A 51,988-nucleotide genomic window follows, 5' to 3' on the forward strand; every position below is an offset into this window, starting at 1 on the left:
AGTGATGGCTTGCTGGCCTTGGGCAACAATGCCGTCGCCATGATCACCGGACGGCTGGGCACGGCCTTTGTGGCGGCCAACTCGGTGACCACCGTGGTGCAGCAGCTCAGTTCGGTGCTGACGCAGGGTATTTCCAATGCCAGCGGCATCATCACCGGCCACACCATGGGCCGGGGAGAATATGACAAGGCGCAGAAACAGGGGTATACTTTCCTGGGGTTGGGATTTTTTGTGGGATGCCTGGCGGCAGTGGTGATTTTGCTGCTGCGCAGTCCTATCATCAATTATTATCAGGTGACGCCCCAGGCCAAAGAGATCGCCTGGAGCCTGATGGATGCCATCGGCTTCATCATCATTTTCCAGGCCATGAACTCCATTCTGACCAAAGGCGTGCTGCGGGCCGGAGGCGATACCAAGTTTTTGATGGTAGGGGACATCCTCTTTCTGTGGGTGGCTTCCATCCCCTTGGGGTATCTGGCCGGCATGGTGCTCCATTGGTCCCCCTTCTGGATCTATACCATGCTGAAAGTCGATCAGATCATCAAATGCATTTGGTGTGTCTTCCGGCTGCGGAGTCGAAAATGGATCAAGGTCATTCATGGCACCAAAGGTTGAGAGATCATTTCTTTTGCAAAAAGCCCTTTTGCAGCTTTTGCTGCAAAAGGGCTTTTCTTGTGGGAAGAAGCTGTTATTCGGTGCGCAAAGCGGCCACAGGGTCTTTTTTCGCCGCATTTTTAGCGGGGAGCAAGCCGCCCAGCATGGTGATCAGGATACTGAGCAGAACCAGAAGACCACCGTAGGTCATGGGCAGGGATACCGTCAGTGCGGAGGCATCCAGCAGGCTTTGCAGAATGGCGTTGATGGGGATGGTGAGCAAGATGGAAACCACAACCCCCAGCACTCCGGCCAGACAGCCGATAATGAAGGTCTCGGCATTGAATACCTGAGAGATATTCCCTTTGGAAGCGCCCATGGCCCGGAGAATACCGATTTCCTTGGTGCGTTCCAGAACGGAAATGTGGGTGATAATGCCGATCATGATGCAGGACACCACCAGGGATACCGCTACAAAGGCGATGAGTACATAGGAAATGATGTCCACGATGGAAGTGAGGGACTGGGTCATCAGCTCTACATAGTCGGTATAGGTGATCTGATTTTCTTCGCTGGCCTCTTTGTTATAGTCGGCGATGCATTGGGATACCGACTCTTTGTCCTCAAAACTGTCGGTGTAGATGCTGATGGTGGAAGGGGCGTCATAGCTCACCTTTCCGAAGCTTTCCATATTTTCTTCATAAGAGGCTCCGGCGATATATCCATCGTAGATGGACAGCAGAATGTCCGGATCCGGCGAGCCAGACAGCCACAGATCCATGGCCTGGGCCAGAGCAGCCTCATCGGCGCTTCCCATGGAGGAGCCCATGGCGCCGCCTTGGGAAAGCTGACTGGGATCGCCGGAAAAATTCATTGCTGTTTTATTTTGGGACAGATAATACTGGATCATCTGGAACATAGCGGCCTTGTCCGATACGCCCATAGCGGAAAGATAGGCTTTGGCATCCTCCACCTTTTCTTCCTGGCTGGGGGCTTCAAACTCCATGCCGTTGAGCACATTGACATCCGGTGTCTGTTCCTGGGCCGTCACCACAGCACTGGCATTGGTGTGCTGGATCACATAATCGGTCAACTGGGCGGTGTAGGCCACAGGCGTGGAAATGGTGGCGTTGGCGGCATCTTTTTTCGGGCGTATCACACCGGAAATGGTGAGGGGAAGCCCGCTTTCCACCAGCTGTTCCTGCTGGGGAGCTCCATCGGCTGTATAGGAAAAGGTACCGTCAGGTTTTTGTGTATAGCGGTCGGAGGCGGGAACCAGGTAAAAAAGATGTCCGCAGATGGTCTCATAATCCCAGGTGAGGGAATCGGCTTCCGAACCGCCGGCGATCTGTTCCTGGATCTGCTGATATTGCTGGGCCGAAATCAGCCCCAGCTGGTACAGGGAAGAGGTGGGGAGGGAGTTGTTTTCATCCAGCACCAGAACCACCTGATTGTATTCTTCCGGCCAGGAACCATAGAGCAGGTCATAGCTGTCGGTGACTACCTGGCTGATGGCTTGCTCATCGGTGCCGGCCATCAGCTGGGAAAAGTTTTTCGCCTGAGAGGAAGCCACGCCACCCATCATCATGGGCATGGATTCCATTCCGGTGGGCATGGAACCAAAACCGTTTTTTTCGCTGCCGGAAATCTCTTCCGGATCGGCATTGGTGTTCACCAAAACCCCATCGGGATCATAAGAATACACATCGAAGTTCACATCGTAGGAATAAACCACGCCGTTTTCGCCCAGATAGGAGCGGATGGGACTGTCCGGGTCATCCAGGTAGCTTTTGAAGGCGGTGAGATTGTTTTCAATCACGCTGGAAGCAATGGTTTCACTGACCTGGATATCGGTATAGTCGGCGTGAACACCTTCCTCCGGGCTGGTCTGCTCCTGGTCTTTTTTTGTCATTCCCAGTCCCATCATGCTGTTCATCATGCCGGTCATGTCCAATGTTTCTGCGCTGATGGTGATGGGGTAGGAGGTCATGGTTTCTTTTTGAATATCGGCAATATAATTGTTTACCCCAGAGGACAGAGCCAGGATCAGGGCGATGCCGATGATGCCGATGGAGCCGGCAAAAGCGGTGAGAAGAGTCCGGCCCTTTTTGGTACGCAGATTGTTGAAGCTGAGGGAAAGGGATGTGGGAAAAGACATTTTGGCCCGGCCCATATTCCGGTGCTCTGCTTGCAGCTGTTTTTCTTTTTCCGGATCGAAGGGATCGGAATCATGGGTGATTTTGCCGTCCCGCAATTTGACGATACGGGTGGAATATTCCTCGGCCAGTTCCGGGTTGTGGGTCACCATCACCACCAGACGGTCTTTGGCAACTTCCCGCAAAAGGTCCATGATCTGGATACTGGTTTCGCTGTCCAGGGCGCCAGTGGGCTCGTCGGCCAGCAGAATGTCCGGATCATTGACCAGGGCCCGGGCGATGGCCACCCGCTGCATCTGGCCGCCGGACATCTGATTGGGGCGTTTGTGCATCTGATCCCCCAGCCCCACTTGCTCCAATGCCTTTTTGGCCCGCTGGCGGCGTTGATTCCGGGAAATACCGGAAATGGTCAGCGCCAGTTCCACATTGGAAAGCACCGATTGATGGGGAATGAGGTGATAACTTTGGAACACGAAGCCAATGGTGTGGTTCCGGTAGGAATCCCAGTCACGGTCTTTGTATTGCTTGGTAGAGATGCCATTGATGATCAGATCGCCGGTGTCGTAACGGTCCAGCCCTCCAATGATATTCAGCAGGGTGGTTTTTCCCGAACCGCTGGGGCCCAGGATGGAGACAAATTCATTGTCCCGCAGATTCAGGCTTACATCCCGCAGCGCGTGCTGCACCAGCTCACCGGTTTTGTATTGCTTGGATATGTGTTTTATTTGAAGCATAGATGGCTCCTTTCGTTGTGATGATGCGCCGCCCTTGCCGGAATGTGCCGGAACAGGGGGGCGAAAACGCCCCGAAAAACCATGGTTTTTCAGGGCGGTGACAGCGGACGAAAAGCAGGCCGTGCAGGAGTTGCTGCATCAGAAGCTCTGCCGGATTTATTGCACTTTACCTTGGCACAAATGTCCATACTGTTTTCATACTGTCAGCGGCAGAAAAATGGGTTACTGGGATGACTCATTTTCTATGGGGCCTACATAAAACGCAGCCATGTCATCCAGGCGCAGGCAAGCCAATCGCCGGAGCGGCTCGTTACGGTTTCCGCAGCCGCAGTCGATGTCCAATACACCATTTCCCTGCCAGATGGAGAAGGCAGAGCCTGGAGAAGAGGAAAGAAAAACGGTTGGAGTGTGGCCCACGATGCACAGTGTGTCTGGATCAGGGCTTGTGGCGTTTGGATCCACTCGGCCCCAGATGCGCGTTTCCCGGTCCGGACCGGGGCAGCCGTGGACCAGGTGAAAGTTTTGTCCATTTACCGCAATGTCCAGGTGATCCGGAAGCCCAGCGAGAAAATGCAGAATCGCATGCCGCTGTCTGGGAGTGCGGCGGTAGAGCAAAGTGCGGTAGGTGCCCATGCCGCCGTTTTGCCGCCATAGTTCCCGGGCCCCTATTTCCTGATGCAGGCCCAAGGTGCTCAGGCACATTTGCTCATGGTTTCCCAGCAGCATGGTGATGTTGGCAGATGTCATGATCTGCTCCAGAAGTTCCACCCCATGGGGACCTCGATCGATCACATCTCCCAGAATGTATAAATGGTCCTGGGAGGAAAATTGGATTTTTTCCAGCATCTTTTCAAAAAGATCCCTTTCTCCGTGAAGATCGGACATACAGTAAGTCACACACATCACCTCTTTGGGTATGAAAAAGTGGGAATAGAAAAATCCCTGCCATGTTATGGGGCAAGGATTTATATGCGGCGGAAAAAAGGAGAGCGTATGTTTTCCCCTCTCTATTATACTATCAGACAGGATTCATGCAAGAGCAATGGGTTTTTTGGATGGTTTGCTTTGGGATCTTTGCTGCACCGGACACGGGATAGGGCAACTGCATGACAGATGGAGATGGAAATTGTCGCCATCATGGGGCGCGAGGGGGAATTTATGCTTTTGCCTTGCTGCGCGATGCGCGGTTCAGGTAAATGTAAAATCCCACATTCAGCAGGATACCCACCGCCGTAGAGGCCGGAGCGGCAAGACCGATTTTGGTCAGGCTGGCCTGGGGCTGGATGCTCATCACATAGGCCAGAGGCAGGCGGACCAGGAGGGTTTGAACCAATCCCTGAACCATAACCCAGACGGTTTTTTGGTTGCCGTTAAAATAACCGATCATGCTGAACAGCACAGCGGTCACAATGGTTTCCGGCGCAAAGCCTTTCAAATAGTCAAAGCCTTTTTGGATCACGGCACCGTCGGTGGAAAAGAAGCCGGCCAGCACATCGCCCTTCAGCATCACCAGGGTAAAGACCACACAGCCAAACCCAAGTCCCACGCCGATGCCGGTAAACATGGAGCGTTTTGCCCGTTTGTCATTGCCGGCCCCCACATTCTGAGAAACAAAGGAGGCCATGGATTGCATCAATGCACTGGGAACCAGCATGGCAAAATTGACGATCTTGCTGGCAACGCCATAGCCGGAAGAGGCCTCCAGTCCCAGGCGGTTGACAAAGGCGCAAAGGGCCAGGAAGGAAAGTTGGGTCAAACATTCCTGAAGAGCCAGGGGCAGTCCGATCTCAAGAAATTTCCGGCACTGTGGATTGAGCCGAAAATCTTTTTTGGTAAGAGTGAAAGGAAGATCCTTTTTGAAAAGCATCACCATAGCGCAGACAACGCTGATGGCTTGGGCAAAGACGGTGGCAAGAGCTGCGCCTGCTGCATCCATACGGAATACGGCCACCAGCAAAAGATCTCCGATAATATTGACCACACAGGCAACCAGGACAAACAGCAGCGGCGATCTGCTGTTGCCCAACCCACGGAAAATGGCGGAGAGAAGATTGTATGCCACAATGAAGAAAATGCCCATACCGCAGATGCGTACATAGCTTATAGTAAGATCCAGGGATTCTTTGGGCGCTTGCATCAATAAAGAGATCGGCTTTGCAAAGCAGACCAGGATGATGCACAGCCCCACGGAGATGAAGGCAAAGACCACAGCGGAGCCACCCAGAACGGGAGGAATTTTCTCCGGCTTTTTTTCACCCAGATATTGGGCGATCAAAACGGTGATGCCCATGGCCAGCTGTGTCACCACAAAGGTGACCAGATTCAGAACCTGGCTTCCGGTGGAGACGGCAGAAAGCCCGGAGGTGGAACCGAATCGGCCCACAACAAGCAAGTCCACAGCTCCATAAGCGGCCTGGAGAATCAGTGCGCCCAGGATGGGAACCATAAACCAGAACAGCTTTTTTATGATGCTGCCTTGGGTAAAATCAGCTTTGTCCTTCGTCAATGGAAATTCTCCTTTCGCACATGACCTGATAAAATCGCTCAATGGTTTGGATGGTGCAGCGGGCATCCTCCTGGGAGATATGGCTGAGAAGAGGGGCCAGTTGGTTGAAATAGTGTTCGTTGTATTTTTGTGAAAGCTGTTTTCCGGCCGGCGTAATGGAAATGTAAGTGATCCGGCCATCGTTTGCAGAGGGGTGCTTGCAGAGGTAACCCTTGTCCTCCATCTCCTTTACGGTCCGCGTCACGCCGGGGCGGGGAATGTGCAGCGCTTCGCTGATATCGGATATCTTTACCTGGGAACCTTGTTTTTCCAGACATTCGATGATATCCAGATAGTGAATATAGGAAGGGGTGACTCCCTCCGGCAAGGGGGGCAGTAAATCCCGGATTCGTTTTGCCTGATAGCAGGCATCAAACATTGCCTTGATTGTTTTGATATCCATTTGGCTTCCTCCATATAGTTACCTTTGGTAATTATATGGGCATTCCAACGGATTGTCAAGCAGGATTTGAAATATATTTCAAGGGGCGCAGAGCAAACAGGAGCATTGGGACCGTGCTTCAGAACCTACCTTGAACAAGGAAAGGCGCTGTTTGAATCAGAAAATCGTTCTTGAGTGTATGGACAGGATACCATATAATAAATAACAAAATTGCCAGATGAACCAGGGCGTTCTTCTGGAAGAAAGTGTGGCCACAGGATGAAAGAAATTCGTCTGGAACAGTTTGATTCGGCTCAGGATATGATTTTGTTTTTCAATGATTTGGTGAATGTGAAGGCTTCGCCTGGCTTCTTTTGGGGAAAAGATGAAGTGGATTTTTGGGCGCAGGAAATGAAAAAGGAAAGTATCCGGATTTTTCAATATGATTATTTGCGGCCATTCAATGATGGACTTGCAGAGGGAGAAGAGGATCTGGAATTGAGCCAACAGCGAAAAGACTTTCTCAATCAAAGGGGAAAGCGGAAAATAGAAAATAGAAAAATCGCAGAATCGGTGTTGATGTTTCTCAATCCCTTGTTTACAGAACTTCAGATGGCCTCCCAAAACACATGGATAGATCTGGTGAGCAAAAGCGGGATTTTTATTGGAACTTTCACTTTTGAAAAATTCCACAAAATCCTCCTGTCCCAATGGGGAGAGAATATAGGAACTATTTATGTGTTTCCCTGGCGCAGAAGTGAATTTTTCTCAGCTCCCTTTGGAATGGAAACTTTTTTGAAGATGGATATCAGCCCAGAATGCAGAGAGGATTTTCGAAGAAGAGAGAGGGATATGCTGGCCGAAGCGGCAAAGAAGTGTCAGGTTTTGATTGAAATACCAAAGCATCCGCAGTAAATACAAAAAGAAAACCCCGAAGCCACAGGGCTTCGGGGTTTTGAACACTTTTTGAAACAAATTAGCGCTTGGAGAACTGAGGAGCGCGACGGGCAGCCTTCAGGCCGTACTTCTTGCGTTCCTTCATTCTGGGGTCGCGGGTGAGGAAGCCGGCCTTCTTCAGCAGGGGACGGTATTCCTCGTTGGCCTGCAGCAGAGCGCGGGCCACGCCAAAGCGGATAGCGCCGGCCTGGCCGGTGAAGCCGCCGCCCTGAACCTTTACATCCAGGTCGAACTGGCCGGTGACACCCACCAGCTCCAGGGGCTGCTTGACGATGGTCTTCAGAGTGTCCAGACCAAAGTAGTTGTCAAACTCCCGATTGTTGATGGTGATCTGGCCGCTGCCGCCGGGAATCAGACGGACGCGGGCGACAGAGCTCTTTCTTCTGCCGGTGCCATAGAAATAAGCTTTTTTCGGTGTATACATCTTCGCAATCCTCCTGATTATTCAGCGTCCAGGGCCACGGGCTTCTGGGCCTGGTGTTTGTGCTCGGGGCCGGCATAGACCTTCAGACGGTCCAGAGACCAGCGGCCCACGGAGTTTTTGGGCATCATGCCCTTGACAGCAAGGCGCATGGCCAGCTCGGGCTTTGTGGCCATCAGAGTCTTGTACTGGGTCTCCTTCAGGCCGCCCACATAACCGGAGTGGGTGCGATAGTATTTCTGGGTCAGCTTTTTGCCGGTGAGAACGGCGTCTTTGGCGTTGATGATGATGACGAAATCACCGTTGTCGGCATGGGGGGTAAAATCCACCTTGTGCTTGCCCCGCAGGATAGCGGCGGCCTTGGCGGCGGTTCTGCCCATGGATTTGCCGGCAGCATCGATGATGTACCATTTGCGCTCAATGGTCTGAGCATTTGCCATGAATGTGGACATCTTGAATCCTCCGTTTATCGTGATAAATGTTTGATTTTTTGACCTTACTAGTTATATCATAGGGGAAAACCGGTGTCAACAGTTATTTTTCAAAATTGTGATTTGCAAGAGGGTATCCTTTTGTTTTTGGCGTTTTGCGCCGTATATCTTCAATTTGCTCATATTCCATTTCAAAATTTTTTGTCTTTTTCCATTGCCAAACAGCCCTGTTTTCCTTTAAAATGAAGAGCGGTGATCAGAAATGAAAGAACTTTTGGCGCTGGCAAGGCGCTGTATGCAGGATTATAATATGGTGCCCCCCGGCAGCCGGGTGGCGGTAGGGGTCTCGGGAGGCAAGGATTCCCTGGCCCTGCTGTATCTGCTGTCTCAGCTGCGCCGGTTTTATCCCGGCGGTTTTGAGCTGACGGCCATCACACTGGATATGGGATTCGAGGGGATGGATTTTTCTCCCATTGCCGATTTCTGCCGGGCCATTGAGGTGCCTTATGTGATCCGCCAGACCCAGATGAAGCAGGTGATCTTCGATATCCGCAAGGAAAGCAATCCTTGTGCCCTTTGCGCCAAGATGCGCCGGGGCGCCCTGAATGATGCTGCCTTGGCCGAGGGATGCCGGGTGGTGGCCCTGGGGCATCATTTTGACGATGTGGTGGAGACCGTTTTGCTCTCCTTATTTTATGAAGGGCGTTTCCACAGCTTTTCTCCGGTGACTTATCTCAGCCGGAAGGATATCCATTGCATTCGCCCCATGCTCTATATCCCGGAGCGGGAGATCCGCAATTTTGTCCGGCGGGAGCAGCTGCCGGTGGTGGAGAGCACTTGTCCCGCCGACAAAAACACCAAGCGGGAAGAAGTGAAACAGCTGCTCCATACACTGGAAAAGCAGAATCCCGGCCTGCGGGGGCGGATTTTCGGCGCTGTGCAGCGCCAGCCCTTGGAAGGATGGGAAAAAACGCCTTTGTTCCCGGACAAATAAAAAAGGACGGCACAGCCGTCCTTTTTTATTTTCAGGATGCGGCCCAGGCCGAGCGCCGCACTTCATGGAGTTTGGCCTGGTGGAGCAGATAGGAGTAACGGGCCTGCAAGGCGTTGATCTCATAGACCGAGGCGGCCACCAGCTCCTGATCGCTGGCCTGCTGGAAAAGACAGCGGGCAGCAGCCAACTGCCGCCGAGTCTCGGTCAGGTCTTCCAGCAGCTGAGCCTGACGAAGCTCCAGAGGAGAGGGAACCTTCTTTTTGCCAAAGGGGAAAGAAAATACACGCATGGTAAATACCTCCGAAAGCAGGATGGGAATATTTTTTTCCCTTTTCCGGCAAATATACACAGAGGGAAGTGAGGGCCATTTGACAGAGCGGCTTTTTTTGATTATGATATGAATTAAGCCGCGTTCCGCGGGGCTTTGTTCTTTTGCGCCTTGGGAAAGGCACTTTTGGCGGGATGCTTCGTTATGGTATCAATGTATGCCCTGGCTTTTCAAGGGATGCCTTGGAAAGATGGGCTTTTTTGGAGGATGTATGACAAGAAAGAAGAAGCAGGAATATGGCAATGAGAGCATCTCGGCTCTGAAAGGAGCCGACCGGGTGCGCAAGCGGCCCGGGGTCATTTTCGGTTCCGATGGGATCGAGGGCTGCGAGCACGCCTTTTTTGAGATCCTCTCCAATTCCATCGACGAAGCCCGGGAAGGGTTCGGCCATGTGATCAATGTGACCCATTTTCTGGACGGGTCCATTGAGGTGCAGGACTTTGGCCGGGGCGTGCCGGTGGATTACAACGAGCGGGAAGGCCGTTATAACTGGGAGCTGATCTACTGCGAGCTCTATGCCGGCGGAAAATACGGCAACGCCGAGGGGGAAAATTACGAATATTCCCTGGGGCTCAACGGTCTGGGCGCCTGCGCCACCCAGTATTCTTCGGAATATATGGATGTGGTCTCCCGCCGGGATGGCTGGCAGTATACCCTCCATTTCCGCCGGGGAGAGAATGTGACCGAAGGGCCGGACAAACTGCTGAAAGAGCCCTGTTCTCCCAAACAGACGGGCACCACCCACCGTTTCAAACTGGATCTGGATGTGTTCACCGATACCCGCATCCCCAAAGAATATTTTCAGCAGGTGCTGAAAAAGCAGGCGGTGGTCAATCAGGGGCTGCGTTTCCATTTCCGTCAGGAGGTGGAGAAGGGCAAGTTTGAGGAAGAGGATTTTTACTACGAAAACGGCATTGTGGACTATGTAAAGGAGCTGGCCGGGGACAATGCCCTGACCTCGGTGCAGTTCAATCAGACCGAGCGCCGGGGAAGAGACCGGGCGGACAAGCCGGAATACAAGGTAAAGGTCCAGGCGGCCTTCTGTTTTTCCAATGTGGGAGCTCTGTTGGAGTATTACCACAACTCCTCCTGGCTGGAGCACGGCGGCGCGCCGGACAAGGCGGCCCGCTCGGCCTTTGTCTCTGCTCTGGATGCCTATCTGAAGCAGACGGGAAAATACCAGAAAAATGAAAGCAAGGTTTCTTTTGCCGACATTTCCGACAGCCTGATTCTGGTGACCAATGGCTTTTCCACCTATACCTCCTATGAAAATCAGACCAAAAAGGCCATCACCAACAAATTCATCCAGGAGATGATGACCGAGTTCCTTCGGTCCACCCTGGAGATCTATTTCATCGAAAACCGCCAGGAGGCCGACAAGATCGCCGATCAGGTGCTGGTGAACAAGCGCAGCCGGGAGCAGGCGGAAAAGACCCGGCTGAACATCAAAAAGAAGCTGGCCGGCACCATGGATGTGACCAATCGGGTGCAGAAGTTCGTGGACTGCCGCAGCAAGGATCTGGACAAGCGGGAGGTCTATATCGTAGAGGGCGACTCCGCTCTGGGCTCCTGCAAACAGGGGCGGGATCCGGAATTTCAGGCCATCATGCCCATCCGGGGCAAGATCCTCAACTGCCTCAAAGCCGATTACAATAAAATCCTCAAAAGCGATATCATCACCGACCTGATCAAGGTGCTGGGCTGCGGGGTGGAGATCCAGACCCGCAACAAGGAGCTTTCTTCCTTTGATCTGAATATGCTCCGGTGGAACAAGGTGGTCATCTGCACCGATGGCGATGTGGACGGTTTCCAGATCCGCACCCTGGTGCTCACCATGCTTTACCGCCTGACCCCTCAGCTCATTGAGAAGGGATATGTCTATATCGCCGAGACTCCTTTGTATGAGATCAATACCAAAGGGGGCAAGGGAAGCAAAAAGGCCCCCAAGACCTATTTTGCCTATACCGACAAGGAGCGGGACGACATTGTCAAAAAACTGGAGGGAAAATGCTCCATCCAGCGTTCCAAGGGGTTGGGTGAAAACGAACCGGAAATGATGTGGCAGACCACCATGAACCCGGAGACCCGGAGACTGATCCGGGTGATGCCCGAGGACGCCGAAAAAACCAGCCAGGTATTTGATCTGCTGCTGGGGGACAACCTCCAGGGCCGCAAGGACTATATCGCCCAGCACGGCAGCGAATATCTGGATCTCACCGATGTGAGCTAAAGGAGGAAAAGAGTTTTGCCCAAAGACCGTTTTATTCCCCAGCCCATCACAAAAACCCTGGAAGAAAACTATATGCCCTATGCCATGAGCGTCATTCTTTCCCGGGCCATCCCGGAGATCGACGGCTTCAAACCCTCCCACCGCAAATTGCTGTACACCATGTACAAGATGGGGCTTTTGCAGGGCGCTCGCACCAAGTCGGCCAATGTGGTGGGACAGACCATGCGGCTCAACCCCCATGGCGATGCGGCCATTTATGAGACCATGGTGCGTCTGGCCCGGGGCAATGAATCCCTGCTCACTCCCTTTGTGGACAGCAAAGGAAACTTCGGCAAAGTTTATTCCAGGGATATGGCCTATGCCGCCTCCCGGTATACCGAGGTGAAGCTGGATCCCTTCTGTGGGGAGATCTTTGCCGATATCGATTGCGATGCCGTGGATTTTGTGGACAACTACGACGGCACCATGAAAGAACCCACCTTGCTGCCCACCCGATTCCCCAACATTCTGGTCAGCGCCAACCTGGGCATTGCCGTGGGCATGGCCTCTTCCATTTGCGGCTTCAATCTGAATGAAGTCTGCGATACGGCCATCGCCTATCTGAAAAATCCCGGCTGCCGGCTGATGGATACATTGAAAGGGCCGGATTTCCCCACCGGAGGCGAATTGATCCTGGACGAGGGGCAGATGGAGGAAATCTACCGCACCGGCCGGGGCTCTTTCCGGGTGCGGGCCAAGTGGAACTATCTGAAAAAGGAAAACATCATTGAGATCACAGAGATCCCTTATACCACCACCATTGAAGCCATTATGGACAAGGTCACCGACCTGATCCGCCAGGGGAAGGTGCGGGAGATCTCCGATATGCGGGACGAAAGCGGTCTGGAGGGTCTCAAGATCGCCATTGACCTGAAGCGGGGCGCTGACCCCCAGAAGCTGATGGCCAAACTGATGAAGATGACCCCGCTCATGGACACCTTTGGCTGTAATTTCAATGTGCTCATTGGCGGAACGCCCCGGGTGCTGGGCGTGGGACAGCTGCTGGAAGAGTGGAGCGCCTGGCGGATGGAGTGCATCCGCCGCAGGGTCTATTTTGACCTGGGTAAAAAGAAGGAAAAGCTCCATCTGCTGCTGGGATTGCGGAAGATTCTGCTGGATATTGACCGGGCCATCGCCATCATCCGGGACACCGAAGAAGACAGCGAAGTGGTGCCCAATCTGATGATCGGTTTCGGCATCGACGAACTTCAGGCGGAATATGTGGCCGAGATCAAGCTGCGGAATATCAACAAAGAGCATATTTTGAAGCGCACCCGTGAGACCGATGAACTGGCCCGGGAAATCCAGGAGCTGGAAGGCATCCTGGCCGATTCCCGGAAGATCAAGAATATCATCATCGGCGAGCTGCGGGAGATCAACAAAAAGTACAAAACACCCCGGCGTACTGCCATCATTTACGAAGATCAGGTGGAGCAGTACGACGAAGAAGATCAGATTGAAGATTACCCGGTGCATATTTTCCTCACCCGGGAGGGGTATTTCAAAAAGATCACGCCCCAGTCTCTGCGGATGAGCGGAGAGCAGAAGGTGAAGGAAGGGGACGCCGTCCAGATGACGGTCGAATGCACCAATAAGAGTGAGATCATCTTCCTCACCGATAAGGTGCAGGCTTATAAGTGCCGTCTCCATGAGTTTGACGATGGCAAGGCCAGTCTGCTGGGGGATTATCTGCCTCAAAAGCTTCAGATGAGCGACGGGGAGCGGGTGATCTTCTGTTTCCTGCCGGGAGATTACAGCGGTCATTTGCTGTATGTATATGAAAACGGCAAGGTGGCCAAGATCCCGGTGAAGAGTTTTGATACCAAATCCAACCGGAGAAGGCTGACCGGGGCCTATTGCGACAAATCCCCCTTGGTTTCGGTGCTGCATTTGCCGGAAGAGGGAGAAGTGGTGCTCTATTCCACCGATAGTCGGGCATTGGTGGTGTCCACGGCCGCTGTGGCGGCCAAAGCCACCCGTTCTTCTCAGGGTGTGGCAGTGATGGCTCTGAAAAAGAATAAAAAGGTGAAAAAAGCCGTTCTTCTGGCGGAATCGGGCATTGTCAATGAGGCCCGCTACCGCACACGCACTCTTCCTGCGGCAGGTGCTTTGCTGAAAGAGGAGGATTCTCCCGACAAGCAGCTGGCGCTGGAAATGTAAGTGAAGTCAAAAAAGGGAAGCCATTGCGGCTTCCCTTTTTTGATGTGCAGATGCAGCAAATCAGATGCTGCGGTCTGTTTTTTCTGTTTCCTGCTCTTTGTGGGTTTGTACAGTGGTGTTTTGGTCGATGTCCTGCTGGAATTCCTCTCGGACCTCATCGCGGATCGTTTGGTGCAGACCGGCGGAGCGGGCTTTCATCTCACTGGAAATGGCGCTGGTGGTGGAAACCGAAGTGGAGAGAAGTTTGACTTTGCTCAGACCGCTGTCCAACAGGGCAAAGGGCTGGAACAAGGTGAAGAGCAAGGCGTGAAGCGGCCCCAGCCTGGGAATGCGCACCACCAGCAGCACCAGGAGCAGCCCGCCCAGCCACCAATAGAGAGAAGGCTTGGCCAGGCCCAGGAGCACCAGAAGCAGAATGACCACACTGGCCAGCAGGTTGCCGATGCTTTCGGTGTCGCAGCCCTTTTCCTTGGCCACCCGCAGACGGATGGGCAGATAGATCATATTGCAGATCAGGCAGAAAAGGAGGATACCACCGGCCCAAAGGAGCATATCCCAATGCCACTTCACATCCTCTGGGTCATGGGGAGTGAGGCGGGCGGAGGGTTTCTTTTCTTTTCCGAAGGAAAAATCAAAATAGCGGCTGATCGCCTGGCTTGCGCCTTCGTCCCAGCGGGCCTCCGAAAAGGCCGGGAAAATGACGGACAAAGAAATGACAAGGTAGAGCAGGGCCAGGAGGCAGAGGAAAACAAACAGCCCCCATTTCTTCCGGGGAGAGGAAAAGTCATGATCGTAAAAATAGAATCCAAAGCTCACCAGGCAGTAAATGGTGCAGAAGAGGGACAGAACCACCAGCAGCGCCAGAAAAGGGCCGTGGACCGGACGGATCAGGCTGGAAGAACGGGTGAATTCCCACAGAACCAGAGAGACGATCCCCAAAAGCAGCAGGGAAATGATGTTTGTGGGGACAAAGGAACGGTTGCTCATTTTCTTGTCGATGAACATAAGACCCCTCCTTTCCAAAGGGCATCCAGGTGGTAAAGGTATTCTGTTTGATTTATTGTACTGCATTGATAAAAAATAAGCAAGTCCTGCAGTTCTAAATGGGCAAAATGAATAATGAAGTGGAAAGGAAAATGTTTATATTGCTGGTGGCCAATGAGAAAATAAAAAAACAGACGAACCAAAGGTTCGTCTGTTTTTCTGGCGGAGAAGGAGGGATTCGAACCCTCGAACCGCTTTTGACGGTTACACGATTTCCAATCGTGCGCGCTCGACCAGCTACGCGACTTCTCCAAGTCAACTGGCAGATTCTCTGAACGGTGTCAGCTTTATCAGTATAACAGACGAGTGGACGATATGCAAGTGTTTTTTGCAAAAAAATTTCCGGCGGAAGAAACCGCCGGAAATGGGGGAGTTATAGAGTCTGGCCGTCGTAGTAGAAACCGGCAGCCTTTCCGCGGAACAGGTGGCCGGGAACATCCCGATCGGGAGCAGTGCCAGTGATCTTGCCGCTTTGCAGATCCCGTGCGTCCTGCAAAAGAGTGGGCAGAGTGGAGCCGGGCAGAGGGAGAGGACCGTGGGAAGGGAGGATGGTCTCCACGCCCGGGCAGCGGGTGATCAGTTTTTCCAGGCTGGTAATAAAGGCGGGAAGATTGCGTCCCGGACCGAAGAGATAGATATTTCCTGCCTGCACGCTGTCGCCGCTGATGAGGGTTTTGTGTTCCTCATCCCACAGCACAATGCTGCCAGGAGTGTGGCCGGGAATGAGAATCACTTCAAAACGGCGCTGGCCCAGCTTCAGCACCTGGCCTTCCCACAAAGGCTGGAGAGACAGGTCTTTGCCTTGGGGAGAGCGGGCGCACCGGTCGAAGTCGGCGGGATGCATCCAGGCCGGGGAAAACTGGCCGTTGCATCCGATGTGGTCCCGGTCGGCATGGGTGTTGACCACAAAGACGGGAAGGGAAGTGAGAGTCTGGACAAAGGTTTTCAGATCACCGGTGCCAAAACCGGTGTCCACCAGCATGGCCTCCTTTTCTCCCTCCACCAGAAAGCAGCGGACGCCGTTTTCTTCAATGCTCCAAAAAGAGGGCTCCAAAAGTCGGGCCTGGTATACCATGTTTTCCATCAGCACGCCTTCTTTCTTTTTTGATCAGTTTATCACAAAGAGAAAGCTTTTGTCGAGATGGTTAATTCCCCGGTGTTGAGGAAAAAATAAAGATAAAAGCACACAGGACGAAATGTACAAAAAGGGGCCTGTTCTTTGGTGCAAAAAAGCAAATTGCCCTGTCTTGCGCATCGGTTCAGGATTGTTTATAATAAAGACAGTTTCCTGTGCTTTTGCTTGCACAAAGATAAAAGCAGCGGATTGCACAAAAACGGAACATAAAATTTATGCAAAAAGGTGGGATACCTATGGGCACTGACCGCAATCCCTATGAGAATTTTACCCACAATGTGGACGAGGCCGCCCAGCAGATGGGTCTGGACCGGGTATCGTATGAATTTGTGAAATACCCGGAGCGGCAGCTGAAAGTTTCCATCCCGGTGGAGATGGACGATGGCACCGTGCGCCTGTTTGAGGGCTACCGTGTGCAGCATTCCACCCTGCGGGGCCCCTGCAAAGGCGGCATCCGCTACCATACCAGCGTCTGCGAGGATGAAGTCCAGGCTCTGGCCGGACTGACCACTCTGCAATGCGCCCTGGTGAACATCCCCTATGGCGGGGCTTATGGCGGAGTCAATGTGGACATCAACGAAATTTCCCACACAGAGCGCCGCCGCCTGACCCGGCGGTATACCGCCATGATCCTCCCCTTCATCGGTCCCAACGAGGATATTCCGGCCCCAGATATGAACACCGATGAAGAGATCATGGGCTGGATCATGGACACATACAGCATGATGAAGGGTCATGCTGTCCAGGGTATCGTCACCGGCAAGCCTTTGGATCTGGGCGGCTCCCAGGGGATGGAAGAAGCTCCGGCTCAGGGCCTGACCTTTGTGGCCAGAGAGGTTCTCAAGCGTCTGAAAAAACCGGTGGACCTTACCACTGCCGCCGTGCTGGGTCTGGGCAAAGTGGGCGCCGGGGTGGCCCGGCTGATGTACATTGCCGGCATCCGCATTATGGCAGTAGGAGATATCACCGGCGCCCTTTATTGCCGCAGCGGCCTGCATATCCCCGGGGTGCTGGAACACATCGCCCAGGGCGGTACGCTGGAAAATTACCAGGAGGACGGTGTGCAGCACATTTCCAATGAGGAGCTGCTCCGTCTGGAGTGTGACATTCTGGTGCCTGCCGCAGTGGAATGCCAGATCCATGAGAAAAATGTGCAGGAGATCGGGGCCCGTATCATTATTGAAGGAGCCAACTGCCCGGTTACCTGGAAGGCCGACGCCGTTTTAAAGGAAAAAGGCGTGGTCGTGGTGCCTGATATCCTGGCCAATGCCGGCGGTATGATCGTTTCCTATTTTGAATGGGTGCAGAACATCCAGACCCTGGTGTGGGATGGGGACGAAGTCAGCCGGATGCTGCGGCAGATCATCCTCAAGGCCTTTGACGATGTGTGGACCAAGGCCCAGGAGGAACATATCACTCTGCGTCAAAGCGCCTATGCTCTGGCCCTGGAGCGGGTGTGCCGGGCCAAGAAGATCCGGGGCATTTTCCCATAATCCCGTAAGCGCTCAGGAGGAAAAGGGCAATGAGCATCAGTATGTTTGATATTTTAGGGCCCATCACCGTAGGGCCCTCCAGCTCCCACACCGCGGGAGCGGTGCGGCTGGGATTGGCCTGCCGTACCATTTTGGGTGAAGAAGTGAAAAAGGCGAAAATCACCTTTTATGGCTCCTTTGCCGACACCTACCGGGGCCATGGTACCGACAAAGCGGTGATCGGCGGCCTGCTGGGTTTTAACACCGACAATGTGAAGATCCGGGAAAGCCTGCAGCTGGCCCAGTTCCGGGGAATGCAATATGAGTTTTTCACCGGGGAAGAAGGCCGGTACCATCCCAATACCCTGGCCATTGAGGCCAGCGGCAAAAACACCACCATTTCCCTGCGGGGAGCTTCCATCGGCGGCGGACAGATCCGCATTCAGGAGCTCAACGGCTTTCCTATGGAGGCGGCCTGCCTGATGGACACCCTTTTGGTGGTCAACAAAGACTCCCCAGGAGTGCTGGCCAACATCGCCATCACCCTCAATGTGGCGGGATATAACATTGCCAACCTTCGCCTGGCCCGTACCAAGCGGGAGGGGGATGTGATCACCGTCATCGAAAGCGACGCCCGAGTGGACGAGGCCACCATCAAAAATCTGATGGGGGTACAGGATGTGCTCCGGGTGATCTCCATGCCGAAATTCTAGGCGGTGGAAAATCTCACGAAGAAAGCGGGGGTATTCCCCGTCAGGAGGAAGGTCTATGGACATCCCAAGCATTGATTATATTCTGGATGAAGCGGCCAAAAACAACATGGCCATCTGGCAGGTGGTGCTCAAGGAGGAGCAGGCCGAAAGCGGCATGAGCGAAGAGGACATCCGCGCCCGCCTAGAGGAATCCTATCAGGTGATGAAAAACGCCGCCATGGGGGGCATCTCATCTGAGGTCAAGAGCATCAGCGGCCTCACCGGCGGCGATGCGGCCAAATACTACCGTCACTACCGCAACCGGAAAAATCTGATGGGCTCTCTGGAAGCCAAAGCCATGAGCTACTCCCTGGGCACATCGGAGTATAACGCTTCCATGGGCGTCATCGTAGCGGCTCCCACCTGCGGCTCTTCGGGCATTCTGCCCGGGGTGATGATCGCGGCACAGGAAGAGTTTGGCTTTACCGATCGGGAAGCCATCAATGGTCTGATTACCGCCGGCGGTATCGGCGCTGTCATTGCCACCCGGGCCACCATATCCGGGGCGGCGGGCGGCTGCCAGGCCGAGGTGGGTTCGGCAGCGGCTATGGCTGCCGCGGCCCTCACCGAAGTCATGGGCGGCACAGCCAGGCAGTGCACCCATGCGGCGGCCATTGCACTGAAAAACTGCCTGGGCCTGGCCTGCGATCCGGTGGCCGGGCTGGTGGAAGTGCCCTGTGTCAAGCGCAACGGCATCTATGCCACCTTTGCCATCGCAGCAGCAGATATGGCTCTGGCAGGGATCGAAAGCTTTATCCCTCCCGATCAGGTCATCGATGCCATGTATCAGATCGGCATCAATATGCCCTCTGCCGTGCGGGAGACCGCCGAAGGCGGTCTGGCCATCACTCCCGCTGGACTCAGCGCCAAGCGGCGGCTGCAATATTAAAATCTATTTACAAAGAAAGCCCCATTCCTCAAAGGAAATGGGGCTTTCTTTCCCTTTGGTCAACCTTTTTCCCTTCTCCACCGTCAAAAGAACAGGAAGAACAGAAACAAGGAGGACCTTATATGATACATGGGAAAAAAGCTCTGCTGGCCTGGATGCTGGGAATTCTTCTGATCTTAGGCGGCTGCGCCGGAAACCAGGGTACCTTTACCGGCCGGGTGGAGCAGATCAGCGACTGGAGCCTGGTGGCCCGGGAGCCGGAAGAAGGGAAGGCCTATACTTTCTGGGCCAGAGAGACCAAATTGGATTTCCTCGGTTTGGGGGACATGGTACGCATTACTTACCGGGGAAAGCTGGAAGAGGGCAAGCCTCTGTCCATTGTTTCGGTGGAAAAAGCGGAGAAGGAAGAAAAGGAATAAAAGTTCTTTCCTTTTGAAACGGGTATGTGATAGGATAAAACCACGGGAAAACACAGGAAATCAAAGGAGAAAAATATGAAATTGGGGATCATTCGGTGCATGCAGACCGAGGACTACTGTCCGGGAACGGCGGATTTCAAAGCGGCCCGGCTTCATATGGGGGCCTTTGCCCAGGTGGAAGAAGAGATTGAGATCGTGGGCTTTACCAGCTGCGGAGGGTGCCCGGGAAAGAAGGCCGTGCTGCGGGCCCGGGAGCTGGTGAAACGAGGGGCGGATGCCATCGCTTTTGCCAGCTGTATCCAGAAGGGAACTCCCATCGGCTATCCCTGCCCCTTTTATCAGAAAATGCAGGAGTTGGTGGAAAAAGAAATGGGGGAGGATGTACGCATCCTGGAATACACCCACTGACAGCAAAAAACGCGCCGCAAAAATGCAGCGCGTTTTTTATGCTCATCCTATGTGTGACAGCGAGAAGTGCGGTTTCAGTTCAGGCATTCCTGGAGGGCCGCCATAGCCTGATCGATATCCTCCCGGGAAATGTCGTTGTTTGTGACAAAACGGAAGTGCCCCTGATCCTCAGGGCAGATTTTGATGCCCTTCTGGAGCATGGCCTGGGGGAGGTTGTCCCGCAGGGACTGAGGACGGTCGATGGTAAAGAAGACCATGTTGATCTCCACCGACTGGGGATCGCAGCAGACGCCCTCCATGGCGCTGAGTTTCTGTGCCATATACCGGGCGTTTTCGTGATCTTCTTTCAGGCGGGCCGGCATTTTTGTCAGGGCAATAAGGGCAGGAGCAGCGATGACACCGGCCTGGCGCATGCCGCCGCCCAGCATTTTGCGGTTTTTCCGGGCGCGCTGGATAAATTCCCGGCTGCCGGCCAACAGGGTGCCAATGGGGGCGCACAGGCCTTTGGACAGGCAGCAGGACACCGAATCGGCGTATTGTGTGATCTCTTTTACATCCACCCCCAGGGAAGCGGCGGCGTTGAAGACCCGGGCGCCGTCCAGATGAATCGGGATATTGTGGCGCTGGCCCACCTGATAGACCTCTTTCATCACGGAAAGGGGCACCACCCGGCCATTGGAGAGAGCGTTTTCCATACAGATCAGGGTGGTTTCCGGGAAATGAATGTCCACACCCCGGATGGCTTTTTCGATCATGGATGCATCGGGGATGCCGCCTTCAAAATGGAGAGTGCGCATATTGGCGCCGGCCAGCACTGCCACAGCACCTACTTCGTGCTCATAGATGTGGCAGCCATCGGAAACGATGATCTCATCGCCCCGCTTGCACCAGGTCATCACGGCCACCTGATTGCTCTGGGTGCCGCTGGACAGATAGAGGGCGGCCTCTTTCCCCAGGATGCGGGCCCCTTCTTCCTCCAGACGATTGACGGTGGGGTCATCCATGTACACATCGTCTCCCACTGGGGCATCCAGCATGGCCTGGCGCATCTCCTGGGTGGGCTGGGTCACGGTGTCGCTTCGCAGATCGATGTAACGCATTATAAAACCCTTCTTTCCTCAGGACGGCTCCCGGCCTTCCTGATCAATTTAGACAAACAAAGTATACCAAAGGCCGGGGATTTTGTAAACGGCAGGGAAGCATTTGTGCTCTTCCTTCCATTGACATCCTTCCATGGAAATTATAAAATAAATCTATCGGATTCCGCAATTTGGAAAGGGCTTTGGCCCTTCAGTTTAAAAGACCGGAGGTCTCTCTTTATGGATCAGATCGAATTGTTTCGGCAGATCGTCGCCAGCTGTGACGAGGCTTTGAAGGATGTTTTCCTGCGCCGGATGGAGGCTTCCGTCCGCATTGCCCAGTCCAAGTTCCAGGAAGGGGTGCCGGTCTATTCTGCCAACAGGGAGGAACAGCTGCTCAGCAGCATTTCCATGGGCCTGTCTCCCGAGCTTCAGATGAAAGCGCGGATGCTGTGGAAGTCCCTTCTCCGCATGAGCCGCAACCGGCAGTACCGGGTGTTTCTGGAGCTGGATGAGGCGCTGCGTCTCAGCCATGAGAAGGATATTGTGTCCGGACGGCCGGAAGGGGAGGGATGCTGCGATGCCGCTTTCCTGCCTGTGGCCCAGAAGGCACTGGGGCTTACGCTTCACCCGGTGGAAACAGAGGAAGAGGCTCTCAGCGCCGTGGAACGGGGAGAGTATCCCTTCTGTGTGGTTTCTCTGCGGGGCGTTTACAAAACCGACGAGCTGTACGATCAGCTGGACAAGCGCAAACTGTATCTGAATCACACCGAAGAAACCGAGGATGGCCGGCTGGCCGCAATCATTTCCCCCAAGCTGTATCACCAGAAAGGCCAGGAGGGATTGATCAGCGCCGTATTTTATATGCCTTCGGAAAGCGGCTCCCTGGCCGGAGTGCTGTCGGTGCTGGCCGATAATAAGCAGAACATGGAGTTTATCCACCTGGAAAAAAGCGACTGGGCCGATGAGCTGCATCAGTTCCACCTGTATGTGGATTTTGACGGCTGTCTGGACAGTCTGGACACCCGGGCTGCCATTTACCAGCTGGAGACCGAGCTGCCCTATTTCCGCGTGGTGGGTTCCCGCAAGGCGCTGAAAAACAAAAAATAGTAAACTGAGAAAAGGCCCTTTCCGCTTCCCGGAAAGGGCCTTTTGTTTCGCTTTTTTCAGATGGCGCGGACGGTCTCCAGATAGTGGAGAAGCATTTTGACAGAGCCTTCCACGCCGGTGCGGGTGGTGTCCAGGGTCATGTCATAGAGCTTGGCGTCGCCCCATTTTTGATTGGTATAGTGGTAATAATAATTGGCACGGGCCTTATCGTGCTTGAGGACGGTACTCTTGATGTTGTCCGCCTCCTGGCCGTATTCCTTTACCGCCCGCTCCATTCTCTTTTCCAGGGGAGCATGGAGGAAAAAGCGATAGCAGTTTTCTTCCGCCCGCAGCACATAGTCGGCGCAGCGGCCCACGATCAGGCAGGAGCCTTCGTCGGCCACTTTGCGGATCATATCAAACTGGGCCAGATAGAGTTTATCATATAGTGAGAGGGTATCGGGGCCGTAAGCGCCCACGCCCAGGCTGGTGGCCAGGGAATAAAGAAGACTGTTGGTGGCTTTGGATTCGGCCTGCCGAAGCATTTCTTCGGAAAAACCGCTTTCCTCGGCTGCACGGCTGAGGAGCTTTTTGTCATAGAAAGGAATGCCCAACGCTTCGGCCAGCTGTTGGCCGATGGCCAGACCGCCGCTGCCATATTCACGGCTGAGAGTGATGATGACTTTTTTCATATGCATACTCCTTGTGGATCCGGCCATTCAGAAACCGGATTGATTTGAACGACTTTCTATATCATATAGTTTAAAACAAAAACGGCGGAGGTGCAAGGGAGAAATTGGTGAAAACGCCCAAAAAGAAATGGGGGTCGGAGAAATGGGCGGCAAACAAGGGTAAAAAATGGGATTTTCCCGGCAGATATATGGACAGAAGTTTGCAAATGTGATAGATTGATAGATAAGACTGGGGAATACCGGTCATTCTATATGCAATGGAGGATACAATGGAAACTTTCGTCTATGAACCCCAAGGTGTGTGCGCCAAGCGGTATACCATCACGGTGGATAATGATAACAACACCATCCGCAATATCGAGATCGCAGGAGGCTGCCCGGGAAATCTGCTGGGCATCTCTCACCTGCTGAAAGGAATGACGGTGGACGAGGTCATCCAGCGCTTTGACGGCGTGCCCTGCGGCCTGAAGACCACCTCTTGCCCCGACCAGATCGCCCGGGCGCTCAAGGCTTACAAGCAGAAGAGCTGAAAGACCGGTTACCAAATGACAAAAGAAATGAGATGAAACAACATGTGTGAGCTGACGGTAAAAGAACTGCTGCATCATCCTCAGGAACATCTGGGGAAACAGGTGCATCTCCAAGGCTGGGTGCGCACAGTGCGGGATGTGAAGGCCTGCGCTTTTGTGGAACTCAACGACGGCTCTGTGGTGAAAAATATCCAGTTGGTGTGCCCCGGCGGCCAGCCTGTCTATGACATGGGCCGGGCTCTGACGGTGGGCACTGCGGTGGAAGCCCAGGGCATTGTCACAGAGTCCCAGGGCAATCAGCCCATTGAAATCCAGGTGGAAAGCCTGGAGGTGGAAGGGGAGTGCCCCTCCGATTATCCTTTGCAGAAAAAGCGTCATTCGGTGGAATATCTCCGCACCATCGCCCATCTGCGCCCCCGCACCAATCTGTTCAACGCCGCTTTCCGTGTACGCAGCGAAGCGGCCTTTGCCATCCATGAATTTTTCCATCAGCGGGGCTTTGTCTATGCCCATACCCCCATCATTACGGCCAGTGATGCAGAAGGGGCCGGGGATATGTTCCGGGTGACCACCCTGGATCTGGAGAACCTGCCCCGGGACAAAGAGGGAAAAGTGGATTATTCCCAGGATTTCTTCGGTTCGGGTACCAACCTGACGGTGTCCGGCCAGCTGGAGGCTGAAATCTTCGCCCTGGCTTTCAAGAACACCTATACCTTTGGTCCCACCTTCCGCTCGGAAAACTCCAACACCAGCCGGCATGCGGCGGAGTTCTGGATGATCGAGCCGGAGATCGCCTTTGCCGATCTGAAGGACAACATGGCCTTGGCCAAGGATATGATGCAGTTTATCATCCGCCGGGTGCTGGAGAGATGCCCTGACGAGATGGAATTTTTCAATAAATTTGTGGACAAGGGACTGCTGGAGCGGCTGCAGGCACTGGTGGATGTGGATGAGTTTGCCCATGTGACTTACACCGAGGCCATTGATATTCTGCTGCCCCACAAGGATGAGTTCCAGTTCCCTGTTTACTGGGGCTGCGACCTGCAGAGCGAACACGAGCGGTTCATCACTGAAAAAGTGTTCAAAAAGCCCACTTTCATGACCGATTATCCCAAGGAGATCAAGGCTTTTTATATGCGCCTCAACGACGATGGCAAGACGGTGGCCGCCATGGATATGCTGGTTCCCGGCATTGGCGAGCTGATCGGCGGCAGCCAGCGTGAAGAGCGCTTCGATGTGCTGAAAAAACGCATGGATGAGCTGGGCATGGAAGAGGCTCCCTATTGGTGGTATATGGATCTGCGGAAGTACGGCGGCACCAAGCACGCCGGCTATGGCCTGGGCTTTGAGCGGCTGATCATGTATCTCACCGGCATCAGCAACATCCGGGATGTGCTGCCCTTCCCCCGTACGGTGGGCAGTGCTGACTTTTAAGAGGCGGCGCTTATGGGTTTGACCATTGGGATCGACATCGGCGGCAGCACCACCAAGATTGTGGGAATGCGGGATGGAGAGATGATCTGTTCCATCCGGGTTCGGGCTGACGATCCGGTGACTTCGGCCTATGGAGCTTTCGGCAAATTTCTGACGGACAATGGGCTGGAGCTGGGAGAGATCAGCGAGGTGTTGTGCACCGGTGTGGGCTCATCCTTTATCCAGGGGGATATCTATGGCATTCCCACCCGGAAGGTGGATGAGTTCCGGGCCATCGGCCTGGGCGGACGGTTTCTTTCCGGCTGCGGCGATGCCATCATTGTAAGCATGGGCACCGGCACGGCCTTTGTCAAAGTGGAAGGGGAAACAATCTGCCACATCGGCGGCACCGGCGTGGGCGGAGGCACCCTGGTAGGGCTGTGCGACAAGATGCTGGGTGTAAGGGGTGTGGAACACATTCTCCATCTGGCGGAAAAAGGAAGCCTTTCCAATGTGGACCTGACCATCGGGGATATTTCCAAGGCGGCTATTTCCAACATGGACAAAGAGACTACCGCCTCCAACTTCGGCAAGGTCAGCGATATGGCTGCGCCGGAGGACCTGGCCTTGGGCGTATGCAATCTGGTGTTCCAGACGGTGGGGACCCTGGCGGCTTTTTCTGCCCGGGGCGCCGGTATGCGGGATGTGGTGCTCACCGGCAACCTGGCCATGGTGCCCATGGCCAGAAAGGTGTTTTCCGATTTTGAAAAGCTCTACGACGCACGGTTCATCATACCCGACAACGCCGACTTTGCCACCGCCCTGGGGGCGGCTCTGGCTGGGCGGTAAGGGTTTGAAAGGATAATGGAAGCATAGAAGCACATAAAATTGGAGGTAATCGTATGGATCTGACAAAAGCCACACGGGCTGAGCTGGAAGAGGAACTGAAAAAGCTCAATGAAGAGTACGAAGGCTACAAGGCCCAGGGCCTGAAGCTGGATATGTCCCGGGGTAAGCCCGGCGCCGACCAGCTGAATGCCTGTGAAGGGATGCTGACGGTGGTCAAGACCAGTGAGGACGCCGTGTATCAGGGGCTGGATACCCGCAACTACGGCACACTGGAAGGCATTCCGGCCTGCCGGCAGATGTTTGCCGATCTGTTGGAAGTGCCGGTGGAGCAGGTGCTGGCCGGGGGCAACTCCAGCCTGACCTTTATGTATGACACCATGGACCGTCTGATGGTCTTTGGCGCCGCCGGTGTGGACGAGCCCTGGCTGAAAAAGGACAAGGTGAAGTTCCTCTGCCCGGTGCCCGGCTATGACCGTCATTTTGCCATCTGCGAGCAGTTCGGCATTGAGATGATCAACATCCCTATGGATGACAACGGCCCCGATATGGACATGGTGGAAAAGCTGGTGGCCGAGGACGAGAGCATCAAGGGCATTTGGTGCGTTCCCAAGTTTGCCAATCCCTCGGGCGTTGTGTACAGCGATGAAGTGGTGCGCCGTTTTGCCGCCCTCCAGCCCAAGGCCCGGGATTTCCGTATTTTCTGGGACAATGCTTACATCATCCACGGCATCACTGACGAGGATATCCAGATCCCCAACATCATCGAGGAGTGCGCCAAGGCGGGCAAGGCCGATATGGTGTTTGAGTTCTGCTCCACCTCCAAGATCTCCTTCCCCGGCGCCGGCGTCTGCGCCTTTGCCGCAAGCCCGGCCAACATCGCCTGGCAGAAAAAGTACATGAAGGCCCAGCAGATCGGACCGGACAAGATCAACCAGCTGCGCCATGTGCTCTTCTTCAAGGACGCCGCCGGTCTGAAGGATCACATGGAGATCCACAAGAAGATGCTGCGGCCCAAGTTTGACGCTGTCATCAACACTCTGGAAAAGAACCTGGCCGGCACCGGAGCGGGCAGCTGGACTGTGCCCAAGGGCGGCTATTTTGTCAGCTTCGACGCCATGGAGGGCTGTGCCAAGCGCACCCAGCAGCTGTGCAAGGAAGCGGGCATCGTCATGACCGGAGCTGGTGCCACCTATCCCTATGGCAAGGATCCGGGGGACAGCAATCTGCGTATTGCTCCTTCCTATCCTCCCATTGAAGAGCTGCAGCTGGCCATGGAAGTGTTCTGCGTCTGCGCCAAGAAGGCTGCCGCAGAAAAACTGCTGGCTCAGTAAGAGAAAAAATAAAGCCCCCGCAAGGGGAGGTTTGGTTGTGGGCAGAGGACACATCCTCTGCCCACAGCCGCGCCTGGGAGAAAAATGTTCTCTTTTTGCATCGGGAAAGCCGGTGCAAAAAGAGAAACTTTGAACAATTTGTACAGAAAAAAGGGGAAAATTTCTGAAAAATCCTCTTTTTGTTGACGGAATCCCAGGGCGGGAGTATAATAGTCGTTGCTTTTCAAAAAGCGTCACGCTTTTCATAAAGGAGGAAACAACAGGACAATGAAAAAGAGCATTCTCACTTTCGTTTGCTCACTGTTAGTCATAGCATTGCTTGGCTTTACAGTATGGCACGGGGTGGATCTGGGCTTCACACAGATCCCCAGCATCACCGACACCGAAAACGGCGTGCGGCTGGGCCTGGATCTGGTGGGCGGTTCCATCATCACCTTTGAGGGCATGGCCGATGAGGATATGCCGGCCGAGGAGCTGAGCCGCAACATGGAGATCGTTGTGGATATGCTGCGCCAGCGTCTGGACTTCCAGGGCCTCACCGAAGCTCAGGTGTACCAGGCCGGTGACCGGCGGGTCACAGTGGAGATCCCCTCCATCAGCGACCCCGAGGAAGCAGTGCAGACTCTGGGATCCACCGCTCAGCTGCAATTTCTGGATGACGACGGCAATGTGATCCTGGAAGGCAACCAGGTGGCCGACGCCACCGCCGAATACGGCGCCATTGACAGCACCGGCGTCAAGCAGAATTATGTCTCCCTGGAACTCACCGACGAAGGTCTGGAGATCTTCACCGAAGCCACAAAGAAAGCGGCTGCCGCTGAGTCGGAAGGCAAGAACCACATCAATATCGTCATGGACGGCCAGACCATCAGCAGCCCTGCTGTGAGCAGCCAGTATGCAGAAACCGGCATCACCAGCAAGGAAGTGATGATCACCGGCGGCTTTACGGCAGAGGAAGCCGGTCTTCTGGCCAATAACATCGCCCTGGGCCAGCTGCCCTTTGGTCTGGAGCAGGTGGAAATGCGCAGTGTGGGCGCCCAGCTGGGTATGACCGCTCTGACCAGCAGCATCAAGGCCGGTATTATCGGCGTGCTGCTTGTGATGATCTTTATGATCGCGGTGTATCGTCTGCCTGGCATCGTCTCCTGTGTGGCCCTGCTGTTCTACTGCGTGCTGGAGGGACTGGTGCTGGTGATCTTCAAGGTCAACCTGTCTCTGCCCGGTATCGCCGGTATCATCCTGTCCATCGGTATGGCCGTGGACGCCAATGTGGTTATCTTCGAGAGAATCAAAGAAGAACTGCGGGCGGGCAAGACCCTGCGTTCGGCCATTGACTCCGGGTTCCATCGGGCCTTCTCCGCTATTTTGGACAGTAACATCACCACCTTCATTGCCGCAGCCGTGCTCTATTTCTTCGGCAAGGGCACCATCGTGGGCTTTGCCATTACTCTGGGCCTGGGCATTATTCTGTCCATGTTCACGGCTCTGACTGTGACACAGATGCTGCTGAACAGTCTGGTGGGGATGAAAGTGACCAATATCCGGCTGTACGGTGCTCGTGAAGGGAGGGATGCGTAATGCTGAAGACATTCAGTGCTACAAAAAACTTCAAATATTGCGCCATCCTTTCGGTGCTGCTCATTGCCGCAGGTCTTGTGGCTTTGCTGGCGGCTCCCTTTGGCGTCAATCTGTTCAATCTGGATATCGATTTTGCCGGTGGTACCACCTTTACCTATCAGCTGGGAGAAGAGGTCACTCCCGATGTGATCGACAAGGTGGAGGACGCAGTGGCCGAGGTGGCAGGCAAGAATGTTTCTGCTGTGCCTACCGGTGACGGCACCCAGGTGCTCATCAAAACAAAGAGCCTTTCTTCCGAAGACCGGGAAAAGCTGCATGAGGCCATGAAGACCGCCTTCTCCCTGGAGGACGATGACCGGCAGGATGTGCAGAATGTCAGCCCGGCTGTGGGCAAGGATATGCAGGCCGCCGCCGTCAAGTCCTCTTTGGTGGCTGCTCTTCTGATGCTGCTGTATATCACCATCCGCTTTGACTTCAAGTCCGGCTTTGCCGCTGTGGTCTGCCTGATTCACGATGTGCTGGTGATGATCAGCGCCTATGTGATCTTCCAGCTGCCGGTGAATATGAACTTCATCGCCGCAGCCCTTACCATCTTCGGCTATTCCATCAATGCCAGCATCATCACCTTTGACCGTATCCGGGAAAACCAGAAGCTGTCCCGTCGGGAAAGCTATGAAGCCATTGTGGACAAGAGCGTCCGCCAGAGTTTCACCCGGAACATCAACACCACCCTGACCACGCTGTTTACCATCGTGCTCATCATCTTTACTGGTGTTTCCTCTCTGGTGAATTTCGCCATTCCCATCACCGTTGGCATTGTCAGCGGCGCTTATTCTTCCATCTTCGTGGCCGCTCCTCTGTGTGCCCTGCTGAAGAAGCATCAGAAAAAAGCGAAATAAGCCTGTTTCAGATCCCCGTCTTTTCACAAGACGGGGATCTTTATGGTTGTATATTCCAGAAATTTCATATTTTGTCGAATGCTGTCGGAAATTGCGGCGAAAAAGGGGTTTAATTTGTCGAAAAACTGTGGGAGAATAAAAAAGAAGAGAGAATTTCCGGTGCCGGGCGGCAGCCGGGAAACTCTTGCTCCCCCTGGTTTCTTTGTGGTACAATAATCGCAGCCAAAATGACCGGAAGGAAAACTGCGGGGGAGGAAATGGCATGAAGTGCCCGTATTGCGGATATCTGGAAAGTAAAGTGGTGGATTCCCGGCCCACCGATGAGGGCAGCTGTATCCGCCGCAGGCGGGAGTGCCTGTCCTGCGGCCGGCGTTTCACCACTTATGAAACGGTGGAGAGCGTACCGCTGGTGGTCATCAAGAAAGATGGCTCCCGCCAGGCTTTCAGCCGCAGCAAAATGCTCAGCGGCCTGGTGAAGGCCTGCGAAAAACGGCCGGTAACCATGTCCGCTCTGGAAGAGATCTGCGATGAGATCGAACAGAAGCTTTCCAATTCCCTGGAAAGGGAGATCAAGTCCGAGCAGATCGGCGAACTGGTGATGGAGCAGCTGAAGCAGGTAGACGAAGTGGCCTATGTGCGTTTTGCTTCGGTGTACCGGCAGTTCAAGGACATCGGCACCTTTATGGAAGAGCTGAGCAAACTGATTCACACAAAGCCTCAATGACAATGAAAAGCCGCCTGACACATGATGTGCCCAGGCGGCTTTTTGTCTGCATGGGTCACAGAATGTTTTCCCAGGTGGGGTCATCGCTGGAGGGCAGGCGAAGCAGCAGATGCCGAAGCAATCTGGCCTTTTGTCCGTATTGTCGGTGGTCCTCTGTTTCCAGACAGGCCTGGCATTCTTCCAGCATCTGGCCGATCTCTTCGATGGAGGAATGGACATAAAAGGTGGAAAGAATGGGAGACAGGTGCTGATACCGGTCTTTCAGAGCCGTGAGAGCGCCGCTGCTGGCCTCTTCGGCCGTCAGCGGGATTTCTTCTGCCAGGGAAGAAGCAAGGCTCCTGGTGTATCTGTGGGCGAAAAAAGCACCGGTAAGGGTGACCAGCAGCAAAAATGCGGCAATATAGGTGCGGACCATCCTAGTTTCCCTCCTTCCGGAAGAGAAGAATGCTGCCGCTGCGGTCAGCACACAGAAGAAAAACCTCCTTCAGACTGGAGAGCAGATTGGCTTTCAGGATGGAGTGAAGCCAGGCTTCGTCCCGTCCGATGGCCTTCAGGTTTTCCCGGCAGAGAACGCCGTCGGAAATGATCAGCTCCAAAGGGGGGGAAGGCTTGGGGGCTTTGCCCAAAGCGTCCAGCGTCACGGCCTGGGCGCCGGGAAAGAGCAGCAGGCTCACCTGACCGTTTGTTTCCACCTGGGCCAGCTGGATGGAGCGAAGATCGAACACATCTTTCAGACGCAGGGTCTCGAACACATCGTCCAGCGTCATGCGCACCTTGCGCAGGGCCTGCTGGTCCAGAACGCCGTTGCGGATGATCTGCACCGGTTTGCCGCTGAGCAGTTGCCGCAGCTTCCGACTGCGCATGGACAGCACTGACAGGAAGATTTCGGCGGCAATCAGGGTCAGGATGGGCACCAGGCCATGAAGCAGGGGAATGTCCAGGTCCTGCATGGGCACCGAGGCCACGGCGGAGATTAAAATGGTTATGACGAACTCGGTGGCCTGCATTTCGGCCACCTGCCTCTTGCCCATCAGCCGGAAGGCCGCAATGATGAAGATGTAGAGAAGAATAGTGCGGAAAAATGGAACCAGCATCGTTATATCACCCGGTGTTAGTGTTCCGGCATCGTGGGAAAATATCCCCGTAATCTTTGACAGGAGAAAAAACACCTGTTTTTTCTCACCGGTCATAGCTGTTCTGGTGCAGGGATGGGGGACATTTTATAATGGTGGATATACAGATGGCAATTTTCGTAGAGATAGAGAGGAACGGATAAAATGGGACAGACCATGGAACTGGCCGAAGTGCTGAAACGGCAGGAAGAAGAGCTGGAGAGGACGAAGCAGCGCCTGGGACAGAATATCAAGGCCCGGAGGGAGGCGCTGGGATACAGTCAGGAAAAGCTGGCCTTTCTGTCGGGGATGGGCGCTGCTCATCTGGGGAACATCGAAAGGGGAAGCGATAAAAACAATCCCACCATTTCCACTCTGGCCAAGATTGCCGGCGGCCTGCACACTTCGGTGGAGAAGCTGCTGGAGGGAACGGGGACACAAATGGAAGAGGAAGAAAATGGTTAAATTAAAATTTTTCAAAAAATTTTGAAAAAACACTTGCCAAATAGGAAACACTGTGGTAATATACTTCTTGCACCCGGGTGTGGCGCAGTTTGGTAGCGCGCTTGAATGGGGTTCAAGAGGCCGGAGGTTCGACTCCTCTCACTCGGACCATGCGGAGTGTCCTTATAGGATCTGAGTATCCTACAAAGGACACTCCGCATTTTTTATTGTCAAAATCGGGGTAGCGCCGTTTTCGTCAAACAGCAGCCGATCCCGGATGCACAGGAGCTTTACCTTGTGCCGGGTGAGCAGGTCAATGTAGCGTTGGGTCATCCCCCATTCCCGGCCTATCCGGGCCAGGTTATGGACTATCACCACATCCACCCTGCCAGCGACCACGGCCTCGGTCACTTTCTGGAGCGCCGGGCGGTCTAATGTGAGCCCGCTGCCATATTCGTCCGCAGCGCCGATGATGATATATCCCGCCTGCGTTGCGTAGAGCTGGAGCAGAAACCGCTGGTGTTCCAACGCGAAAGAATCGTCATGGGCGACACGGCAATAGAGAAATGCTCTCATATCCCACACCACCTTTACACCGCCGGGGCGTAGCTTAATGCTACGCCTTTTCTCGTTTCCAGCAGAATGTCCCTCTCGGGGATTTTCCGGCGATCCGGCACCTCAAAGGCACCGATGCAGTTGTAGTGGATCGTCACCCGCTGATTGGTAACACCGTCCTCCTTGACCGCAGGATAGACCTCGATATACTCAATGAGTTCGGCAACCATGCGTTTGGTAATGGTGGTAGCGTCTGTGTAGCGGCGTACCGTTTCCAAGAAGGTGTCCACATCCATCCGCTTATCTTCCAGCTTTTTCAGCTCCAACCGCAGCGCCTTGATCCGTCCGGCGTTCTCGCCCTGCTCCTGCTCATACCGTTTGGACATTTTGGCAAACCGGGCATCGTCGATTTTGCCGGACACATTGTCCTCATAGAGCCGTTCAAAGAGCATATCCAGCTCCCTGTCCCGGGCCAGTAGCCCGTCCAGCTCCCGCTTCTTGCGTACCCGGTCATTTTCCGCTACCTTGGCGGAGCGGCCCACCATCGCCTTGATAAAGTCATTTTCATACTCATTGGCGAAACAGGCCAAGCGGTGTACCTCATAGAGCACCACCTGCTCCAAGAAGTCCAGCCGGATATAGTGGGTAGACGAGCATTTGCGGAGCCCGGAATTGTGGTTTTGGCAGCTAAAGAATTTAATATCGAGGTTGCCCTGGTTAAAATGGAAATTCAAATTGCCGCCGCACTCCGGGCATTTCAGATAGCCGGAAAAGATGCTGGGCTCTTGGGTAACGGTGGGGCGCTTGCGCCGTGTCCCGGCTTTTAACGCCTGCACCTTTTCCCAAGTTGGCCGGTCAATGATAGGCTCATGGACATTGAGAAAGATCGCCCGGTTTTCTTCCGGGTTCTCAATCCGGCGCTTCATCTTATAGGATTTGGAATAGCTTTTGAAGTTGATGACATCGCCGCAGTATTCCTGCGTGGTCAAAATCTTCTTAATTGTGGTGTGCCCCCATTTTGTGGGCTCAACGGTGCTTTTGGAGCCGCCTCTGCTTGTACCCCTGCTGCGCCAGTAGTAGGTCGGGTTGACGATCCCATCCGCGCCGAGGGCAGCGGCGGTTTCAGCCCGTCCGTACCCGTCCAGCGCCATGCGGTAGATACGGCGTACCACCTCGGCGGCCTCCGGGTCAATCACCCAAAACCGGGGATCGTCCGGGTTCTTTATGTAGCCGTAGGGCGGCGGTGAAAGCGGAATCCCAGCGTTGCCTTTCATCTTATTGACGATCCGGCGCTTCTTGGAAATATCCTTGGCGTAGTATTCATTCATTATGTTTTTGAATGGGGTGAAATCGTCCTCGCCTTCGTCGCTGTCCACGCCATCGGAAACGGCCACCAGCCGCACATCATGGAGCGGGAAAAACTCTTCGGTGAGCTTGCCCACCTCAATGTAGTTCCGGCCCAGCCGGGAGAGGTCTTTCACGAACACCGCCGAGATGTACCTGGCCTCGATTGCGGCGATCATCTTCTGAAAGCCGGGGCGCTTCATGGTAGTGCTGGTAATACCGTCATCCACGAAAAAAATAGTGTCCGTGTAGCCCTTGTCCTTGGCAGCCTTTTGGAGAATTTTCTTTTGAAGATGAAATTTGTCAAGGATATATTTTGTTTTGTTGAATGCTATGAGTCGCGTGAAAGATGAAACGAGACTCTTTCATTGCAAAAAGCACTTAGAACATTCCGGTTCTAAGTGCTTTTTTCTGTTATATACCTCAACGCCGCATCCTGCCGTTCCTTTGATTCCTCCAAGTCCTTGAAATCTCCCAAATCGGTCAATTTAACTTCCGAAGCGTCAACTTTGGCATCCGGGTTTTCCTGCTGGCCCCGGATAGTGGCGGGGATTTCACCGTCCAGTTGCCCGCGTATACTCTCGGCCCGCAGCAGACAAACCTGTTCCAGCGTATCCACCGCCAGCCGGTGGTCTTCGTAGGAGCAAAAGGCGGTGGGATCTTTTTGAACATAAGGGGCAATCAGCTTTTCCGTCTGCCGGAGGGTGATTGCAAATTGTCCGCTTTCAAAATATTCCGAAAGGAGTTTGTGAAAATAGGCGTGATAGCGGGCAAAGTACTCATCGTGCTTCATCAGGTTGTGGTAAAGCGGGCGGCTTAGCATAACCTCCCCTTCCGCCGGGGTGTTTATGGGATAGTTAATAAGAATGTTGGGATCTTTGATAGGGTCGGTCATTCCCAGAGCATAGGTGCCGAAGGCCAGGTTATAATCCCAGGGCAGGATGCTGAGGATCCCGTCCTCCTCATACAAAAAATAATTGTGCCCGGTATAGCCCAGATAGCTGTCCCAGTTCATCACAAAGACCTGCACGGTGAAATACCGCAGCACCTCGTCCACATTGACGGCGATTTCCAGGTTTTCACCGGTGGACAGGGTTTTCAGCGCCTCGATCACCCGTTTCTGATCGGCTTCCGATCCCTTGAATTTGGCGTTTTCAAAGATACCGGGATAGCTGTCCGGGTTATCGTCGATATATCGCAGCGCCACATCGGCGTTTTCCGCGTTCAGGGAACGGTAATCCGGCTTGTACAGTTTCCCGTGATCATTCCCGAAATTCCGGCGGGCAAAGGCTTCCTCCGGCTCCTCTACCGCCAGGAACAAGCCCCAGTCCTCCCCGTTGACCGTCACCCAGACATAGCTGCAAAGGGGCGCAGGCACCCCCATGAACGCCATCATATCGTAGGCCATATAGGTTTTCAGATAGCTGTTATCCTGAAAGGAAGCGTCCAGAGAAAATTTGTCCAGCCCATAATAATTTCCGCCGTCCAGGAACTGGTCGAATTCCAGCTTGAGGCTGTAGCGGGAAAGCCCGTATTCCTCCGTCAGCCGCAGGGAATTGTTGCCCTTTGCCCGCAGCCCGATATTATGAAACGCTTCTCCGTCGATTTCGACGGTGCAGGCCACATATTCTTCTTGTTCGGCGTCCTCGATAAAAGCACCCCAGTCCGCAATTTGAATATCAATGGTATGCACCTGGCTGTCGTCAAACAACCGGGTCACATATCCCGGATTTTCGCTGGCCTTAGGGATCCCCAGATGTTCGCCGAACATCAGAAGTATAGTGAGAAGGGCAGCCAAAACCGCCGCGCCGACACAGATCCGATCGATATACTTATGCTTCACCATCGCCTTATCCCATATAGTCGCCGTTGTAGGAGACCAGCACTACCCGGGACACACCGGGCATAGCCTCCAGCTCGTTGACAAAGGCGCTGTTGTCCTCTTTCAGGCGGACTTCGTAATTCAGTTCCACACAGCCGTTGTCCACGCTCTTGCTTTTGAGATTCAGCCGCCTGACCTGAGATTTGACAAAAATCCGCGCCTGTTCCTCAATCTCGCTGTTTTCGCAGTGCACCACCAAGATATACGGGAAATCCGCCGTTTTCTTTCGGGAAAAGGCAAAGAGAACCACCCCAATGAAGATACTGCCGAATACCGCCAGCGGAATCAGCCCGGCGGCCAGCACGATGCCTACCGCAATGGCCCAGAACAGGAAAGCGATATCCATGGGTTCCTTGATGGCGGTGCGGAACCGGACGATGGACAGAGCGCCCACCATGCCCAGAGACAGCACGATGTTGCTCACCACCGTCATAATCAGCAGGGTGGTAATAAGCGACAGAGCAATCAGCGTCACGCCGAAGCTGGCCGAATACATTACGCCGCTGTAGCTCTTTTTATAGATGAAAAAGATAAACAATCCCAGCAGAAAGGCCAATACCATGGCAATCACCATGTCCAGTATGGAGATGCTGGCGATATTCTCCAGAAAGCTGGATTTGAAAATATCCTGAAAGGTCATAAGGCCCTTCCTCCTCAGATGGTTTTAATCGAACCGCCGGCTCAGGGCGTATTTGGAGCAGGCCGCAGCCTGCCTTCCGGGTACCTGCACCGCCATGCGGACAAGCTCCGGCAAAAACGCATCGTATTTGACTTCCAGTACCGTGCAGTGCTCCATTGTGCGCATGTAGAAAATCTCCGGATTCAAAAAATCCACGCTGCCAAGGCCGGTGCAGATGTCTCGATCCAGGGTAATCCGCACATTGCCGGGCGCATAGAGAAAAGCCTCCCGGTCGTAACGGACGATGGCCTTCGGCGACAAACCTTTCCCTTTGATTTTGCTGTAAAGCTCGATGAAGAGCGGTTCATCCGAATCCAGCAGGAATTCGGAGCTGCCCGAAAGCAACTCCTTTACCTGTTCCTGCGTCATCTGGGCGCTGCGCTTGCCGCACAGGCCGTTTATTTTGTACTTCTTTTCCAGCCGGATGAAAGAGGTGTCCATCCCGTAATACCGCAGCCGGAATTTTTCCCTCCGGTTGACCCCGTCGATTTTCTCCCGCAGGGCGCTGTCATAGGGTGTGTCAAAGTACAGGCTGGTGACCCGGTATGTACCCCCCGGCCCGGCGTTTTTGTCGTGGGGAAACAGCTTTTTGAGCCTTTGGGAAAGCACCAGATCTTCCCGCAGGTTGATCCGGTGCTTCAGTTCATGCCGCAAGGGAATCTCGGTCTCCGGCTTAATCGTCATAACCGGAATCCCCATCGTCCCAATCATCGTCAGCTTCCCGGTCATAGTCGCTGCCGCCGTCGTCGTAATTGGTATCGCCGTAATTGGTATTGCCGTGATCATCATAGTTGGTATCGTTGTAATCAGTGACACCGTCATTATTCGGGCCATAGTCCGTATCATTGTAATCGGTGACGCCGTCGTTGTTGGGACCGTAGTCGGTATCATTGTAGTCGGTCACGCCGTCGTTGTTGGGACCGTAGTCGGTATCATTGTAGTCGGTCACGCCGTCGTTGTTGGGACCGTAGTCTGTGTCGTTGTAGTCGGTGACACCATCGTTATTGGGGCCGTAGTCGGTGTCGTTGTAGTCGGTCACGCCGTCGTTGTTGGGACCGTAGTCGGTATCATTGTAGTCGGTCACGCCGTCATTATTCGGGCCGTAGTCGGTATCGTTGTAATTGGTGGAACCGCTGCCGGTGGCCGGGGTTCCGCTTTGCGTGCCGGCAGTCTTATGTTCCGCCTTGACAACCTTGCCGGTAACCGCGTGGATGTCATACTCGTACTCGTTCCCGTTCGCCATGAACTCCAGCTCAAAAATCGGGGTTCCGTCATCGTGGTCGAATTCCTTATCGTCAAATACCGCGTCCGCTGCATTGACATTCGCCTGGGCAAGCGCAATTTCCTGCGCCTTTTCCAGCGTGATGTAGGGGGACGGCTTGCCGTCTTTGGCATAGGCGGGATCATAGTCATCGTCGTCAATGGTCACGATGCCGGAGGAAATCTCCAATCCCTTGACCGCTTCCTGCGTGCTGGCGCTCATATCCGCCAGAAAATCGTCGCTGGGAAGTACCGAGCCCGGCTCCAGCTGCAGGACGATGTTCTTTTTGTTGCCGTCAATGTCATCCACAAAGTAACCCGCCTCATTGATCTCAACAATCAGATCCCGCAGGACGGCCTCGCAGTCTTTTCCGATATAATCCGGATAGGCCTCCACAATGCCCTTGCCATCATCATTCCGGCCGGTCAGGGCGGTGACTTTGCCGTCCCTGTTGTATTCGATTTGGATTTCCGGATTGACGCTCAAGGTGAGGGTGCCGGTTTCCTTCAGTGCCGTTCCCTCCTGCGCCGGTGCCCCGCATCCGGTCAGAAGGACTGCCGAGGCGACAGCCAGGGAAGAGGCCGCTGCAAAAAGTTTTCTTCTCAGTTTCATATTACTTGCTCCTTTCGGTTTCCGTTTGTTTTTGGCTTTTGTTCTGCCTTACACTCATAGATTACGGAAACGGGTTTTGAAAACCAGGGTAAACCGGAAAATTTTTTTGAAAAATTCAGTCATCATCGTCCGGATCGTTGTCATCATCTGAATCATCATCCGAATCATCGTCGTCATAACCGCTGTCGCCGTCGTCGCCCAAATCATCATCGGTGTCGTTTCCCGGGTCGTAATCGGTATTCCCGTCCGTATAATCCGTGACCCCATCGCTGCCGGGACCATAGTCCGTATCCGCAGGCGGCGTACTGGTGGAAGGCGGTGTATAACCCGTGTCGCCGTCATTTCCGGGGCCGTAGTCGGTATCCGTATACGCCGGCAAACTGCTGACCGGCGGCGTATAGTCGGTGACGCCGTCGTTATCCGGGCCGTAATCGGTATCATCATAATCGGTGGCGTTGGAAGAGGTCGGAGGCACAACCACGGGGTGAGACGGCTCAGACGAGGAAGGCGAGGTTAGCTCCGGCTGAGAAGTGCTCGGCCGAGAGGGAGTCGAAGATGAACTGTTTTCCGGGCTTTCCTGACCCTGTCCGTCTTGATGGTTCGTAATTTCTATTGTAATGGTAATCCGCCCGTCCAAATGCTCCGTTACTTTGGTGCGCAGCTCCGTCCCATACTCCCGGAACAGGGCTTCGTCCGGGGAATCGATGGAGAAGGAAACCCGGCCGCCTTCCGACAGGAAGCCCATTTCAATGGCCCGGTCGATCAGCTCGTCGGCAACCGTTACCTTGTCTTTCCCCTTGCCGTCATAGCCCTCCAGCAACGTTTCCCCGTCTTCATTCGCCCCCGTCAGCCCTACAACCGTGCCCTGCCGGTTCAGATCCATCTGTACCTCCGGGTTGATGGTCAGATATATGGAGGAATAGGGCTGTAGATAATTCTGGTAATAGCCGATGCCAAAGAACAGAAGGAAACAGGCTGCAATCGCCGCGATGCCGCTGCTGATCCACCGGACGGCATGCCGCTGTCTTTCCGGCGTCTCTTTCATCAGCACCGGATCATACACCGTCTGCCCGGTTTCGTATCGCAGATTGGCCGCTTTCAAAAAGCGCCCCTCTTCATCCAGTAGAATTACATAGCTGGGGTGGCATTCCATAACCAGATAGCTCATCGCGCTGCCACTCCTTTCATCACCTGTTTCAAATGCCCGCGAATGATTTCATACCCATTGGTATAAATCAGAAGCAGGGCTACCATATACTTGCGGTGCCGCTCCAGCGTCTTGCGCTCCACACCGCTCCCCGTTGCCAGCTGCCCGATGGGCAGGCGTTTTGTCTTTAAAAGGTCCTCCAACAGCTCCGGGTTCCCCTTTGCGTATTCCAATGCTCTCCGGCAGGCGTCCAGCGTCCGCTGCTGTTTGGGGCAGTTGTCCGCCACATCGCTGAGGCTGACGCCGAATTCCTGCATCTGCCGCGTCAGCTCCTCAATCTCTGCGCGAGTCGCGTCCCGCAACGCTGTTTCTTCGTGGGGCTCCCTGTCGTCCGCCAGAGTCTCTCCCAGAGTTGCGTCTTCTTCTCCTATCGGCGCATCCAGCGATATGACGCGGCTGTGACGCTGTTCCCTGCGGCTGTAATCAACCAGGCGGCTTCGGATCAGCATGGCCGCATATTTCAGGAAGGAACCCCTGGTGCGGGAATACCCGCCGATTGCCTCGTGAAAGGCCATCATGGCGATGCTCAGCTCATCGTCCTGCCCCTCTATGGGAGGACGCTTTAAGAACTTCGCCGTTTCCGCCTTGATAAAGGGCAGGTATGCGCGGATCAGGTCATCCGCCGCCCGGATGTCTTCTTTGGCCGCATAGACCTGTTCTACGATTTTATGTGCATCGTTCATGCGGCAAATCCCCTCCTATATATAGAATACGCCCCCATTTTGAAAAAACCGGGGTCGAAACCAAAAACCTGTATGTATAAAATCCCATTATGTAATGATACCTCTATCAGTATTAAGACGCGACCATAAACGGATTAAATCTGTGTAAAATCAATGTAAATCGAACAACGGAAGCAGGCGGCGCTTCCTCATTCCCGCACATTTTCGCTTTCATATTCCATAATTTTACGCAGGCTTAACCTACTCATGATAGATGCCAAACACGAATCAAGATATAATTATACTGAATTGTTGTACCTAATGGAGGAGGTGTTTTTTATGGGGGCTTTCTTTGACTGGCTGCTGTCAAATTTGAACTGGATCATTCCAGTGATCTTCATCCTGGCGTTTGCACTCCCGATTCTGTCCGTGATCCGCAGGCTGACGAAAGGGCATGTCAGCAAAAATTCCTGCACCGTGCAGACAGTAGGATTTATCCGCTCCACCCAGCAGACCGGCATGTATGTCAACGAAAACCCGCAGCTGCTTTTTGAACTGGATGCCCTGGCGGAGGACGGAACGGTGTTCCAGACCAGCGTGCGGAAAATCATTCCCATGACGGCGATGGCCGGTATGGTTCCCGGCAGGGCGATCCCCATCCGCTATAACCCGGACGACAGAATCCGGGCAGTGTGGGACGACCATCCGGACGAGTCGCTGGCGCAGGAACGCACCGCCCGTTACCAGTGCCGGAAGCACCCGGGCGATCTCTCCTATGAACAGCGGATGGAGCTGTTAAAAAACGGCGTGATGAAAAAAGCATTGCTGAAAAGCTTCCGGCTGACAGGGAAAGAAGAAGCCGGGGACTATGAAGCAGAGGCGGCCATCCAGCTTGCTGGCGAGGAGCAGGACGGCCACACATTTGAGCGAACGCTGTATGTACCCAATACGGCTTTGGAATACCTGATCCCCGGCCGGTATGTGGACGTGCGCGTCATCCCGGGCAGGGAAAATCTCTTTGTTTTTGTACTGGATACCTCCGTGGTGTCCGGCATCAGTTAGGAGGGATACGGCATCCGTTTGATACAGAGAAAGGGGTTGACCGTTTCGTGGAAAACGTATGGAGTCTTTTTTTCAACTGGATGGCTGAAAATCCGATTCGGGCCACCGTGATCATATCTGCGGTGGCCATTGCGCTGTGTATCCTGCTGGGATTTGTGCTCCCGGCCAGATCCGAAAGGCGGAAAAGGGAGAAGGAGCAGCGCTGGAGGGATGCCCGCACAGTGAAGACCTTGGGTTTTATCCGTTCTGCAAAGCATACGGGACGAAGCGTCAATGACAATCCCGAGTTTCGCTTCGTGGTGGACGCGCTGGCCGAGGACGGGACATTTTTTGAGACCACCGTGACGGAGGTCATCCCCCGGGCACAGCTTTCCATGTGCGCCGCCGGAGCGCCGCTCTCCATCCGGTATGACCCGGCAGACCGCTCCCATGCCATCGGTGATGATAATCCGGATGCCGATGTGCTGAATGAGCGCATCGCCCGCTACCAGTGCCGCAGGCATCCGGACGAACTGACCTATGAACAGCGCATGGAGCTTAACAGAAACAGCGTGGTCAAAAAAGCGCTGCTGGAAAGCCTGCGCTTGACCGGGAAAGAGGAAGCCGGGGACTGGGAAGCAAAAGTGACAGTTCGGATCACGGACAACGAGGCGGGAGACACGGTCATGAACCGCACCCTTTATTTAAACGACAAGATGCTAAAGCTCATGGTTCCGGGCAAATATATCGGCATCAGCGTTGTGCCGGGCAAAGAGGACGTTTTCGGTATCGTAACGGATATCGCCGCGAAGGTCGTTCCTGGGAAAAGCGGGGCTTGAATGGTGAGTGCTCTTTCCTGTCCGGGATAATGTCACAAAAGAAAGGATTGCATTTTGAAAACGATCATTCATGATTTTAATAAAGAAACCTCCTCTGCTTTTGAACTTCCAGATGAAAATGTCGTGGTTTTCAATGCGGACGGCCATTATGCTCCGTGCCGTGGCTGCTTTGCATGCTGGCTGAAAAATACCGGATTCTGTGTGATGGACGACTCCTTGAAACATGCGGGCGCATGGATCGGGCAAAGCGACCCGCTGATCATTATCAGCCGTTTGTGTTACGGCGGCTACAGCCCCGGCGTCAAGGCTGTTTTGGACCGCACTATTGGGGTATCCCTCCCCTTCTTTACCTGGCGGGGCGGCCAAACCCATCATATGGGGCGCTACCCGCAGCGAAAACTGCTGCGCATTCTCTTTTACGGAGATTCTACGGAATCGGAACGGCAGACTGCCATGGAGCTTGCAGAGCGCAACCGGCTCAACCTTGGATACAAAACAGCGGAAACGCTGTTTTTCCAAAATCCTGCACAGATCAGGGGAGCGATATCATGAAGCTGCTGATCCTCAATGCAAGCCCCAAAAAGAGAGGCGGCGCTTCTCAATTTTTCTCCGGTATCCTCCGGCTGTTTCTTCCCGGCCTTGTCAAAAAAACGGTTCCTCTGCGGAGCCGGAAAGACTTTGACCATGCGCTTTCCCAGTTGGGCAGCGCGGACGCCGTATGTATCTCTTTCCCGCTTTATGTGGATGGATTGCCCTCTCATTTGGCAGAGTTCCTATCGCTGGCAGAAGAATATTGTAAAGCCCGTTCTCTTCGGTTCCGCCTGTACGCCATTGCCAACAACGGCTTTATAGAGGGACAGCAAAACCGTACCGCACTGCGGATACTGGAATCCTGGTGCCTGCATTCCGGCGCCGTCTGGAGCGGCGGGATCGGGATTGGCGGAGGCGTCATGCTGCGGGTGCTGGGAATCGTCTATCCTATTTTGATTGCGCTATCTATCGTACAGATCGCCGTTTCGTTTCTTACGGCAGGAAGCGTACCGCCGGACATGCTTTATACCCTCGCCATTCAGGCGGGAAGCTGGCTGTTTTTCAATTTTGGCGTATTGTTTTGCCTGGCCCGGTTGTCTGCGGCCGTTCGCAAGTGCAAAACCGTAAAGAGCCGCTACACCCGTGTGCTGCTTCCATCCTTCCTGTTTGTTCCGATTGCCGATCTGTTTATGATTCTATCCTCTCTGTCTTGCGGCCGGTTCTTGTTCGCACTTTTAAAACAGGACGATTGTTCTCGTCATAAGGGGTAAGGTGATTGCATGAAGTCCATCATTTTATACGGAAGCAGGTACGGAAGCGCCCGCCGGTATGCGCAGGAGCTGTCAAAGCAAACAGATATCCCTGCTGTCAGCTATCAAGAAGCACCGCCGCTTTCCAAACTGGAAACGATCGTGTATATCGGCGCGCTGTATGCCGGTGGTGTTTTGGGGCTGGCCAGGACATTGCGCAGTCTGTCCTTGCGGGACGGGCAGAGGCTGGTGATCGTTACGGTCGGGCTGGCTGATCCGGATATACCGCAAAATCGGGAGAATATCCGAAACGCCCTTCAAAAGCAGATTCACGCCCAGCTATATGGCAGAGCAGCGGTTTTCCATCTGCGAGGCGCCATTGATTATCAGGCGCTATCTCTGGGACACCGAACCATGATGGCGCTGCTGCACCGATCTCTGCAAAAGAAACCGGCGGAAGAATGGAGCGAAGAAGACAAGGCGTTAATGGAAACCTACGGCAAGCAGGCAGATTTTGTCGATTTCGCTTCCCTGCAGCCGATTATCAATGAGATGCAGAGGGAAAGCAGGTAAGAAAAATCGTTTGAATGCATAGCTTAGCCAGTTTGGCTTTCTCTGCTGCGAGGGATTCTATGTAGGTGCCATGCGCATTATTTTACGCTCTCTTATCAATCGGGTGCTTTCACGCGTATCGGAAAGGAAATGGTTTATGGCTGAAAAGCGAACTGTCCGCTTTGTAAAATGGCTGATTAAGGTTGTGATATCCTACGCAGTGTTTATCGGGATCGGCTGGCTTCTCGGGCGGATCCCCGCTGAAAGAATTGGCCTTTCCGAGGATATGTTTTTCGATCTGCGGATGTTTTTCATGCTGTTTGGCCCCATTTATCTCTCTCTGATCGTAAAAATTGTTTTGACAATTCTGGCCGCAATAAAGCATAAAGAAAATGACACCGCCGAACAAAACAGGGGAGTTCTGCTTGCCGTCACTGCCATATTGATGCTTGCAAATCTGTCCAATGCCCAGACCGCAGCGGATCTGAGCAGCGGACTCATCGAAAGCAAAGGGCTGAAAAGCCTGAACCGGAGCAAACGGTACAATCTGAAAGGCAAGCGGTTTTTAAATATTTTCCTTCCCATCGCCTTTTATATGCTGATCCTGGAGATATTGACGCTGCTGGTCTGCATCGTCACCTTCGCACCGTTATCCAACGCGGCAAGCAACGCTTTTATTTTTACCATCGCCCTGACCGCTTTGCTCCTGCTGTTGATCCCACTCATTCTCACTTTTATCTCCGGGTTTAAGGGAGACAAGGCGGAACATGAAAGAAAGCGGGACAAGGAACGGCAGGCCGCAGTTGTGTCCGGCAACCTGGTCCTAGAAACCGATCCCATTCGCCGCAAACAGTATCTGCGGCTGCCGAAGCTGCTTGTGCTGGCGGTTTGCCCGGGCGCGTTCCTGCTTTCTTTTCTCGGGCTGTATTTCACCAAGAACCATCAGGACCAGTTGGCGGTCTTGATGCTGTGTCAGCTGTTCATGGCGCTGGCGGCTGCCTCGATCTTCGCTGTGATCCCGCTTTTGCTGTACTGGGCGAACTGCTCAGGGACATCTTTGGTTCAGCGCGTGTATCTCTCGGAAAACCGGCTGTGCTATACCGGTTATAGCGGCAGCATGGATCAGCGGGTGGAATTTGCCTTTGTGCTGCTCCGGCTGAAAGAGTATTCTGTGGGAAGACGATCCATCTGTATCCGGGGAATATTTACCCGGAAGACAAAGGACGCCTACGGTACGCATCAGAAAAATGCCTTTTCCAAGACGCTCTGGATTCCCCGCACCTTTCCAGTGGAGCAGGAACGGATCCTGCTGGATTTTTTAAGAAAAGCGTAGCCGTAAAATGATTTGCGCTCACACACTCCAAAAAAGATAACAAAGGAGGCTTCAGAATGTATAAGACGATTGTTGTAAAATACTCTCCTAAAGCAAAGGAAATGGCGGCAAGAATCGAAGATGTAGCCAATCAAATGGAACAGGAAGGATTTGAACTGGTTTCTTGTTCTATTACACCTTCTTCCAAGGGGATTCTGGTTTTTAGACAGATAAAGGCTCCCCAACCGACCGAAGTTTGTGAGCACGAAAAAGGATAAAATAAAAATTCCACCCAATTTACGCTGCTTACCTGTGAATAAGCTTATCCTGCACCACACACAGCAAAAACATAAAATCCCTTTTCAGGTTGTGCTGAGCAGTCAGTTTTGCAACCTGAAAGGGATTTTGCCATTTTGTCTATTACTGCTGCGCAGCTTCAAGTAGCGCCTTTTTAAGCTGCCGCTCGATCCTCAGGAGGTCCGCTTCCGCACTCTGGCGGGCAGCGCGGCCCTCCTGCCGGTGCAGTCCCAGAGCGATCTTGATCTGGCTTTCCCACAGTGGAACGGTGCTGAGAGCCGCCATTTGGATTTTATCTGCCGGCATTTTATCGTTGCTCTGGATCAACCGGATCTGCGGCGCAGTCTGGATGGCGACATTTTTGCTCAGCTTTAGGTCGTGAATTTTCTTTTCAAAGCGGTTCACGGCGTCTACAAAATCTCATACCACAGTATTGAAAGAATGGGTTATCTATGATATGCTAACATTGTCGTAGTATATTGGTGAAACGGCAAAATTCAAAGGAATGGAGGAAATGATATGTACGGCAGGCAGTTCATGCGTCATACCAGAGGCCGACCGGGCCGGAAATATTCGTCTCTTCAGTTCTGGAGAGGGCGAATTAAAATCGTAAGTGTGGGCGCATGAACATTGGCTCTGTGGGAGCATGTTCATGCGCGTTTTTTGTTGACGAACGGGAATAAAAGTTGAGACGATTAAGGGAAAAGAGAATAATATGAAAAAGAAGATTATTAGTTTAATCTTAGCGATAGCGATGTCTCTATCCATGACATCAGGTGCATTTGCGGCAGTGGAGCCCAATAGCATACAGGAAACTGTGAGCAAGGTAGCAACCATATTACCCCTTCTTTGTGAAAACATAAGTGAAAATTGTTATTTAGGTGAGGAGTTGGATGCTTATCAAGTAACAGGAGAAGGTGAAATAGAAGCAATAGAATATAGATTGTATCCTGTGTTCTCTGATGAGAAAATTGTTGCGTTAGCGCAGGTTGTTGAAAATAGTCAAGGGGAAGAAACCGTAAGTTGTATAACTGCATATGCAGGGGAGCTGCAGGCATACTATGAAAAGAACCCTAACGAAAAGGTTGCGATTGTTTTTGCTCAAGATGGCGTATATATATTGCCAGAGGGACAAGTCCCAGTTAAAATTTACGCAGCTGATAACAATGGCCTTGGAGAAGTAGTTACGGTTACAGACAGTCGGAATCAGATTTCTGTTAGTTCTGTTAGTAGCATAGAGGCTATGGTTTCCTTTGTGCCGACCGTTTCCCAGTCTCGTGCATTGCAGTTTCTTACTTTAGGTGTGGTAAGAGTCCCAAATGTTGGAGTAGGCTGTACGAATGAGGATGAAACAGGCTGTGACGATATTGGACTTTGCTGGGCGGCGAGTATGGCGATGATTGTGAACTATTTTTGCGATACATCGCATACAACCTCGACTATTCACACATATACCGGGTGTATGTCTCATGATACATCATCTTCCGATTACAAAAGAGAATTGAGAAATTTCGGGTTGTATGTGTATGGTGCGTATTCCACATTTACATATTCGACTATTGTAAATCTTACACAGGGTAATAGGTTGGCGTTCATGCGGATAGAGCGGTCTTATGTACAAAATGGTGAGACGAAAAAAATGGGACATATTATAGTTCCATATGGTTATTATTATAATCCCGACACAAGCTCTCCAAAGTATTTCTATTATATGGATCCGAATTATGGTGGCGGCATAGCGGAGATCCCGGATTCTGGGGCGTTGCCTGTTCCCACAAGTGGATTAAACTATTACTTTGACTATTATCTTGAGTGCGCTTGGTAAAAGTATGGTAAGTAGGAAATTGCGACAATTATTGATCTTTGGTGGAGTTTCTCTGTTCTGTATTTTGATTATATACGGTTTACTCATATATTCTGCATCCAGAAAAAGCGGCGAATTGGAGACCACGGGGTATCCCGTGTATATCTCTAACCTGCTTGTATCCGGCAATGAAGTGTTAATGCTTCGCACAAGAGATAAGAGCAGTATCCCTCGAGAGTATGATGTATATCGTGTAGGTCAGGATGGTCAAGAACAGTATGTGCAGCCATACCCGGGGAGAGCAGCGCACTGGAACAAGGACTCAGGAAAACTATATTTTTTGTCCGAGATGGAAATATGTGAGTTTGATCCGATTACAGGACAGGTCCAATCCTATTCATTGGAACAAGCATATGAAAAAATCTGTGCAGTAGAGGAAGAATATGTATTTTTGCAACAGGAGCTTTATGGGCCGGTTGGGATGTACTTGATGACGACCGGCAAAGAATCTATGCTTGGAGCAAGCGGGTGGGTTTTGGATGTCTACGACGGCCATCTTTTAACATGGGATGTATACAAAAATTGTTTAACATGTTATAGCTATAATAAAAATCTAATTGTATGGGAAATCGATTTATCTGAAAGTTTTTCGAGTGCTCCCGTATTGTGCGTGAATAATGGGGATTTATATTTAGCTAACCGAGTAATGGGAAATATTTGTGTGATTCCTCAGTTCAAAGAAAAGAGCGAAATTGAGAAGCTGGAGATATCGGCTCATGTGATAGGTATGGTTGATGCGTATGACTATGTGATTTATGCGATGAAGGATGGACAAGCAGTTAGTTTTCACGCACTCTTTTCGGATGGTACTAACAAAAAGCTGACTGAGTGGGAAGAAGTGAACTACTATCAAGATTCATCGCTCATTATGGCGGTACATGAAGGAAAACTATATTGTGCGCTGAAAACAGAAGGGGATTTATTTTGTTACGATTTGAAAGAATAACATATTTGAGAAGGAAATTTCGTTTGACACAGATGTTGTGAAGAAGAAGGGGATCTGCGTTGCAGATCCCCTTCTTCTTCACAACAAATAACGGTTTACCCGTTTGCGCTATATGTGAACGGGTAAACCGTTATACGGTTATTTTTCGGAATATGTTGACAACCCCTTTTTGGTATGGGGTCGTGTCATCTGCATAACAAAAACAGCCGGTTTTTCGGAAAAAGCGGCGCAAAGCAACACGCTTCCTCCAGAAAACCGGCTGATGCTATACAGGCAATATGCCAGAAAATCATATAGGGCAAAAAGCATAGGCAATCCACTCCATGTTTTTATTATACATTTGATGTATTTGGTTTTTCATATAACTGGAGTTAATTATCTGTAAAATACCAGTAAAATCAATCTATGGTTATCTCCGGCTTTCTTGAAGAGTACATGGGAACTTTTTGAATGATAGTTCCGTCTTTGAATTTTAATTTTTTTGCAAAGTGAAAGGCAAAATTTAAATGGGTAAGCCTGTCCTTTTTCAGCCAAACCGGTACATATTCGCTCACCGCCTTGGTTTATCATGACAAGAAGTCTGTAAGGCATAAAAATTGTACACTTATTATTGTTCTTCCTTGAAGGTATTGAAGAATCGCTCCATGAAGCCATTTTGCCATGGCTGACCTGGCCCTGACGCACTGGCGGGTACGCCATAAACCTTGCAAAGGTTAAGGTGTTTCTCGGAGAGATATTCCGCACCCCGGTCACTATGGATGATGTTGGGAGCCTTACGATGCTTCAAGGCGTCTGCGAAGGCATTACAGACCAAATCGGCATCATGTCGCTCGCCAAACGCCCAGCCGATAACTTCTCTGGTGTTAAGGTTAAGTACTGCCACTAGGTAGTAGAATTTTCCCCTAAACGGAACATAGGTGAAGTCTTCCACCCAGATCTTGAGCTTGTCTCTCGTAAGCCCAGAGAAAGAATAACCCGCACGAGGTAAGTCAGCCTTGCGGTAGATATAATAGCGCCGCAAGCGATTCTCCGGGGCTTCAATTTCTGGCCTAAGCTTAGTCCTACCTCTGTTCCGCCGCTGGGGTGTATAAGCCTGTATGCCAGCCAGGGTGCGGATGCGCCGGGTATTGTTGTGGCTCCAGCGGAGCATCAGGGCTAATCGGCGCACTCCACAGCGCGGTTCTTGCTCATGGCAAGCCTTGAGCTTAGCAATGTTGTCTTTGTCTCTTGCTGCCAGCTGGGTTGGCTGGACGTAGAGGGAGCAACGGGTAAGCCCTAGAGACCGAGCAAACTTGCTTCTACATCCTGGCTCGGTCTCGGAAAGCAGGATGTTTATCCTTTTGGGCGCTGTACTTCTGCTGTGAGCCTACCGATAATCCGGTAAGCTGTATCAAGCTCTTTCTTCAGGCGGTTGTTCTTCAGAATGAGGTTGCGGTCTTTGCCATCAACCTGTTTCTTAATCCACCCATAGATAGTGCGATAATTGACATTGTAGATTTGTGCAGTTTTATAGACCGACAATCCTTCTTCCCGCACTTTTTGTAAGATTTCTGATTTGATGGCAGGGTCGATTGGTGTTCCAGTCGCCATGGTAGTTCTCCTATAATCTTAGGTAATATGATAATATGAGCCATCACCAAAGGCAAATGCTTACAAGCTAGATGTGACCAGCTACTTGTTCGCAGATACGCTGACCTTTACCGTCAACACGATTAATGAAGACCATATCGTAATCACAAGCGGGCAAACGGTGACGGAACTGGAGAGAGTAGAATAATAAAGTAAGCAGAGGCTGTGGCGGGAGGCTACAGTCTCTGCTTTTAGGTTTAGGGTATTCTACCGAGCGAGGCAGCGGACCGACTGACCGAAGTAGCGGTTGAGGTCGTAGGACGGATCGACATAGCCCGAGTCGAAGCTGAGGCGGTAGGCGCGGCTAGTACTAGAGTACGCAGTAGACGACCAATAGCCCCCGCTGTTGCCTGCGTACCTCAGCGACCCCGAGTCGACATTCCCGCTGCGTACAAAGTATAAAGGAGCGGAGACTAGCGCGGTACTGCCGTCAGTATTGCTGCTAATGCTGTAAGCATTGGTCAGGGCTTGGAAGGAGCCGGAGTTAGAGATGTTGGAGGTAGGGAGCTGCCAGCCTTTGGGACAGATGCTGTCCGTGGCATTGGTACTGGTGATAGTGCCACCTGTACCAGCTGTGGCCGCATTCCAAGTGTAGTGGTTACCGACATGATAGTGGGCGTTGTAGGTATTGTCAGAGATGACGTCGGTGGCATTACCATCAGTCATCGGGGCCATGCCAGCAATACTTTGGAAGCCGACACCGGTACAGTCGCCGAAGTCAGAGATGCCGCTCGTGCCACAGGAGGTGCCAGCATTGGGAGTGGTCAGAACATAATCGCCGAGGTTCCAGGACCAAACTGCGGTGTAATCAGTTGTCGTTTGAGTACCGTCAGTGAGTGTACTATTGGTCGGCGTCCAGTTAGAGGACACATCGCTATCGTCTGGTGTCAGAGCCTTGCTGGTAGAAAGATCTAGGTCTAGGTTCTGCGTCATCCAGCAGTTACCATCTGCGAGTTTGGTGACCCAGTACTTCTTGCCGTCACGGGTGTCGGTAAGCTGAGCGGTATCGTTCTCAGCGGCGTCGGCGCAGATGGTGCTGGTCATTTCCTGCATAGTTTGGATGCCGTCAAAGACTGGTACGAAGGCGGGGTTTGCCACTACCGACACTACCACATTATTACTATAAGTCCCCGACGGAAGTGAAGTATCAACCTTAGTTCCAAAGGTGAGGTTGTAATTATCAGCTTCCGCAGGGGACGAAGTAGAAATGATGGCGGTATCGCCAGTTGCGGTGGGGACAGCTTTGTAGGCGGTAGCATCAGACACGGTTTCTTGGCTGAGGTTGTAGCCCCAAGTGTTGTTGCCAAAGTCAGCGGAGGTGACGCCATTATCGCCGCCATTGACAGCGGAGATGACGTTAGATATGCTAGGATTCTGGCTGGTGAGGGTATTCTCGCTATTACTAGTAGCCATGTAGAGTGAATAGCCGGTCTCGTTGTTGGTGGAGATAGAAAGCGCAGCGGTGTTAGAGCTGAAGGTGCCGTCTTGGGTGGGGGTTACCTCAACGGCTACGGTGTCTTGCAGAGAAAGACTGATCACCGGAGCAACGCTGAGACTGACTTTGCTCTCAGCTTCTTCAGCTTGAGCGGTCTGCGGTAAAGTGGGAAATACCATTGCTCCCAGAATCAGGAGCGTGAAGAGGCTAACGCCTCCAACTAGTAAATGTGTACCCCCCACTTTATTTTGATGTAACCGCATTGTGCTTATATTTCCTCTTTCTTAACTTAGGCATGACCTTTTTCTATTTCTACTTTACATTAGCACTTTAGTTCGGTCAAGTGGGTTTATCGTGTAGTTGCATAGAAAAAGCCGTATCACCTCAAAATCGTGTATGCACCAGCAAATATGATGTAATCGTGTATATAGTGTGGAGAGCAATGCACCACGGTGATTTTTTATCATCGCTGACGTCTTGACACAAAAATCCGCAGTTCATTGAAAAATGGACTGCGGATTTTTGTGTTTCTGCACGATTCTTTTGCAACGGGATAATTGTTTAAATAAACAGGGCAGGATGCTTCCGATCTTTTCCGGTTTGCCTTTTATTTTATGCCATGGTACAATATCAACAGTTGCCGCACATATGCGCAGGATGCTGCGCATGCAGTCGTTTTGCCTGCAAAACGACTGCTGTTGATGTTACACCATAGCAAAAATCAGCAAAGCTGATTTTACGCCTCATTGGCGGCGTGCAAG

General features: G+C 52.8%; 52 protein-coding genes, 2 tRNA genes and 1 pseudogene (1 of these 55 cut by a window edge). 29 read left to right on the plus strand and 26 right to left on the minus strand.

Annotated elements, in window-relative coordinates:
• Positions 1-615, plus strand: the 3' portion of a protein-coding gene (locus H6A25_RS06325) for an MATE family efflux transporter (protein ID WP_204751132.1). It extends 768 nt beyond the left edge of the window; the window shows 615 of its 1,383 coding nt (coding positions 769-1,383); its start codon lies beyond the left edge, outside the window; its stop codon occupies positions 613-615.
• A 73-nt stretch (positions 616-688) separates the two neighbouring features.
• On the opposite strand, the gene H6A25_RS06330 is transcribed toward H6A25_RS06325, so the two are convergent.
• The 4 genes from H6A25_RS06330 to H6A25_RS06345 form a co-directional block, all read right to left on the minus strand.
• A complete protein-coding gene (locus H6A25_RS06330) occupies positions 689-3,484 on the minus strand; it encodes an ABC transporter ATP-binding protein/permease (RefSeq protein ID WP_204751133.1) in 2,796 nt (931 codons plus the stop codon).
• A gap of 222 nt (positions 3,485-3,706) precedes the next feature.
• Positions 3,707-4,381 (minus strand): fructose-bisphosphatase class III, encoded by a 675-nt coding sequence (locus H6A25_RS06335; RefSeq protein WP_204751134.1) that lies wholly within the window; start codon positions 4,379-4,381, stop codon positions 3,707-3,709.
• A 259-nt stretch (positions 4,382-4,640) separates the two neighbouring features.
• Positions 4,641-5,990, minus strand: a complete 1,350-nt coding sequence (locus H6A25_RS06340) for an MATE family efflux transporter (protein WP_243423267.1) — start codon at positions 5,988-5,990, stop codon at positions 4,641-4,643.
• Positions 5,971-6,432: a MarR family winged helix-turn-helix transcriptional regulator gene (locus H6A25_RS06345; protein WP_204751136.1), complete on the minus strand. Its 462-nt coding sequence runs from the start codon at positions 6,430-6,432 to the stop codon at positions 5,971-5,973. The genes H6A25_RS06340 and H6A25_RS06345 overlap by 20 nt, the downstream gene beginning before the upstream one ends.
• A gap of 258 nt (positions 6,433-6,690) precedes the next feature.
• Between H6A25_RS06345 and H6A25_RS06350 the strand changes: the two genes are divergently transcribed.
• Complete coding sequence (locus H6A25_RS06350) at positions 6,691-7,326, plus strand: hypothetical protein (protein ID WP_204751137.1); 636 nt, start codon at positions 6,691-6,693, stop codon at positions 7,324-7,326.
• A gap of 61 nt (positions 7,327-7,387) precedes the next feature.
• Here the strand turns inward: H6A25_RS06350 and rpsI are convergent, their stop codons facing one another.
• A complete protein-coding gene (gene rpsI / locus H6A25_RS06355) occupies positions 7,388-7,792 on the minus strand; it encodes a 30S ribosomal protein S9 (protein ID WP_118426130.1) in 405 nt (134 codons plus the stop codon).
• Positions 7,793-7,809: 17 nt separating this feature from the next.
• Positions 7,810-8,241 carry a 50S ribosomal protein L13 gene (gene rplM, locus H6A25_RS06360; RefSeq protein WP_118426129.1) on the minus strand — a complete coding sequence of 144 codons (432 nt, stop codon included), beginning with the start codon at positions 8,239-8,241 and terminating at the stop codon, positions 7,810-7,812.
• 241 nt (positions 8,242-8,482) lie between these two features.
• On the opposite strand from rplM, the gene H6A25_RS06365 reads away from it, so the two are divergent.
• On the plus strand, positions 8,483-9,214 hold the full coding sequence (locus tag H6A25_RS06365) for a tRNA 2-thiocytidine biosynthesis TtcA family protein (protein WP_204751138.1): 732 nt from the start codon (positions 8,483-8,485) through the stop codon (positions 9,212-9,214).
• Positions 9,215-9,245: 31 nt separating this feature from the next.
• On the opposite strand, the gene H6A25_RS06370 is transcribed toward H6A25_RS06365, so the two are convergent.
• Entirely contained in the window at positions 9,246-9,503 is a 258-nt protein-coding gene (locus H6A25_RS06370) for a YaaL family protein (RefSeq protein WP_204751139.1), read from the minus strand.
• A gap of 250 nt (positions 9,504-9,753) precedes the next feature.
• Between H6A25_RS06370 and H6A25_RS06375 the strand changes: the two genes are divergently transcribed.
• Positions 9,754-11,772: a DNA gyrase/topoisomerase IV subunit B gene (locus H6A25_RS06375; protein WP_204751140.1), complete on the plus strand. Its 2,019-nt coding sequence runs from the start codon at positions 9,754-9,756 to the stop codon at positions 11,770-11,772.
• 72 nt (positions 11,773-11,844) lie between these two features.
• Positions 11,845-13,971: a DNA gyrase/topoisomerase IV subunit A gene (locus H6A25_RS06380; RefSeq protein ID WP_204751177.1), complete on the plus strand. Its 2,127-nt coding sequence runs from the start codon at positions 11,845-11,847 to the stop codon at positions 13,969-13,971.
• Between the two features lie 60 nt (positions 13,972-14,031).
• Here H6A25_RS06380 and H6A25_RS06385 read toward each other — a convergent pair whose 3' ends face one another.
• From H6A25_RS06385 to H6A25_RS06395, 3 genes are all read right to left on the minus strand, one after another.
• The gene (locus H6A25_RS06385; RefSeq protein ID WP_204751141.1) at positions 14,032-14,976 is read right to left on the minus strand and encodes a hypothetical protein; all 945 of its coding nucleotides are present in this window, start codon (positions 14,974-14,976) and stop codon (positions 14,032-14,034) included.
• A 199-nt stretch (positions 14,977-15,175) separates the two neighbouring features.
• A tRNA-Ser gene (locus H6A25_RS06390) sits at positions 15,176-15,267 on the minus strand.
• A 121-nt stretch (positions 15,268-15,388) separates the two neighbouring features.
• Positions 15,389-16,099 (minus strand): MBL fold metallo-hydrolase, encoded by a 711-nt coding sequence (locus tag H6A25_RS06395; protein ID WP_204751142.1) that lies wholly within the window; start codon positions 16,097-16,099, stop codon positions 15,389-15,391.
• A 287-nt stretch (positions 16,100-16,386) separates the two neighbouring features.
• Here H6A25_RS06395 and H6A25_RS06400 point away from each other — a divergent pair, with 287 nt between their 5' ends.
• The 5 genes from H6A25_RS06400 (at position 16,387) to H6A25_RS06420 (ending at position 20,090) form a co-directional block, all read left to right on the plus strand.
• Positions 16,387-17,643: a Glu/Leu/Phe/Val family dehydrogenase gene (locus H6A25_RS06400; RefSeq protein WP_204751143.1), complete on the plus strand. Its 1,257-nt coding sequence runs from the start codon at positions 16,387-16,389 to the stop codon at positions 17,641-17,643.
• 29 nt (positions 17,644-17,672) lie between these two features.
• A complete protein-coding gene (gene sdaAB, locus H6A25_RS06405; RefSeq protein WP_118426122.1) occupies positions 17,673-18,335 on the plus strand; it encodes an L-serine ammonia-lyase, iron-sulfur-dependent subunit beta in 663 nt (220 codons plus the stop codon).
• Between the two features lie 55 nt (positions 18,336-18,390).
• Positions 18,391-19,263: an L-serine ammonia-lyase, iron-sulfur-dependent, subunit alpha gene (sdaAA, locus tag H6A25_RS06410; RefSeq protein WP_204751144.1), complete on the plus strand. Its 873-nt coding sequence runs from the start codon at positions 18,391-18,393 to the stop codon at positions 19,261-19,263.
• A gap of 122 nt (positions 19,264-19,385) precedes the next feature.
• Positions 19,386-19,682: a hypothetical protein gene (locus H6A25_RS06415; protein ID WP_204751145.1), complete on the plus strand. Its 297-nt coding sequence runs from the start codon at positions 19,386-19,388 to the stop codon at positions 19,680-19,682.
• A gap of 75 nt (positions 19,683-19,757) precedes the next feature.
• Positions 19,758-20,090 carry a CGGC domain-containing protein gene (locus tag H6A25_RS06420; protein ID WP_204751146.1) on the plus strand — a complete coding sequence of 111 codons (333 nt, stop codon included), beginning with the start codon at positions 19,758-19,760 and terminating at the stop codon, positions 20,088-20,090.
• 74 nt (positions 20,091-20,164) lie between these two features.
• Here H6A25_RS06420 and ltaE read toward each other — a convergent pair whose 3' ends face one another.
• Positions 20,165-21,190: a low-specificity L-threonine aldolase gene (ltaE, locus tag H6A25_RS06425; protein ID WP_204751147.1), complete on the minus strand. Its 1,026-nt coding sequence runs from the start codon at positions 21,188-21,190 to the stop codon at positions 20,165-20,167.
• A 219-nt stretch (positions 21,191-21,409) separates the two neighbouring features.
• Between ltaE and H6A25_RS06430 the strand changes: the two genes are divergently transcribed.
• Positions 21,410-22,279 carry a chorismate mutase gene (locus H6A25_RS06430; RefSeq protein WP_204751148.1) on the plus strand — a complete coding sequence of 290 codons (870 nt, stop codon included), beginning with the start codon at positions 21,410-21,412 and terminating at the stop codon, positions 22,277-22,279.
• 56 nt (positions 22,280-22,335) lie between these two features.
• On the opposite strand, the gene H6A25_RS06435 is transcribed toward H6A25_RS06430, so the two are convergent.
• A complete protein-coding gene (locus H6A25_RS06435; protein WP_204751149.1) occupies positions 22,336-22,950 on the minus strand; it encodes an AAA family ATPase in 615 nt (204 codons plus the stop codon).
• Between the two features lie 269 nt (positions 22,951-23,219).
• Here H6A25_RS06435 and H6A25_RS06440 point away from each other — a divergent pair, with 269 nt between their 5' ends.
• The 7 genes from H6A25_RS06440 (at position 23,220) to nrdR (ending at position 30,274) form a co-directional block, all read left to right on the plus strand.
• Positions 23,220-23,480: a TIGR03905 family TSCPD domain-containing protein gene (locus H6A25_RS06440; RefSeq protein WP_204751150.1), complete on the plus strand. Its 261-nt coding sequence runs from the start codon at positions 23,220-23,222 to the stop codon at positions 23,478-23,480.
• 42 nt (positions 23,481-23,522) lie between these two features.
• Positions 23,523-24,914, plus strand: a complete 1,392-nt coding sequence (asnS, locus tag H6A25_RS06445; protein ID WP_204751151.1) for an asparagine--tRNA ligase — start codon at positions 23,523-23,525, stop codon at positions 24,912-24,914.
• Between the two features lie 12 nt (positions 24,915-24,926).
• Positions 24,927-25,742: a type II pantothenate kinase gene (gene coaW / locus H6A25_RS06450; protein ID WP_204751152.1), complete on the plus strand. Its 816-nt coding sequence runs from the start codon at positions 24,927-24,929 to the stop codon at positions 25,740-25,742.
• Positions 25,743-25,795: 53 nt separating this feature from the next.
• Complete coding sequence (locus tag H6A25_RS06455; protein ID WP_204751153.1) at positions 25,796-27,073, plus strand: aminotransferase class I/II-fold pyridoxal phosphate-dependent enzyme; 1,278 nt, start codon at positions 25,796-25,798, stop codon at positions 27,071-27,073.
• Between the two features lie 267 nt (positions 27,074-27,340).
• A complete protein-coding gene (gene secD / locus H6A25_RS06460) occupies positions 27,341-28,651 on the plus strand; it encodes a protein translocase subunit SecD (protein ID WP_204751154.1) in 1,311 nt (436 codons plus the stop codon).
• Entirely contained in the window at positions 28,651-29,550 is a 900-nt protein-coding gene (gene secF / locus H6A25_RS06465; protein ID WP_204751155.1) for a protein translocase subunit SecF, read from the plus strand. The genes secD and secF overlap by 1 nt, the downstream gene beginning before the upstream one ends.
• A gap of 262 nt (positions 29,551-29,812) precedes the next feature.
• Positions 29,813-30,274 (plus strand): transcriptional regulator NrdR, encoded by a 462-nt coding sequence (gene nrdR / locus H6A25_RS06470; protein WP_118428159.1) that lies wholly within the window; start codon positions 29,813-29,815, stop codon positions 30,272-30,274.
• 55 nt (positions 30,275-30,329) lie between these two features.
• Here the strand turns inward: nrdR and H6A25_RS06475 are convergent, their stop codons facing one another.
• Together H6A25_RS06475 and H6A25_RS06480 are read right to left on the minus strand one after the other, a co-directional pair.
• On the minus strand, positions 30,330-30,689 hold the full coding sequence (locus tag H6A25_RS06475; RefSeq protein ID WP_204751156.1) for a DUF4363 family protein: 360 nt from the start codon (positions 30,687-30,689) through the stop codon (positions 30,330-30,332).
• 1 nt (position 30,690) lies between these two features.
• The gene (locus H6A25_RS06480) at positions 30,691-31,368 is read right to left on the minus strand and encodes a DUF421 domain-containing protein (protein WP_204751157.1); all 678 of its coding nucleotides are present in this window, start codon (positions 31,366-31,368) and stop codon (positions 30,691-30,693) included.
• A gap of 183 nt (positions 31,369-31,551) precedes the next feature.
• Between H6A25_RS06480 and H6A25_RS06485 the strand changes: the two genes are divergently transcribed.
• Together H6A25_RS06485 and H6A25_RS06490 are read left to right on the plus strand one after the other, a co-directional pair.
• A complete protein-coding gene (locus tag H6A25_RS06485) occupies positions 31,552-31,851 on the plus strand; it encodes a helix-turn-helix domain-containing protein (RefSeq protein ID WP_204751158.1) in 300 nt (99 codons plus the stop codon).
• A gap of 73 nt (positions 31,852-31,924) precedes the next feature.
• Positions 31,925-32,001, plus strand: a tRNA-Pro gene (locus tag H6A25_RS06490).
• Positions 32,002-32,031: 30 nt separating this feature from the next.
• On the opposite strand, the gene H6A25_RS06495 is transcribed toward H6A25_RS06490, so the two are convergent.
• From H6A25_RS06495 to H6A25_RS06530, 8 genes are all read right to left on the minus strand, one after another.
• On the minus strand, positions 32,032-32,406 hold the full coding sequence (locus H6A25_RS06495) for a recombinase family protein (protein ID WP_204751159.1): 375 nt from the start codon (positions 32,404-32,406) through the stop codon (positions 32,032-32,034).
• Positions 32,407-32,420: 14 nt separating this feature from the next.
• Positions 32,421-34,064 carry a recombinase family protein gene (locus tag H6A25_RS06500; RefSeq protein ID WP_430651164.1) on the minus strand — a complete coding sequence of 548 codons (1,644 nt, stop codon included), beginning with the start codon at positions 34,062-34,064 and terminating at the stop codon, positions 32,421-32,423.
• Between the two features lie 62 nt (positions 34,065-34,126).
• On the minus strand, positions 34,127-35,575 hold the full coding sequence (locus H6A25_RS06505; RefSeq protein ID WP_204751160.1) for a CotH kinase family protein: 1,449 nt from the start codon (positions 35,573-35,575) through the stop codon (positions 34,127-34,129).
• Positions 35,576-35,579: 4 nt separating this feature from the next.
• Positions 35,580-36,251 carry a DUF4956 domain-containing protein gene (locus tag H6A25_RS06510; protein WP_204751161.1) on the minus strand — a complete coding sequence of 224 codons (672 nt, stop codon included), beginning with the start codon at positions 36,249-36,251 and terminating at the stop codon, positions 35,580-35,582.
• Positions 36,252-36,275: 24 nt separating this feature from the next.
• Positions 36,276-36,974: a polyphosphate polymerase domain-containing protein gene (locus H6A25_RS06515; protein ID WP_204751162.1), complete on the minus strand. Its 699-nt coding sequence runs from the start codon at positions 36,972-36,974 to the stop codon at positions 36,276-36,278.
• A complete protein-coding gene (locus H6A25_RS06520) occupies positions 36,964-38,163 on the minus strand; it encodes a PepSY domain-containing protein (RefSeq protein ID WP_204751163.1) in 1,200 nt (399 codons plus the stop codon). Before H6A25_RS06520 ends, H6A25_RS06515 begins: the two co-directional genes overlap by 11 nt.
• Positions 38,164-38,278: 115 nt before the next feature.
• A complete protein-coding gene (locus tag H6A25_RS06525) occupies positions 38,279-39,331 on the minus strand; it encodes an anti-sigma-I factor RsgI family protein (protein ID WP_204751164.1) in 1,053 nt (350 codons plus the stop codon).
• Positions 39,328-40,053: a sigma-70 family RNA polymerase sigma factor gene (locus H6A25_RS06530; protein ID WP_204751165.1), complete on the minus strand. Its 726-nt coding sequence runs from the start codon at positions 40,051-40,053 to the stop codon at positions 39,328-39,330. The genes H6A25_RS06525 and H6A25_RS06530 overlap by 4 nt, the downstream gene beginning before the upstream one ends.
• Before the next feature lie 318 nt (positions 40,054-40,371).
• Between H6A25_RS06530 and H6A25_RS06535 the strand changes: the two genes are divergently transcribed.
• The 7 genes from H6A25_RS06535 (at position 40,372) to H6A25_RS06565 (ending at position 45,334) form a co-directional block, all read left to right on the plus strand.
• Entirely contained in the window at positions 40,372-41,094 is a 723-nt protein-coding gene (locus H6A25_RS06535) for a hypothetical protein (RefSeq protein WP_204751166.1), read from the plus strand.
• A 221-nt stretch (positions 41,095-41,315) separates the two neighbouring features.
• A complete protein-coding gene (locus tag H6A25_RS06540) occupies positions 41,316-41,912 on the plus strand; it encodes a hypothetical protein (protein ID WP_204751167.1) in 597 nt (198 codons plus the stop codon).
• Between the two features lie 54 nt (positions 41,913-41,966).
• A complete protein-coding gene (locus tag H6A25_RS06545) occupies positions 41,967-42,464 on the plus strand; it encodes a flavodoxin family protein (protein WP_204751168.1) in 498 nt (165 codons plus the stop codon).
• Positions 42,461-43,213: a hypothetical protein gene (locus tag H6A25_RS06550; RefSeq protein ID WP_204751169.1), complete on the plus strand. Its 753-nt coding sequence runs from the start codon at positions 42,461-42,463 to the stop codon at positions 43,211-43,213. The genes H6A25_RS06545 and H6A25_RS06550 overlap by 4 nt, the downstream gene beginning before the upstream one ends.
• A 9-nt stretch (positions 43,214-43,222) precedes the next feature.
• Complete coding sequence (locus tag H6A25_RS06555; protein WP_204751170.1) at positions 43,223-43,765, plus strand: flavodoxin domain-containing protein; 543 nt, start codon at positions 43,223-43,225, stop codon at positions 43,763-43,765.
• A 136-nt stretch (positions 43,766-43,901) separates the two neighbouring features.
• The gene (locus tag H6A25_RS06560) at positions 43,902-45,077 is read left to right on the plus strand and encodes a hypothetical protein (RefSeq protein ID WP_204751171.1); all 1,176 of its coding nucleotides are present in this window, start codon (positions 43,902-43,904) and stop codon (positions 45,075-45,077) included.
• Between the two features lie 56 nt (positions 45,078-45,133).
• The gene (locus tag H6A25_RS06565; protein ID WP_087182776.1) at positions 45,134-45,334 is read left to right on the plus strand and encodes a hypothetical protein; all 201 of its coding nucleotides are present in this window, start codon (positions 45,134-45,136) and stop codon (positions 45,332-45,334) included.
• Positions 45,335-45,476: 142 nt separating this feature from the next.
• Here the strand turns inward: H6A25_RS06565 and H6A25_RS06570 are convergent.
• Positions 45,477-45,761: pseudogene (locus H6A25_RS06570) on the minus strand (toxic anion resistance protein); the annotation flags it as partial.
• Between the two features lie 307 nt (positions 45,762-46,068).
• Here H6A25_RS06570 and H6A25_RS06575 point away from each other — a divergent pair.
• Together H6A25_RS06575 and H6A25_RS06580 are read left to right on the plus strand one after the other, a co-directional pair.
• Positions 46,069-47,178: a papain-like cysteine protease family protein gene (locus tag H6A25_RS06575; protein ID WP_204751172.1), complete on the plus strand. Its 1,110-nt coding sequence runs from the start codon at positions 46,069-46,071 to the stop codon at positions 47,176-47,178.
• The gene (locus tag H6A25_RS06580; RefSeq protein ID WP_204751173.1) at positions 47,150-48,163 is read left to right on the plus strand and encodes a hypothetical protein; all 1,014 of its coding nucleotides are present in this window, start codon (positions 47,150-47,152) and stop codon (positions 48,161-48,163) included. Before H6A25_RS06575 ends, H6A25_RS06580 begins: the two co-directional genes overlap by 29 nt.
• Before the next feature lie 607 nt (positions 48,164-48,770).
• On the opposite strand, the gene H6A25_RS06585 is transcribed toward H6A25_RS06580, so the two are convergent.
• The 3 genes from H6A25_RS06585 to H6A25_RS06595 form a co-directional block, all read right to left on the minus strand.
• Positions 48,771-49,184, minus strand: coding sequence for a DDE-type integrase/transposase/recombinase (locus H6A25_RS06585; RefSeq protein ID WP_204751174.1), 414 nt, complete (start codon positions 49,182-49,184; stop codon positions 48,771-48,773).
• A gap of 311 nt (positions 49,185-49,495) precedes the next feature.
• Positions 49,496-49,753, minus strand: coding sequence for a helix-turn-helix domain-containing protein (locus H6A25_RS06590; protein ID WP_191481672.1), 258 nt, complete (start codon positions 49,751-49,753; stop codon positions 49,496-49,498).
• Between the two features lie 246 nt (positions 49,754-49,999).
• Positions 50,000-51,406, minus strand: coding sequence for a hypothetical protein (locus tag H6A25_RS06595; protein WP_204751175.1), 1,407 nt, complete (start codon positions 51,404-51,406; stop codon positions 50,000-50,002).
• Positions 51,407-51,988 lie beyond the last annotated feature (582 nt).

Source organism: Intestinimonas butyriciproducens, assembly GCF_016901775.1.
Lineage (GTDB): Bacteria > Bacillota > Clostridia > Oscillospirales > Butyricicoccaceae > Pseudobutyricicoccus.

Excerpts from the sequence above, each read along its gene's own strand:
- H6A25_RS06370 (WP_204751139.1), bottom strand. The coding sequence starts at position 9,503 with ATGCGTGTATTTTCTTTCCCCTTTGGCAAAAAGAAGGTTCCCTCTCCT.
- H6A25_RS06365 (WP_204751138.1), top strand. The coding sequence starts at position 8,483 with ATGAAAGAACTTTTGGCGCTGGCAAGGCGCTGTATGCAGGATTATAAT.
- sdaAB (WP_118426122.1), top strand. The coding sequence starts at position 17,673 with ATGAGCATCAGTATGTTTGATATTTTAGGGCCCATCACCGTAGGGCCC.
- secD (WP_204751154.1), top strand. The coding sequence starts at position 27,341 with ATGAAAAAGAGCATTCTCACTTTCGTTTGCTCACTGTTAGTCATAGCA.
- H6A25_RS06420 (WP_204751146.1), top strand. The coding sequence starts at position 19,758 with ATGAAATTGGGGATCATTCGGTGCATGCAGACCGAGGACTACTGTCCG.
- H6A25_RS06440 (WP_204751150.1), top strand. The coding sequence starts at position 23,220 with ATGGAAACTTTCGTCTATGAACCCCAAGGTGTGTGCGCCAAGCGGTAT.
- H6A25_RS06560 (WP_204751171.1), top strand. The coding sequence starts at position 43,902 with ATGGCTGAAAAGCGAACTGTCCGCTTTGTAAAATGGCTGATTAAGGTT.
- H6A25_RS06505 (WP_204751160.1), bottom strand. The coding sequence starts at position 35,575 with ATGGTGAAGCATAAGTATATCGATCGGATCTGTGTCGGCGCGGCGGTT.
- H6A25_RS06530 (WP_204751165.1), bottom strand. The coding sequence starts at position 40,053 with ATGAACGATGCACATAAAATCGTAGAACAGGTCTATGCGGCCAAAGAA.
- H6A25_RS06590 (WP_191481672.1), bottom strand. The coding sequence starts at position 49,753 with ATGGCGACTGGAACACCAATCGACCCTGCCATCAAATCAGAAATCTTA.
- secF (WP_204751155.1), top strand. The coding sequence starts at position 28,651 with ATGCTGAAGACATTCAGTGCTACAAAAAACTTCAAATATTGCGCCATC.
- H6A25_RS06555 (WP_204751170.1), top strand. The coding sequence starts at position 43,223 with ATGAAGTCCATCATTTTATACGGAAGCAGGTACGGAAGCGCCCGCCGG.
- H6A25_RS06350 (WP_204751137.1), top strand. The coding sequence starts at position 6,691 with ATGAAAGAAATTCGTCTGGAACAGTTTGATTCGGCTCAGGATATGATT.
- H6A25_RS06330 (WP_204751133.1), bottom strand. The coding sequence starts at position 3,484 with ATGCTTCAAATAAAACACATATCCAAGCAATACAAAACCGGTGAGCTG.
- H6A25_RS06345 (WP_204751136.1), bottom strand. The coding sequence starts at position 6,432 with ATGGATATCAAAACAATCAAGGCAATGTTTGATGCCTGCTATCAGGCA.
- H6A25_RS06575 (WP_204751172.1), top strand. The coding sequence starts at position 46,069 with ATGAAAAAGAAGATTATTAGTTTAATCTTAGCGATAGCGATGTCTCTA.
- H6A25_RS06415 (WP_204751145.1), top strand. The coding sequence starts at position 19,386 with ATGATACATGGGAAAAAAGCTCTGCTGGCCTGGATGCTGGGAATTCTT.
- rplM (WP_118426129.1), bottom strand. The coding sequence starts at position 8,241 with ATGTCCACATTCATGGCAAATGCTCAGACCATTGAGCGCAAATGGTAC.
- ltaE (WP_204751147.1), bottom strand. The coding sequence starts at position 21,190 with ATGCGTTACATCGATCTGCGAAGCGACACCGTGACCCAGCCCACCCAG.
- H6A25_RS06515 (WP_204751162.1), bottom strand. The coding sequence starts at position 36,974 with ATGACGATTAAGCCGGAGACCGAGATTCCCTTGCGGCATGAACTGAAG.
- H6A25_RS06435 (WP_204751149.1), bottom strand. The coding sequence starts at position 22,950 with ATGAAAAAAGTCATCATCACTCTCAGCCGTGAATATGGCAGCGGCGGT.
- H6A25_RS06520 (WP_204751163.1), bottom strand. The coding sequence starts at position 38,163 with ATGAAACTGAGAAGAAAACTTTTTGCAGCGGCCTCTTCCCTGGCTGTC.
- H6A25_RS06495 (WP_204751159.1), bottom strand. The coding sequence starts at position 32,406 with ATGAGAGCATTTCTCTATTGCCGTGTCGCCCATGACGATTCTTTCGCG.
- H6A25_RS06475 (WP_204751156.1), bottom strand. The coding sequence starts at position 30,689 with ATGGTCCGCACCTATATTGCCGCATTTTTGCTGCTGGTCACCCTTACC.
- rpsI (WP_118426130.1), bottom strand. The coding sequence starts at position 7,792 with ATGTATACACCGAAAAAAGCTTATTTCTATGGCACCGGCAGAAGAAAG.
- coaW (WP_204751152.1), top strand. The coding sequence starts at position 24,927 with ATGGGTTTGACCATTGGGATCGACATCGGCGGCAGCACCACCAAGATT.
- H6A25_RS06455 (WP_204751153.1), top strand. The coding sequence starts at position 25,796 with ATGGATCTGACAAAAGCCACACGGGCTGAGCTGGAAGAGGAACTGAAA.
- H6A25_RS06480 (WP_204751157.1), bottom strand. The coding sequence starts at position 31,368 with ATGCTGGTTCCATTTTTCCGCACTATTCTTCTCTACATCTTCATCATT.
- H6A25_RS06395 (WP_204751142.1), bottom strand. The coding sequence starts at position 16,099 with ATGGAAAACATGGTATACCAGGCCCGACTTTTGGAGCCCTCTTTTTGG.
- H6A25_RS06375 (WP_204751140.1), top strand. The coding sequence starts at position 9,754 with ATGACAAGAAAGAAGAAGCAGGAATATGGCAATGAGAGCATCTCGGCT.
- H6A25_RS06510 (WP_204751161.1), bottom strand. The coding sequence starts at position 36,251 with ATGACCTTTCAGGATATTTTCAAATCCAGCTTTCTGGAGAATATCGCC.
- H6A25_RS06430 (WP_204751148.1), top strand. The coding sequence starts at position 21,410 with ATGGATCAGATCGAATTGTTTCGGCAGATCGTCGCCAGCTGTGACGAG.
- H6A25_RS06565 (WP_087182776.1), top strand. The coding sequence starts at position 45,134 with ATGTATAAGACGATTGTTGTAAAATACTCTCCTAAAGCAAAGGAAATG.
- H6A25_RS06380 (WP_204751177.1), top strand. The coding sequence starts at position 11,845 with ATGCCCTATGCCATGAGCGTCATTCTTTCCCGGGCCATCCCGGAGATC.
- H6A25_RS06535 (WP_204751166.1), top strand. The coding sequence starts at position 40,372 with ATGGGGGCTTTCTTTGACTGGCTGCTGTCAAATTTGAACTGGATCATT.
- asnS (WP_204751151.1), top strand. The coding sequence starts at position 23,523 with ATGTGTGAGCTGACGGTAAAAGAACTGCTGCATCATCCTCAGGAACAT.
- nrdR (WP_118428159.1), top strand. The coding sequence starts at position 29,813 with ATGAAGTGCCCGTATTGCGGATATCTGGAAAGTAAAGTGGTGGATTCC.
- sdaAA (WP_204751144.1), top strand. The coding sequence starts at position 18,391 with ATGGACATCCCAAGCATTGATTATATTCTGGATGAAGCGGCCAAAAAC.
- H6A25_RS06485 (WP_204751158.1), top strand. The coding sequence starts at position 31,552 with ATGGGACAGACCATGGAACTGGCCGAAGTGCTGAAACGGCAGGAAGAA.
- H6A25_RS06400 (WP_204751143.1), top strand. The coding sequence starts at position 16,387 with ATGGGCACTGACCGCAATCCCTATGAGAATTTTACCCACAATGTGGAC.
- H6A25_RS06595 (WP_204751175.1), bottom strand. The coding sequence starts at position 51,406 with ATGGTATTTCCCACTTTACCGCAGACCGCTCAAGCTGAAGAAGCTGAG.
- H6A25_RS06385 (WP_204751141.1), bottom strand. The coding sequence starts at position 14,976 with ATGTTCATCGACAAGAAAATGAGCAACCGTTCCTTTGTCCCCACAAAC.
- H6A25_RS06550 (WP_204751169.1), top strand. The coding sequence starts at position 42,461 with ATGAAGCTGCTGATCCTCAATGCAAGCCCCAAAAAGAGAGGCGGCGCT.
- H6A25_RS06525 (WP_204751164.1), bottom strand. The coding sequence starts at position 39,331 with ATGAGCTATCTGGTTATGGAATGCCACCCCAGCTATGTAATTCTACTG.